The 54,787-nt window shown below is 71.0% G+C and carries 55 protein-coding genes and 1 pseudogene (2 of these 56 cut by a window edge); 29 read left to right on the top strand and 27 right to left on the bottom strand.

What is annotated here, in order from left to right; genetic code table 11:
• Positions 1–919, bottom strand: the 5' portion of a protein-coding gene (locus ACFVFQ_RS05220) for an alpha/beta fold hydrolase (RefSeq protein ID WP_383408908.1). Its footprint begins 20 nt before the window's first position; 919 of the gene's 939 nt are visible here — the first part of the coding sequence; it begins with the start codon at positions 917–919; its stop codon lies beyond the left edge, outside the window.
• Between the two features lie 213 nt (positions 920–1,132).
• On the opposite strand from ACFVFQ_RS05220, the gene ACFVFQ_RS05215 reads away from it, so the two are divergent.
• From ACFVFQ_RS05215 to ACFVFQ_RS05185, 7 genes and pseudogenes are all read left to right on the top strand, one after another.
• Positions 1,133–1,717, top strand: a complete 585-nt coding sequence (locus ACFVFQ_RS05215) for a TetR/AcrR family transcriptional regulator (protein ID WP_383408905.1) — start codon at positions 1,133–1,135, stop codon at positions 1,715–1,717.
• Positions 1,718–1,806: 89 nt separating this feature from the next.
• A complete protein-coding gene (locus ACFVFQ_RS05210) occupies positions 1,807–1,995 on the top strand; it encodes a cupin domain-containing protein (RefSeq protein ID WP_383408902.1) in 189 nt (62 codons plus the stop codon).
• A 51-nt stretch (positions 1,996–2,046) separates the two neighbouring features.
• A pseudogene (locus ACFVFQ_RS05205) lies at positions 2,047–2,283 on the top strand (YbaK/EbsC family protein); the annotation flags it as partial.
• A 64-nt stretch (positions 2,284–2,347) separates the two neighbouring features.
• A complete protein-coding gene (locus ACFVFQ_RS05200; protein ID WP_383408977.1) occupies positions 2,348–2,515 on the top strand; it encodes a hypothetical protein in 168 nt (55 codons plus the stop codon).
• A 393-nt stretch (positions 2,516–2,908) separates the two neighbouring features.
• Positions 2,909–5,833, top strand: coding sequence for a LuxR C-terminal-related transcriptional regulator (locus ACFVFQ_RS05195; protein ID WP_383408899.1), 2,925 nt, complete (start codon positions 2,909–2,911; stop codon positions 5,831–5,833).
• A gap of 334 nt (positions 5,834–6,167) precedes the next feature.
• Entirely contained in the window at positions 6,168–6,812 is a 645-nt protein-coding gene (locus ACFVFQ_RS05190; RefSeq protein WP_383408896.1) for a papain-like cysteine protease family protein, read from the top strand.
• Positions 6,813–6,817: 5 nt separating this feature from the next.
• Positions 6,818–7,702 (top strand): hypothetical protein, encoded by an 885-nt coding sequence (locus ACFVFQ_RS05185; RefSeq protein ID WP_383408893.1) that lies wholly within the window; start codon positions 6,818–6,820, stop codon positions 7,700–7,702.
• A 184-nt stretch (positions 7,703–7,886) separates the two neighbouring features.
• On the opposite strand, the gene ACFVFQ_RS05180 is transcribed toward ACFVFQ_RS05185, so the two are convergent.
• On the bottom strand, positions 7,887–8,516 hold the full coding sequence (locus tag ACFVFQ_RS05180; RefSeq protein WP_383408891.1) for a TetR/AcrR family transcriptional regulator: 630 nt from the start codon (positions 8,514–8,516) through the stop codon (positions 7,887–7,889).
• A 107-nt stretch (positions 8,517–8,623) separates the two neighbouring features.
• On the opposite strand from ACFVFQ_RS05180, the gene ACFVFQ_RS05175 reads away from it, so the two are divergent.
• Both ACFVFQ_RS05175 and ACFVFQ_RS05170 read left to right on the top strand, forming a co-directional pair.
• Positions 8,624–9,682, top strand: coding sequence for an aldo/keto reductase (locus ACFVFQ_RS05175; RefSeq protein WP_383408889.1), 1,059 nt, complete (start codon positions 8,624–8,626; stop codon positions 9,680–9,682).
• 480 nt (positions 9,683–10,162) lie between these two features.
• On the top strand, positions 10,163–10,432 hold the full coding sequence (locus ACFVFQ_RS05170; protein WP_383408886.1) for a hypothetical protein: 270 nt from the start codon (positions 10,163–10,165) through the stop codon (positions 10,430–10,432).
• An 82-nt stretch (positions 10,433–10,514) separates the two neighbouring features.
• On the opposite strand, the gene ACFVFQ_RS05165 is transcribed toward ACFVFQ_RS05170, so the two are convergent.
• The gene (locus ACFVFQ_RS05165; protein WP_383408883.1) at positions 10,515–10,925 is read right to left on the bottom strand and encodes a MerR family transcriptional regulator; all 411 of its coding nucleotides are present in this window, start codon (positions 10,923–10,925) and stop codon (positions 10,515–10,517) included.
• A gap of 63 nt (positions 10,926–10,988) precedes the next feature.
• Here ACFVFQ_RS05165 and ACFVFQ_RS05160 point away from each other — a divergent pair, with 63 nt between their 5' ends.
• Both ACFVFQ_RS05160 and ACFVFQ_RS05155 read left to right on the top strand, forming a co-directional pair.
• Positions 10,989–11,921 (top strand): alpha/beta fold hydrolase, encoded by a 933-nt coding sequence (locus tag ACFVFQ_RS05160; protein ID WP_383408880.1) that lies wholly within the window; start codon positions 10,989–10,991, stop codon positions 11,919–11,921.
• Positions 11,922–12,083: 162 nt separating this feature from the next.
• The gene (locus ACFVFQ_RS05155; protein WP_383408877.1) at positions 12,084–12,986 is read left to right on the top strand and encodes an NADP-dependent oxidoreductase; all 903 of its coding nucleotides are present in this window, start codon (positions 12,084–12,086) and stop codon (positions 12,984–12,986) included.
• Positions 12,987–13,034: 48 nt separating this feature from the next.
• Here ACFVFQ_RS05155 and ACFVFQ_RS05150 read toward each other — a convergent pair whose 3' ends face one another.
• Together ACFVFQ_RS05150 and ACFVFQ_RS05145 are read right to left on the bottom strand one after the other, a co-directional pair.
• Positions 13,035–13,844, bottom strand: coding sequence for an MgtC/SapB family protein (locus ACFVFQ_RS05150; RefSeq protein WP_383408874.1), 810 nt, complete (start codon positions 13,842–13,844; stop codon positions 13,035–13,037).
• Between the two features lie 155 nt (positions 13,845–13,999).
• Positions 14,000–14,734, bottom strand: a complete 735-nt coding sequence (locus tag ACFVFQ_RS05145) for a S1 family peptidase (protein ID WP_383408971.1) — start codon at positions 14,732–14,734, stop codon at positions 14,000–14,002.
• A gap of 235 nt (positions 14,735–14,969) precedes the next feature.
• Between ACFVFQ_RS05145 and ACFVFQ_RS05140 the strand changes: the two genes are divergently transcribed.
• Both ACFVFQ_RS05140 and ACFVFQ_RS05135 read left to right on the top strand, forming a co-directional pair.
• The gene (locus tag ACFVFQ_RS05140) at positions 14,970–15,851 is read left to right on the top strand and encodes a serine protease (protein ID WP_383408871.1); all 882 of its coding nucleotides are present in this window, start codon (positions 14,970–14,972) and stop codon (positions 15,849–15,851) included.
• A gap of 186 nt (positions 15,852–16,037) precedes the next feature.
• Positions 16,038–17,231 carry a glutamate--cysteine ligase gene (locus ACFVFQ_RS05135; RefSeq protein WP_383408868.1) on the top strand — a complete coding sequence of 398 codons (1,194 nt, stop codon included), beginning with the start codon at positions 16,038–16,040 and terminating at the stop codon, positions 17,229–17,231.
• Between the two features lie 38 nt (positions 17,232–17,269).
• Here the strand turns inward: ACFVFQ_RS05135 and ACFVFQ_RS05130 are convergent, their stop codons facing one another.
• Together ACFVFQ_RS05130 and ACFVFQ_RS05125 are read right to left on the bottom strand one after the other, a co-directional pair.
• Positions 17,270–17,974: an SDR family NAD(P)-dependent oxidoreductase gene (locus tag ACFVFQ_RS05130; RefSeq protein ID WP_383408865.1), complete on the bottom strand. Its 705-nt coding sequence runs from the start codon at positions 17,972–17,974 to the stop codon at positions 17,270–17,272.
• The gene (locus tag ACFVFQ_RS05125; protein WP_383408862.1) at positions 17,971–19,020 is read right to left on the bottom strand and encodes an amidohydrolase family protein; all 1,050 of its coding nucleotides are present in this window, start codon (positions 19,018–19,020) and stop codon (positions 17,971–17,973) included. The genes ACFVFQ_RS05130 and ACFVFQ_RS05125 overlap by 4 nt, the downstream gene beginning before the upstream one ends.
• A 207-nt stretch (positions 19,021–19,227) precedes the next feature.
• On the opposite strand from ACFVFQ_RS05125, the gene ACFVFQ_RS05120 reads away from it, so the two are divergent.
• Entirely contained in the window at positions 19,228–20,289 is a 1,062-nt protein-coding gene (locus ACFVFQ_RS05120; RefSeq protein WP_383408859.1) for an Lrp/AsnC family transcriptional regulator, read from the top strand.
• Between the two features lie 180 nt (positions 20,290–20,469).
• Here the strand turns inward: ACFVFQ_RS05120 and ACFVFQ_RS05115 are convergent, their stop codons facing one another.
• The 3 genes from ACFVFQ_RS05115 to ACFVFQ_RS05105 all read right to left on the bottom strand — a co-directional run bounded on the left by ACFVFQ_RS05115 (position 20,470) and on the right by ACFVFQ_RS05105 (position 22,966).
• On the bottom strand, positions 20,470–21,306 hold the full coding sequence (locus ACFVFQ_RS05115) for an alpha/beta fold hydrolase (RefSeq protein ID WP_383408856.1): 837 nt from the start codon (positions 21,304–21,306) through the stop codon (positions 20,470–20,472).
• On the bottom strand, positions 21,306–21,893 hold the full coding sequence (locus ACFVFQ_RS05110) for a TetR/AcrR family transcriptional regulator (protein ID WP_383408853.1): 588 nt from the start codon (positions 21,891–21,893) through the stop codon (positions 21,306–21,308). The genes ACFVFQ_RS05115 and ACFVFQ_RS05110 overlap by 1 nt, the downstream gene beginning before the upstream one ends.
• 182 nt (positions 21,894–22,075) lie before the next feature.
• Positions 22,076–22,966, bottom strand: coding sequence for a helix-turn-helix domain-containing protein (locus ACFVFQ_RS05105; RefSeq protein ID WP_383408850.1), 891 nt, complete (start codon positions 22,964–22,966; stop codon positions 22,076–22,078).
• 42 nt (positions 22,967–23,008) lie between these two features.
• Between ACFVFQ_RS05105 and ACFVFQ_RS05100 the strand changes: the two genes are divergently transcribed.
• On the top strand, positions 23,009–24,145 hold the full coding sequence (locus tag ACFVFQ_RS05100; RefSeq protein ID WP_383408847.1) for an NAD(P)H-binding protein: 1,137 nt from the start codon (positions 23,009–23,011) through the stop codon (positions 24,143–24,145).
• A 64-nt stretch (positions 24,146–24,209) separates the two neighbouring features.
• Here ACFVFQ_RS05100 and ACFVFQ_RS05095 read toward each other — a convergent pair whose 3' ends face one another.
• From ACFVFQ_RS05095 to ACFVFQ_RS05085, 3 genes are all read right to left on the bottom strand, one after another.
• Positions 24,210–25,217 (bottom strand): hypothetical protein, encoded by a 1,008-nt coding sequence (locus ACFVFQ_RS05095; protein ID WP_383408844.1) that lies wholly within the window; start codon positions 25,215–25,217, stop codon positions 24,210–24,212.
• 59 nt (positions 25,218–25,276) lie between these two features.
• Positions 25,277–26,386: a polyprenyl synthetase family protein gene (locus ACFVFQ_RS05090; protein WP_383408968.1), complete on the bottom strand. Its 1,110-nt coding sequence runs from the start codon at positions 26,384–26,386 to the stop codon at positions 25,277–25,279.
• A gap of 412 nt (positions 26,387–26,798) precedes the next feature.
• Complete coding sequence (locus ACFVFQ_RS05085; RefSeq protein WP_383408841.1) at positions 26,799–27,530, bottom strand: dienelactone hydrolase family protein; 732 nt, start codon at positions 27,528–27,530, stop codon at positions 26,799–26,801.
• Between the two features lie 123 nt (positions 27,531–27,653).
• Between ACFVFQ_RS05085 and ACFVFQ_RS05080 the strand changes: the two genes are divergently transcribed.
• On the top strand, positions 27,654–28,145 hold the full coding sequence (locus tag ACFVFQ_RS05080; protein WP_383408838.1) for a MarR family winged helix-turn-helix transcriptional regulator: 492 nt from the start codon (positions 27,654–27,656) through the stop codon (positions 28,143–28,145).
• Positions 28,146–28,303: 158 nt separating this feature from the next.
• The gene (locus ACFVFQ_RS05075) at positions 28,304–28,819 is read left to right on the top strand and encodes a DUF6879 family protein (RefSeq protein ID WP_383408835.1); all 516 of its coding nucleotides are present in this window, start codon (positions 28,304–28,306) and stop codon (positions 28,817–28,819) included.
• A gap of 91 nt (positions 28,820–28,910) precedes the next feature.
• Here ACFVFQ_RS05075 and ACFVFQ_RS05070 read toward each other — a convergent pair whose 3' ends face one another.
• The gene (locus ACFVFQ_RS05070; protein ID WP_383408832.1) at positions 28,911–29,804 is read right to left on the bottom strand and encodes an NADP-dependent oxidoreductase; all 894 of its coding nucleotides are present in this window, start codon (positions 29,802–29,804) and stop codon (positions 28,911–28,913) included.
• Positions 29,805–29,875: 71 nt separating this feature from the next.
• Here ACFVFQ_RS05070 and ACFVFQ_RS05065 point away from each other — a divergent pair, with 71 nt between their 5' ends.
• Positions 29,876–30,445 carry a TetR/AcrR family transcriptional regulator gene (locus ACFVFQ_RS05065; protein WP_383408829.1) on the top strand — a complete coding sequence of 190 codons (570 nt, stop codon included), beginning with the start codon at positions 29,876–29,878 and terminating at the stop codon, positions 30,443–30,445.
• A gap of 142 nt (positions 30,446–30,587) precedes the next feature.
• Positions 30,588–31,001, top strand: a complete 414-nt coding sequence (locus tag ACFVFQ_RS05060) for a VOC family protein (protein ID WP_383408826.1) — start codon at positions 30,588–30,590, stop codon at positions 30,999–31,001.
• Positions 31,002–31,058: 57 nt separating this feature from the next.
• Here the strand turns inward: ACFVFQ_RS05060 and ACFVFQ_RS05055 are convergent, their stop codons facing one another.
• The 5 genes from ACFVFQ_RS05055 to ACFVFQ_RS05035 form a co-directional block, all read right to left on the bottom strand.
• Positions 31,059–31,709 carry a hypothetical protein gene (locus ACFVFQ_RS05055; RefSeq protein WP_383408823.1) on the bottom strand — a complete coding sequence of 217 codons (651 nt, stop codon included), beginning with the start codon at positions 31,707–31,709 and terminating at the stop codon, positions 31,059–31,061.
• A 21-nt stretch (positions 31,710–31,730) separates the two neighbouring features.
• Positions 31,731–32,126 (bottom strand): hypothetical protein, encoded by a 396-nt coding sequence (locus tag ACFVFQ_RS05050; RefSeq protein ID WP_383408820.1) that lies wholly within the window; start codon positions 32,124–32,126, stop codon positions 31,731–31,733.
• Between the two features lie 270 nt (positions 32,127–32,396).
• Positions 32,397–33,155: a PE-PPE domain-containing protein gene (locus ACFVFQ_RS05045; RefSeq protein ID WP_383408817.1), complete on the bottom strand. Its 759-nt coding sequence runs from the start codon at positions 33,153–33,155 to the stop codon at positions 32,397–32,399.
• Positions 33,156–33,310: 155 nt separating this feature from the next.
• Positions 33,311–34,030, bottom strand: coding sequence for a DUF6585 family protein (locus tag ACFVFQ_RS05040; RefSeq protein ID WP_383408814.1), 720 nt, complete (start codon positions 34,028–34,030; stop codon positions 33,311–33,313).
• Positions 34,027–35,088 carry a BTAD domain-containing putative transcriptional regulator gene (locus tag ACFVFQ_RS05035; RefSeq protein WP_383408811.1) on the bottom strand — a complete coding sequence of 354 codons (1,062 nt, stop codon included), beginning with the start codon at positions 35,086–35,088 and terminating at the stop codon, positions 34,027–34,029. The genes ACFVFQ_RS05040 and ACFVFQ_RS05035 overlap by 4 nt, the downstream gene beginning before the upstream one ends.
• Positions 35,089–35,436: 348 nt before the next feature.
• Between ACFVFQ_RS05035 and ACFVFQ_RS05030 the strand changes: the two genes are divergently transcribed.
• Complete coding sequence (locus tag ACFVFQ_RS05030) at positions 35,437–37,818, top strand: helix-turn-helix domain-containing protein (RefSeq protein WP_383408808.1); 2,382 nt, start codon at positions 35,437–35,439, stop codon at positions 37,816–37,818.
• Between the two features lie 46 nt (positions 37,819–37,864).
• Here ACFVFQ_RS05030 and ACFVFQ_RS05025 read toward each other — a convergent pair whose 3' ends face one another.
• From ACFVFQ_RS05025 to ACFVFQ_RS05010, 4 genes are read right to left on the bottom strand one after another with little or no spacing between them, the layout of a single operon-like run.
• Positions 37,865–40,012, bottom strand: coding sequence for a hypothetical protein (locus tag ACFVFQ_RS05025; protein ID WP_383408806.1), 2,148 nt, complete (start codon positions 40,010–40,012; stop codon positions 37,865–37,867).
• 52 nt (positions 40,013–40,064) lie between these two features.
• On the bottom strand, positions 40,065–40,448 hold the full coding sequence (locus ACFVFQ_RS05020) for a hypothetical protein (RefSeq protein WP_383408803.1): 384 nt from the start codon (positions 40,446–40,448) through the stop codon (positions 40,065–40,067).
• Entirely contained in the window at positions 40,445–41,890 is a 1,446-nt protein-coding gene (locus ACFVFQ_RS05015) for a PrsW family glutamic-type intramembrane protease (RefSeq protein WP_383408800.1), read from the bottom strand. Before ACFVFQ_RS05015 ends, ACFVFQ_RS05020 begins: the two co-directional genes overlap by 4 nt.
• On the bottom strand, positions 41,887–42,273 hold the full coding sequence (locus ACFVFQ_RS05010; protein ID WP_383408797.1) for a hypothetical protein: 387 nt from the start codon (positions 42,271–42,273) through the stop codon (positions 41,887–41,889). Before ACFVFQ_RS05010 ends, ACFVFQ_RS05015 begins: the two co-directional genes overlap by 4 nt.
• Before the next feature lie 661 nt (positions 42,274–42,934).
• Between ACFVFQ_RS05010 and ACFVFQ_RS05005 the strand changes: the two genes are divergently transcribed.
• The 6 genes from ACFVFQ_RS05005 (at position 42,935) to ACFVFQ_RS04980 (ending at position 48,110) form a co-directional block, all read left to right on the top strand.
• Positions 42,935–43,330: a peptidase inhibitor family I36 protein gene (locus ACFVFQ_RS05005; RefSeq protein ID WP_383408794.1), complete on the top strand. Its 396-nt coding sequence runs from the start codon at positions 42,935–42,937 to the stop codon at positions 43,328–43,330.
• Between the two features lie 169 nt (positions 43,331–43,499).
• Positions 43,500–44,246 (top strand): Pr6Pr family membrane protein, encoded by a 747-nt coding sequence (locus ACFVFQ_RS05000; protein ID WP_383408791.1) that lies wholly within the window; start codon positions 43,500–43,502, stop codon positions 44,244–44,246.
• A gap of 162 nt (positions 44,247–44,408) precedes the next feature.
• The gene (locus ACFVFQ_RS04995; protein ID WP_383408788.1) at positions 44,409–45,134 is read left to right on the top strand and encodes a glycosyltransferase family 2 protein; all 726 of its coding nucleotides are present in this window, start codon (positions 44,409–44,411) and stop codon (positions 45,132–45,134) included.
• Positions 45,131–45,781, top strand: coding sequence for a DUF2064 domain-containing protein (locus ACFVFQ_RS04990; protein WP_383408785.1), 651 nt, complete (start codon positions 45,131–45,133; stop codon positions 45,779–45,781). The genes ACFVFQ_RS04995 and ACFVFQ_RS04990 overlap by 4 nt, the downstream gene beginning before the upstream one ends.
• On the top strand, positions 45,778–46,650 hold the full coding sequence (locus ACFVFQ_RS04985; RefSeq protein ID WP_383408782.1) for a class I SAM-dependent methyltransferase: 873 nt from the start codon (positions 45,778–45,780) through the stop codon (positions 46,648–46,650). The genes ACFVFQ_RS04990 and ACFVFQ_RS04985 overlap by 4 nt, the downstream gene beginning before the upstream one ends.
• Positions 46,647–48,110, top strand: a complete 1,464-nt coding sequence (locus ACFVFQ_RS04980) for a glycosyltransferase family 87 protein (protein ID WP_383408779.1) — start codon at positions 46,647–46,649, stop codon at positions 48,108–48,110. Before ACFVFQ_RS04985 ends, ACFVFQ_RS04980 begins: the two co-directional genes overlap by 4 nt.
• 142 nt (positions 48,111–48,252) lie before the next feature.
• Here ACFVFQ_RS04980 and ACFVFQ_RS04975 read toward each other — a convergent pair whose 3' ends face one another.
• Both ACFVFQ_RS04975 and ACFVFQ_RS04970 read right to left on the bottom strand, forming a co-directional pair.
• Positions 48,253–48,891, bottom strand: a complete 639-nt coding sequence (locus tag ACFVFQ_RS04975) for a cytochrome b/b6 domain-containing protein (protein ID WP_383408776.1) — start codon at positions 48,889–48,891, stop codon at positions 48,253–48,255.
• Complete coding sequence (locus ACFVFQ_RS04970; RefSeq protein WP_383408773.1) at positions 48,875–49,591, bottom strand: molybdopterin-dependent oxidoreductase; 717 nt, start codon at positions 49,589–49,591, stop codon at positions 48,875–48,877. The genes ACFVFQ_RS04975 and ACFVFQ_RS04970 overlap by 17 nt, the downstream gene beginning before the upstream one ends.
• Positions 49,592–49,901: 310 nt before the next feature.
• On the opposite strand from ACFVFQ_RS04970, the gene ACFVFQ_RS04965 reads away from it, so the two are divergent.
• The 3 genes from ACFVFQ_RS04965 (at position 49,902) to ACFVFQ_RS04955 (ending at position 53,187) form a co-directional block, all read left to right on the top strand.
• The gene (locus tag ACFVFQ_RS04965) at positions 49,902–51,338 is read left to right on the top strand and encodes a molybdopterin-dependent oxidoreductase (RefSeq protein WP_383408770.1); all 1,437 of its coding nucleotides are present in this window, start codon (positions 49,902–49,904) and stop codon (positions 51,336–51,338) included.
• Between the two features lie 2 nt (positions 51,339–51,340).
• Entirely contained in the window at positions 51,341–51,835 is a 495-nt protein-coding gene (locus ACFVFQ_RS04960) for a hypothetical protein (RefSeq protein ID WP_383408767.1), read from the top strand.
• A 116-nt stretch (positions 51,836–51,951) separates the two neighbouring features.
• The gene (locus ACFVFQ_RS04955) at positions 51,952–53,187 is read left to right on the top strand and encodes an acyl-CoA dehydrogenase family protein (RefSeq protein ID WP_383408765.1); all 1,236 of its coding nucleotides are present in this window, start codon (positions 51,952–51,954) and stop codon (positions 53,185–53,187) included.
• 72 nt (positions 53,188–53,259) lie between these two features.
• On the opposite strand, the gene ACFVFQ_RS04950 is transcribed toward ACFVFQ_RS04955, so the two are convergent.
• Together ACFVFQ_RS04950 and ACFVFQ_RS04945 are read right to left on the bottom strand one after the other, a co-directional pair.
• Entirely contained in the window at positions 53,260–54,465 is a 1,206-nt protein-coding gene (locus tag ACFVFQ_RS04950) for a sensor histidine kinase (RefSeq protein WP_383408762.1), read from the bottom strand.
• A 20-nt stretch (positions 54,466–54,485) separates the two neighbouring features.
• Positions 54,486–54,787, bottom strand: partial view of a response regulator transcription factor gene (locus ACFVFQ_RS04945; RefSeq protein WP_383408759.1) — the final stretch only. 364 nt of this gene lie beyond the right edge of the window; only the last 302 of its 666 coding nucleotides appear in the window; its start codon lies beyond the right edge, outside the window — the gene reads right to left on this strand; the stop codon is at positions 54,486–54,488.

The following is a 54,787-nucleotide window of genomic DNA, read 5'->3' as shown; positions in this document are numbered from 1 at the left end:
AGTCTGCCAGCGCGGTAGCGATCGCTTCGGGCTGCTCGTCGGGGATGAAGTGTCCGGCGTCGGGCACGACGATTCCGGTGGTGTTGTCGGCCCATGGGCTGAGGGAGGCGGCCATGTCCGGAACGGAGCCGTGGCTGCTGGAGATTCCGAGGACCGGCAGAGCCAGGTGTCGCCTCTTGAGCGCCTCGCGGTTCTTGCGTGCTGACTCCGCGGCGTCTCGGTAGTACGCCAGGGAAGCGCGCAGACCGCCGTCGACGGCGACGGCCGCCGCGTAGTGGTCGATCTCGGCGTCGTCGAACGTGTCGGGAGACAGGGCCTTCATCTTCAAAAACCAGCCGACGTACTCGCGTTCGCGGCCGGCAAGCAGCGTCTCGGGCAGGTCGGGCACGACATGGAACGCGAAATGCCAGGTTTTCCACGCGCGATCCGGGTCGGTGGGAATCGCCTCCGGGAGGGTGATGCCGGGGATCCCGGCGTCGAGCAGAGCGACCCCGCGCAGGTGGCTCTCGAAGGTGAGGGCGAGGGAGAAGGCGACCCAGGCGCCGACGTCGTGGGCGACCAGGGAGTAGGTCGACACTCCGAGAGCCTGCACGGCGGTGTGGACGTGCCCGGCGACCGCGTGCGTGTCGTAGCCGCGCTCCGGACGCTCGGAGTGGCCCTGTCCCGGCAGGTCGATCGCGATGACGCGGAACCGGTGGGTGAGGCTGGGCATCACCTTTCGCCAGGCCCACCAGGTTTGCGGGAATCCGGCGAGCAGGACGACGGTCGGGCCGCTCGGCCGTCCGCCTTCGACGGCATGAAGGCGGACGCCGTCCGCGTCGACCCAGCGGTGAGTGAATCCGGCCAGCTGCTGCAGCGGCAGGTCGCGGATGGGGTTGCTTTCGGAGCCATGCGGAGTGCTGGTTGCTGGGCTGGTCACGGGGACCCTCCATCGGTGCCGGGTATGCGGTTGGGACGGGTGGCTGACGGCGCTGGCTGGGGTCACGGGGGAGGTGTCTCGCGCGGTCGCGAAGTGCGCAACGTGCCTGGCCCGGCCACACTTGAAGGTTACACATCTTGAACTGATTGGTTCAAGATAAGATGGTGCGCAACACGGTCCGCACCCATCGACGCATCGGCAAGGAAGTGCCGCGTGGCAGGCAAGAAGCAGTTCGACATGGACGCGGCGCTCGACGCCGCGATGATCCAGTTCTGGCGCGACGGCTACGCCGACACCTCGTTGGACGACGTGTCGCGGGCAACCGGCCTGAACCGCAGTTCCCTCTGCTCCTCTTTCGGCGACAAGGAGACGCTCTTCCTGCGCTGCCTGGACCTCTACGCCACGCGCTACGGCGAGAAGTACGACGCCGCCCTCTCGCGTGCAGCCTCGGAACCCGTTGCCGCGATGCGTGCGTTCTTCGACGTGACCCTCCAGCGCATCGCCGATCCCGAACTACCCGACGGATGCCTGATGGCCCAGTCGGCCATGGCAATCCCCGTACTGAGCCCGCGCGTTGCGGCGCACGCCAAGCAGGCGCTCGGCCTTCAGCGCCTGCGCCTGCGCACCGCGCTGAAGGCCGGCCGGCTGACCGACCGAGACGCCGAAGCCTTCGCCGTACACGCGGCGGCCGTGAACCAGTCGCTCGCCGTCATGAGCAGGGCCGGGGCGAGCCCGGCGCAGCTCCTGGCTATCGTCGGCGTGACCGTGGACGCGCTGGCGCAGGCGTCGCGCGCGTAACGCATCTGATGCGGCCGTGGGTTCGTCGACGCTGGCCCAGTTGGAGCGCGGGCAGGGCAATCTACGCATCGGGCTCGCACGGCGAGGGGGTGCTGGAGTATCTCATCGTGCACGAGGGGGAAATGCTCGTCGGCCCCCACGACCGGCAAGTGCACCTGAACGCAGGCGACTTCGTCTCGTTCACCGCGGACGGTCCTCACTCCTACGAGAGCCTGCACGGCGACACCCGCGCGACCCTCGTCGTGATCTACCCGGCCCGAGTGCCCGACTGCCGCTGACCCGCACGTCCCGCAATCGAGAAGCGCACCCTCCGTACGACTGGAGTACCTGTGACGACAGCCCTGGACCGTGTCCGCGCGGCTCTGGCCCTGCACGGCCACCCCGGTGGCATTACCGAGCTGCCCAGCGCGGTCCCCACCGCGGCCGCCGCCGCCGAGCAACTGGCCTGCCCGGTCGGCGCCATCGCCAACAGCCTCGTCTTCGAGGCTGACGGGACGCCTCTGCTCATCGTGGCCAGCGGCGGCCACCGGGTGGACCCGAAGAAGGCCGCGAGCCACGTCGGGGTGCACAAAGTACGGCGCGCCACACCGGAGTTCGTCCTTGAGGCCACGGGAAAGGAGGTGGGGCGGAGTGGCTCCCATCGGCCATCCCGTGCCGCTGCGGACCCTGGTGGACACCACGCTGGCCGACTATCTGCAGGTGTGGGCCGGCGCCGGGCTGCCGCACACCATGTTCCGCACCACCTTCGAGGAACTGGTCACCCTGACGGGGGGTGAGGCCGTTGCCGTAGGCAGCTGACCGAGCCAGGTCGGCACTGCTCGCGCCCGGCGCCCGGTCGGTGGCAGCCGGGGCCGTCGTACGGGCCGCCTCACCGGCCGCGCGGGGGGAGCGCGATCTGCTCGGCGAACGTGCTGGGGGAGAGGGCGGGAAGCGCTGTGCGCGCCGCGCTGGTTGTCCGGGCGCCCGAGCGGCTTCGAGGCCGGCGGGAGCGTCCCGGGCTGGGGTGGCTGTGGGTCGTGTGTCGCTCCCGCGAACGTTGACTCCCGAGCGGCGTGGCATGAGCATGGTGCTTCGGTGGGCCAATCGGCCTGGTGAGTCGGTGAGTTGGATTCCGGAGGATTGGGTCGGATTCCGGGGGAGGGGCGGAGGGTGCCGCCTCCCCGGGCTCCTGGAACCCGGTGAGGATCGCCTGTGACGGGTCATGATCCCGGCAATCCTGGAGATCCCGGGGCGCGGCAGGACATGGCGCGCGCCGCCCGTCTGCACCTCGCGGACGGTGGCAGCGTCGTCCTGCACGGGCCCACCGGCATCGGCACCTCGCACATCCTGGGCGGCCTCGTCGACGCCGCCCGCGCCCGCGCCGAGACCGTGCTGTATGCCCAACCAGGCGCATCCGAGGGCGAGTTGACATACGCCACGCTCGCCGATCTGCTCGACCCGCTAGCCGACGACGAGTTGGCGCGGCTGTCCGCGCCGCAACGGTCCGCGCTGCGCGCCGTGTTGCGCCGTGAGTCCCCCGCGGCGGAGGTGCCGGATCCGCTCGCCCTCCGGCTGGGAACCCTCGCGTTGCTCCGCGGACTGGCCCGCGGCGGCCCGGTGCTCCTCGCCGTCGACGGCGCGCACTGGGTGGACCGCCCGAGCGCCGAAATTCTCCGGTACGTCGCGCGCCGCCTGCGTGCGTCCGGGGTGCGGGTCCTCACGGCGGAAACCTCCGCGCGCGGGCAGGGGGCGTTGGCGGGCGCGGCCTTCTGTCCCGACCCCGTACGGGAATTCGAGGTGCCGGCGGCGGGCCTGTCGGAACTGCGGGAGATGCTGGGAGACCGGGACGGCCCCGCGTTGCCCGGATGGTTGGTCCGCCGGGTGCACGAGGCGTGCTCGGGGAATCCCGGCGAAGCACTGGAGGTCGTGCGGGAGTTGGATCGCCAGGCCCAACTCCCCTCACGGGACCGGCCGTTGCCGGTTCCGGCCCGGATGCGCCGCGAGCTCGCCAAGAGACTGGCAGGCATCGGGGCCGACGGTCGAGAGGTGCTGTTGACGGCCGCCTGCACCCCGCGGTTCACCACCGGCCTGTTGCGTTGCGCCGCCAGCGCAGGCACCGCGCGGCCCGCGCCCGGCAGTGGGCCGGCCGGCGACACGACTCTCCCGTCGGGCGGCCGTCCCGCGGGGTGGCTCGACGGGGACCCGGTGGCCCGCACGGTCGAGCACGCCCTCGCCGCCGGTGTGCTCGTCGCGGACGAGGACGGCAGCGGCCTCAGGTTCGCCCACCCGTTGTTCGCCTGTGCCGTGTACGCCCGCGGCACGGCGGCCGAACGGCGGGCCGCACACGGACGGTTGGGGGCGGTGACCACCGACCGTGCCGAGCGCGCCCGCCACCTGGCACTGGCCGGTACGGAACCCGATGAGGAGGTGGCTGCCTTCGTGGCCGACGCCGCCGAAGAGGCCGCCAGGCACGGCGCACCCGAGACGGCCGCCGCCCTGGCCCGCCTCGCCGCAGCACGTACCCCGGCGCGGTTCGCCGGCCGTCGCTGCGCACGCCTGCTGGCCGGCGCCGGACACGCGTACGCGGCGGGTGACCACGAACTGTGCCGCGAACTGGCCCTGGGCGCTGCGGCGGACGCCGACACCCCGGGCCGTCACGTACGCGCCCGCATCCTCCTGATCACCGCGGCCGACCAGGCACTGTCGGGCCTGGACGAGGTCTTCGCGGAAGCCTTCGCACACGCCGGTGGCGCACCCCGGGACCGGGCCCGCTTGCACTATCTGCGCGCCTGCAAGGCCCATATCGCCGACGGGGACGCGGCCGTCACCTGGGCGGAGGCCGACCGGGCCGCGTCCTGGGCGCGGCGCGCCGGCGACCGCTGGACCGAGGTGTTGGCCCTGGCGCTCCAGGCGTTCGTCGGGACGCTATTGGGCCGCACCGACGCCCCCGAACCGCTGGCCCGCGCCCTGGCACTGCCGCAGGACATCAGTTGGTTCGGCAGCCACAACGGGCCCCGGGCGATCAAGGCCAGGCTGGACTTCTTCGCCGACCGGCTCGCCGAAGCGGGCGCCGAACTGGACGCGTTGCTGCTCCGGGCCAAGGCGTCGGGCGACGCCGAGGGCAGGATCTTCCTGCTGTGCGCGGCCGTCGACGTGGAGGTGCGGGCCGGTCGCTGCGGACGGGCGATGGCCCTCGCGCGCGAAGCGCTCGGCCGGGCCCGCGAGTTGGGCGCGCACCTCGGGCAGGCATGCTACTCGGCGGCCGTCGCCGAGGCCGCGGGCGGCGACCTGAACCGGGCCGCGGCATTGGCGCAGGAGAGCATCCGGGTGGCGGACGCCGAGCAGGACCTCATCTATCTCCCGCTCGCGCTCTGCCTGTTGGGGCAGGTCCGGATGCGGGCCGGGGATGCCTGGGCGGCCGTGGACTGCCTGGGCCGGGCGCGCTCCATCGCCCGTCGCCGCGGCATCGTCGATCCCGTCCCGGTGCCGTGGTCGTCGGACCTCGCCGAGGCGCTCATCGCGGTCGGCGAGCACGACCGGGCCGCCGCGGTCATTGACGAGGTACGCGACACCGCACTCCGACTGGGGCGGGCCGGCGCCGCCATGTCACTGCTGCGGGCCGAGGCGCTGCTGCGCGCCGGGTCCGGCGATCTGGCCGGGGCGGTGTCGGCGCTGGGGGAGGCGGCCGAGCGCCACCAGAGTCTGGGGCTGCCCCTGGAACACGGCCGCGATCTGCTGGCGTTGGGCTCCGTGGAGCGGCGCCGGCGGCACGTCACGGCGGCCCTGACCTGCTGGCAGGACGCGGCGGCCGGGTTCGAGCGGGCCGAGGCGCACCCCTGGCACGATGCGGCCCGTGCCGAGCTGCACCGGTTCACGGGCAGCGCGGAGGCGGCCGGCAGTGGCGCGGTTCCGACGGAGTGGTGGCGGGCGCTGACGCCGGCCGAGCGGCGGGTGGCGCAGCTGGCCGGCGACGGCGCCACCAACCGTGAGATCGCCGCCCAACTGTTCCTGTCGGCGAAGACGATCGAGTCCACGCTCACCCGCGTCTACCGCAAGCTGGGCATCCGCTCGCGCGCCGAGCTGATCGGACTGCGCCGGCACACCGCACGCGCACCGGAGATCGCCCCTATGCGGTGAACGCCCTACTGCGGAGCGGCCCCACCGCGGTGGGCGCTCCACCGCGGTGAAGTCGACGACGGCGCCCGCTCGGCTCCAGCCCTCCAACGAACCGCCCCATCACGCAAGTTGGCTTTTCCCCGGCGGCATAAGGGGGGTACCGGAGATCCCCTTGCTCTGAGGGCAAGGGGGTTCCCGGTCGGGTCCCGGCGACCCCACCGTGGCCTCGTTCGTCTCCAGTCGGCCGACGAGTTCCCGCCCACACCGAGGTGCGGTGCGGCCCCACGACACGACCTCGACGGCCTCTCCCCTCATCTTGACCCCGGCGTCATCAGCCGGGCGAGAAGGAGTCTTTATGATTCTGCGGAATCGCAGGACGCCGCTGAGAGCCACCCAAGCGCCCCCGACACCGCCGCGGCGGTGTCGACCCAAGGCGCTCGCCGGTCTCGCGGCCGCCGCCTGCCTGGCCTTCCCGCTGGCCGGCACGGCCGCGGCCGCGCCCGCCGAACAGGCGCGGAGCTACGGCTCCAAGCTCGACTTCACCGAGCTGACCCAGGAGCAGGACCAGTGGTGCTGGGTGGCGACGGGCCTGTCGGTGGCCCAACACCTGGGCTACGGAAAGGACACCGACCAGAACACGTTCTGCAACCTCGCCCACGGCCAGGACGGCGGCTCTGCCTGCCCCAACCAGCCCGGCGAACTCACCGACGTGCAGAACGCCTGGTCCGGCCTCGGCATGAGCCCCGGCAACGTCACGGGCGTCATCCCCTTCTCCACGGTCACCTCGTCCATCGACGCCAACTCCCCGGTGGAGGTCGGCATTTACTGGACCGCGGGCGGTGGCCACGCCAACGTCCTGTACGGCTACGACTCCGCCAGCAACACGATGCTGTACGCCGACCCCTGGCCCTCCAACCCCCGCTACGGCGAGATGGACTACTCGACCTACGTCAGCAACAACCAGTTCAACTGGGCCGAGTCCCTGTACGGAGAGAAGTGAGTGAGATGACCGACAACTCCCCCTCTCGCCTCCACCGCACCGGCGGCGCGGCGCTCGCCGCCGGCCTCTGCGCGCTCGCGCTGCTACCCCCCACCACCGCCTTCGCCGCCGGCAACGCCAACACCCCTACCTCGCTTGCCGGTTCGGTGCAGGCCGCCGACCGCGCCGCGGCCGAACGGACGCTCGACAGTCGGGCCACCACGAACAGACTGGCCTCCTTCTTCGTCCACCTGCGCGAGCACCAGGCATCGAAGCGCGGCACCATAGCCGACGCGAGGGTGACACCACAGGACGCCGCGGCGCAGGCGCCGGAGCGGGTCGGCTCCGCCGTGCCCGTCTACTCCCTGGACCCCGGCTTCGTCCGCGGCGACCAGGCATCGGCGCCGGTCGCCCGCTTCTCCTACCTGGCCGCCGAGGCCCGTTCGGCGACCGGCGCGGAGGCGACGGTGTGGACCGTGCGCGACGCCCGCACCCACAAGTGGGTCGTCGCCAACATCCTTTCCGGCGCCGACGAGTTGACGTACACGCACCGGGCCGGGGGCGCCGCGGTCTTCACCGAACCGCAGATCGCCGCCTGGTACAAGCTGTCGGGAAACCGGGTACTGCCGCTCAATGACAGCGCCCGACAGTCGGTAGGCGCCCACGGAGTGACGACGCAGGCGTACTGGAAGCTCGTCCACACCCGGTACGCGGACAAGTTGGCCGGTTCGGAGTACCAGCGCTCCGGGAAGCTCGGCGGCTTCTCCCCGCGCACGGGATCCGTCGCGGCCGCCGCGCCGAACTCAGCGCCCGACTCCTCGGTCGCGGCAACCGCCGCGGCGGGCGGCGCACTTCTCCTCGGCGGCGCCTACCTCCTCCACCGCCGCCGTCGCGGAGCAACTCCCGCGTAGCACCCGCTCCCAGCCGCCCCCTCCGACAGCCCGTGCCCGGCCCGCCGGCCCTTCCCCACCCGATGGCGGTCCGGGCACGGGTGTTGACCCCGGCTCGCCGCCGAGGCGAGCGGAAGCTGGCGCCGCTATGCCTCTGGGGGCCACGCACGGCGACCCGTACTCGGCAACGAAGGCGGGAAGCCGGTCATCTGAGCCCCCCTTGGTCCCGCAGATACGCTCCCGCACGCGCCGCGGCCGCGGTGGCCTTGGCGGCCCGGTCCGCGGCGGCCTCATCGAGCCGGTCGTCGCTGGTCAGCAGGCGGTAGTAGAGCGGGGCGGAGACGGCACGGATCACCTCGTGCGCGTCGGTGCCCTCGGGCACCTCGCCCCGGTCGATGGCCTGCCGGACACAGGGTGCCCACTCCTCGACCCGGATGTCGTAGAAGCGGTGCAGCGCTTCGGCCGCCTTCTCGTCGCAGGTGGCGGCCGCGATCATCGCCTTGAACAGCGCCCCCTGCCGCGGATCGGCCAAAGTCCGCTGCACGAGCCGGGCGTTGGCCTTGAGGTCGCCGAGCAGCGAGCCGGTCTCGGTGCGCGGCAGTGACTGCTCGGCCATGTCCAACAACAGGTCGGCCACGAGGCTGGTCACCGTTCCCCAGCGGCGGTAGACGGTCGTCTTGCCCACCTCGGCGCGGCGCGCGATGTCGGCGAGGTCCAGGTGCGCAAAACCCCGCTCCGCCAGGGCGTCCCCGGCCGCCTGGAGCACCGCCGCCCTCACCCGCGCCGTGCGTCCGCCGGGGCGCACGGTCCCCGGATCCGCGCCCTCAAATCCCATAACGGGTCTCCTGTTCCGTTAGTTGTGGACTCCTGCTACCTTAAGCCCCACGCTAACGGAACGGCAGACCCATTAGATAGGGGTCTGCGGACGAGGGAGGAACTGCCATGGAATACAGGCGGCTGGGCGCGTCCGGACTGAAGGTCCCCGCACTGAGCTTCGGCGCCGGCACCTTCGGCGGCCAGGGGCCGCTGTTCGGCGCCTGGGGGAACACCGACGGGCGCGAGGCGCGCCGCCTCGTGGACATCTGCCTCGACGCCGGGATCACGATGTTCGACACCGCCGACGTCTACTCCGGCGGCGCGTCCGAGGAGGTGCTGGGCGAGGCGATCAAGGGCCGCAGGGACCAGGTGATCGTTTCCACCAAGACCAGCCTGCCGATGGGCGACGGCCCAGGCGACGCGGGCTCCTCCCGCTCGCGGTTGATCAGGGCGTGCGAGGACGCCCTGCGCCGGCTCGGCACCGACTACATCGACCTGTTCCAACTGCACGCCTTCGACGCCGGCACGCCCGTCGAGGAAGTCCTGTCCACGCTCGACGATCTCGTCCGGGCGGGAAAGATCCGCTACCTCGGAGTCTCCAACTTCTCCGGCTGGCAGGCGATGAAGTCCCTCGCGGTCGCGGAGAAGCATGGCCATCCGCGCTACGTGGGGCACCAGGTCTACTACTCCCTCGTCGGCCGCGACTACGAATGGGAGTTGATGCCCCTCGGCCTCGACCAGGGGCTGGGGGCACTCGTCTGGAGCCCGCTCGGCTGGGGACGGCTCACCGGCAAGATCCGCCGCGGCCAGCCGCTACCAGCCACCAGTCGACTGCACGACACGGCCGACTACGGCCCGCCCGTCGAGGACGAACACCTCTACCGCGTGGTCGACGCCCTCAGCGAGATCGCCCAGGAGACCGGCAAAACCATCCCCCAAATCGCCATCAACTGGCTGCTGCAGCGGCCGACGGTTTCCTCCGTCATCATCGGCGCCCGCAACGAGGAGCAACTCCGTCAGAACCTCGGCGCCGTCGGCTGGACGCTCACGCCCGGCCAGATGGCGAAACTCGATGCGGCGAGCGCCAAGACGGCGCCCTACCCGTACTTCCCCTACCAGCGCCAGGAGGGCTTCGCCCGACTCAACCCACCCGTGGTGGGGATCGCGCCTCCGCCCGCTGCATGACACCGGCGGCACGTAGCTGGCACAGACAGGCAAACTGGCGGGCGCGGCGGACCCCAGGCTCCGCCGCGCCCCCTCCGATTGGCCATCAGGAGGGTGGCCAGCATGACTGCTTCGGGGCCGGTTACACAAACCGGATCCGGAGCCGTTCCGGGGTGCGGTGTGGGCGACCGTTCAACGGGTGAATTCCCTTTCGAGGAAGGGGTGTTGAGGTGGTGGTCGGTACCGTTCCTCGGCTCCCGCTCCAGACCGTTTCCCCACAACAGGCCGTAAAACGGAACCAGTTCGGACCACGGGCCAGTCCAGCACTGCGACAGGGCCGGCAAAAACATCGCTCGGTCAGGTGATGTTCCGACACTTTGATATGAGCGCAGTGGTTAGGGCTGTGGCAGTGCGCAGCGAGCGCCCGCGGACTGGGCGCTCCGGAGGTGCGAAGGGTCGCGCTTCCGCCGTTGGACGCATCTGCCGGAAGGGATAGGGATCATGAGGATCGCGAAGGTCGCCGCGGGTGTCGTCGGAGTCGCGCTGGCTCTGGGGGCAGTGTCCCCGGCAGTTGCCGCTCCGGTGCCGCACGGTGACGACAATCCACTGCTGGACAGCAACACGGTCAGCAAGTCCACCGTGACGAAGCCGGGGGACATCGTCGACATCAAGGCGATCGTCAACGGGGCGGACAAGGTCGCCAAGAGCCTGGCCACGAAGAACGACCTCGCGTCCAAGACCAACGCCCTCGGCGGGGCGGCCACCCGCTGATCGTCACTGGGTGAAAGCGTCGGCGCCCCCTGCCCGGGGCGCCGAACGCATGTCAGCGCCCGAAAGCCTCCCGCGCGACGGGTCAGGGAGTCGTTCGCGATGGCACGTGCTTCCCCTCCCGCAGGGGGATGCTCACGGCGTATCGCGTGCAGGCATCGCACCTGGTGAGGAGAGTGTGCTCGCAGTTGAGCACGTGCACGAGGAATCGCTCGGCATCCTCAAGTTGCGCTCGCTGCGCCCGAATTCGTCGGAGCTGCCGCTCGATGGCGCCGTCTCTCTCGGGTTCGGCTCGGTGCAGAACCTGTCGGATCTCCGGCAGGCTCATGCCGACGCTCTGGCACGCCCGCAGGACCCGCAAGCGGTGGAGATGCTCCTCGCTGTATTCGCGCTGGCCCGACGGAGTGCGGTCGGGCACAACGACACCCATGTCGTCCCAGTGTCTCAGCACGTGCACCGCCACCCCCAGACGGTGCGCTACCTCTCCGATCTTCATGAGGCCATTATCGTCGCCCTCCCTGCTTGACCTCAGGTCGACCTGAGGTTCTAGCTTCGCCGCATGAGCATGGAGACGAGCACGAGTCTGGGTACGAGCAGGAGCACGAGCGCGAGCGCGCACCAATCGCTACTGCCGGAACCCGTTCACCTCACCGTCGACGGTGCGAGCATCGCAACCTACCTGCTGGTTCCCGAGGGTGGGACTCCGGTGGGGGACGTGGTGTTCTGCCACGGCACGCCGTGGTCGTCAGAGGTATGGGCTCAGGCCGCACGGCACCTCGCCAGCAGTCATCGGGTGTTCTTGTGGGACATGCCTGGCTACGGCCGGTCGACGAAGGATCCGACGGTGCCGGTCGACCTGGCCTCCCAGATGTCGCGGTTCGCCCGGCTGCTTGCGCACTGGCGCGTGGACCGGCCACACGTCGTCGCACACGACATCGGAGGAGCCGTGGCCCTCGGGGCGCACCTGCTCCACGACGCTCCCTACGCGGGCCTGTTCCTGTGGGACGTGGTGACACTCGACCCGTGGGGATCGCCGTTCTTCCGGCTGGTCGCCGACCACGCCGAGGTGTTCACGGAGCTCCCGGCCGCGCTCCACGCGGCCCTGGTCAGGGAGTACATCGCCGGCGCGGCACGCCACCAGTTGACTCCCGGCTGGCTGGACGCCCTGAGCCGGCCGTGGTGGGGAGCGTCGGGCCAGTCGGCCTTCTACCGTCAGATCGCCGCCCTACGGCCTGCACACACCCGGCCGATCGTGGCGCGCCTGGGGGAGGTGAACTGCGCGGTGGCGATCGGCTGGGGCGAGCAGGACCCCTGGATCCCCGTCGACCAGGCAATCCGCCTGCAAGACCTGCTTCCAGGAAGCCCACCCGTGAGCACGCTGGGCGAGGTGGGGCACCTTGCCCCGGTCGAATCGCCGTCGCGGGTGTGCCGGGCTCTGCGTGACTGGCTCACCGGATCATCCTTCAACGAACCGAATTTTCAGGGGAGTTGATGAGTTTGGCGAGCCGTCTCCGTCGACGCGTTCGCGGGCCCGCCCAACAAACCGTTACGGAAAACGATCGTCCGGTACGTACGGTGTGGGGAACGGAAAGTCGCAGCGTTCACCGTGGGCGCGCAGCACGTGCGACACCCTGGGGCGAGAGCGGAGCGAACGATGAAGGCAGCGCGTTTCCACCAGTTCGGGGGCCCGGAGGTCCTTGAGATCGTGGAGCTCCCCGATCCGCATCCGGGCCCCGGTGAGGTCCGGATCGCGGTGCGCGCGGCCGGCGTCAACCCGAGTGACTGGAAGAAGCGCAGGGGCCTGATGGACGAGGGGCTCCCGCAGACACTGGGCTACGAGGCGGCGGGCGTCGTCGACGAACTCGGCGAGGGCGTCGCGGACGTGGCCGTCGGCGACCGGGTGTTCGGCTTCTCCGCCGAGGGGGCAGCCCAGGCCGAGTTGGCGGTGCTGTCCCACTACGCGACGATCCCGCCGCCGCTCGGCTTCCCCGACGCGGCCGCGCTGCCGGCCGCCATCGAGACGGCCACGCGCGCGCTTGACCAACTCGGCGTCGCCAGCGGCAGCACGCTGCTCGTCAACGGAGCCTCTGGCAGCGTGGGGAGTGCTGCCGTACAACTCGCCGTGGTGCGCGGCGCGCGCGTGATCGGCACCGCTAGTCCGGCACACCACGACTACCTCCGCTCCCTGGGGGCCGAGCCTGTCGCCTATGGGGAGGGCCTCGCCGAGCGGGTTCGCGCGCTCGCGCCGGGCGGCGTTGAGCTGGCGCTCGACGTCGCCGGGAGCGGGGTGCTGCCTGAACTCATCGGGCTCGCGGGCGGTCCGGAGCACGTCGTGACGCTCGCCGACTTCGCCGGCGCGCAGGAGCACGGGGTGCGGTTCAGTCGCGGGGACGCGGGCCGCGCGGTCCATGTGCTCGCCGAGATCGGCGAGTTGATCGAGGCCGGGCGCTTCACGCTCCCGGTCGCGCAGACCTTCCCGCTCGCCGAGATCGCCAAGGCGCATCGCGTCAGCGAGGGCGGCCAGGTGCGCGGGAAACTGGTGCTGGTGGTGGAATGAGGCAGTCGCGGTGAGTTGAAGGGACCGCGACCTTGCCTCGCCCGTCGACTACCGCTCCGTTCCCCCGCGTCCGCGCCCCGTGAACCAGTACCGGAAGCGGTGCCGGGACGCGTCGTTGGACGGGTAGGAGCGGTCGTCCTCGTCCGGCTGGCCCGCCACCGTCCAACTCACCGCGGAGACCGCCGGTTCCAACGACAGCCGGCTGACGGCCGCTTCGAGCAGCGAGTCGTCACGCCGCTCGGTGGTGAGCTCCGCGGCGACCGTGACCTTCCCTTCCTCCGCGTCGCGGCTGAACACCGAACGCAACAGGAAGCCGGGCCGCGCGACGGACTGGACGAGCAGGGCCCTGATGTGTGCCTCCTCCGGTTCGGCACACACCGCCTCGAAGTAGTAGTCGGTGGCGACCTCGGCACCGCCGCGTGGCTCCCTGTCCAAGTGCCGGCCCAGCGGCCGCAGTACCAGGTTGGCGCCCACCACCGCAGCCGTGCCGAGCCCCGCCACGACATACAGCCCCGAGCCGGCCAGCGCGCCGACCGCGGCCGAACACCACAACGTGGCCGCCGTGTTGAGCCCGCGTACGCTCAACCCGTCCCGGATGATCACACCGGCGCCGAGGAAGCCGATCCCCGAGACGATCTGGGCCGCGACCCGCGAACCGTCGTACCCCACCGCACTGGTGGCCTGCGCGAAGCCGTAGTTGGACAAAAGGACGAAGAGCGCGGACCCGGCTGCCACCAGTGCGTTCGTCCGCAGCCCCGCCATCCGGGCCCGCCACTGCCGCTCCAGCCCGATCGCGGCGCCGAAGCCCAGCCCGGAAGCGATGTTCTCCACCAACAGCCACTCGTTGATGACGGCCATGGCCCGTACTCCTCGTCCGTTGTCGCCCTTGCTCCCTTTCCCGTGCCGGCTCCTGTATCGGCAGTCCACAGGCAGGTGCTGAACCGCCGGACGTGTCTGAAGAGTCGCTCTCCGCACCGGCGGCGAACGTGCCTGTCGTGCTGTCCTGCTCCGGGCTAGTGGCGGGTGACCGAGCGGATCCAGGCGAGCTGCTGCGAGACCTCCCCGGCCTCGGCGATCTGCTCGCGGTCGGAGCCGTCAAAGACGCCGAGGAGGGTTTCGCTGCCGTTGGGGGCGATGCTCATCACCGGGCCTCCGGAGTCGCCGCCGGCGGGAATCCCGGACACCTTCTCCATGCAGAAGTCCGAGCCGCCGGGCGCCGTGTGGCCCTCGCACCGGGGGTCGTCCGGCCGTACGACCCGCAGGTCCGACTGCTTGAGCACGGGGGACTGACAGGCGTTCTCGTCGCCGGTGCAGGTGGCGCCCCACCCGTACTGGCGCACGACCTGGCCGGGGTGGACGCCGGCCGTCGCCAGGCGCGCCGTGCGGACCTTCATCGGCGGGACCTTGACGAGCATCATGTCGGCCTGCGCGCTTCCCGTGCGTTTGCCGGGAACCGGGCGGACCGTGGTGCCCTTGCGTATGTCGAGGTTGCCGACCCGGAACGAGATCCGCTTGTCCGCGATCGGCTGCGCCTGCTCGAAGAAGCAGTGCGAGGCGCTGATGATCCACTGGGGCGTCACCGCCGTCCCCGTGCACGCCGGCCTATCGTCGACGAGCATGCGCACCGCCCACGGTCCGTAGGTACTCTTCGCCCCGCCGATGACGGCGTTGGCCGGCGCGGACGACATCGCCGCGGCTGTCACCAGAAGTAGGGCGGCCAGCAGCGGTACACGTACGCGACGCATCATGTGCATCAACTCCTCCTGTTGGGGCGTGTATTGGTGGAGATGCCCCGTCGAGTCGAAAAGTTCCGAACGGGGAGGGCGCCTGCGCGAGGTCGGTGCGGAACCGCATCGATTTCTCATCGATTCACGAAGGTCATTGCCGTGGGGCGCACTTCGGCACACAATGCGCATGTCAAATCCGGAGTGACGGAGGACACTGCCGCCGTGTAACTCCGGACCAGAGTTGAGAGGACCCCACATGTCTCGACCTCTCGTCGGCGCCCTGGCCACCACCGTGTTGGGCGCCGCCGCCCTGGTCACCGCCGCCACCCCGGCGGGCGCCGCCCCGGCCGATGCCGTCGCGCACCACAAGCCGAAGCCCCCACACACCAAGGCGGTTGACTTCGCCGGCACGGTGGCGTTGGACGACTGCTCCGGCTCGATCGTCAAGATGCCCACCTCGCAGCCGAACGACCCGGCGTTGGTGATGACCAACGGCCACTGTCTGGAGAGCGGGATGCCGTCCGCGGGCCAGGTGATAGTCGACCAGCCCTCCAGCCGTGACTTCACCGTCCTGGACAAGTCGGCCGGCGAACTCGGCTCGTTGCAGGCGACCAAGGTCGTCTACTCCACGATGACCGACACCGACGTGACGCTGTATCAAACCAGTTCCACATACGCGCAGATCGAGCAGAAGTACGGCATCAAGCCGCTGGAGGTCTCCACCGACCATCCCGCCAAGGGCGCCGGGATAACGGTCGTCTCCGGGTACTGGAAGAAGACCTACACCTGTGGCATCGACGGCTTCGTGCCCACGCTCAAGGAGGGTGACTGGACCTGGAAGGACTCGGTCCGTTACACCTCGGAGTGCAAGGTGATCGGCGGGACCTCAGGGTCGCCGGTGGTCGACAACAGCACCGGCAAGATCACCGCCATCAACAACACCACCAACGAGAGCGGCGAGCGCTGCACCCTCAACAACCCGTGCGAGGTGGACGCGAACGGCAACGTCACGATCCACAAGGGCACCGGCTACGCCGAGGAGACCTACTTCATCCCCAAGTGCTTCGGCGCCGGCAACAAGTTGGACCTGAACGGCGCGGGCTGCACCCTGCCCAAGCCGTCGGGCGCCCGCCGCTGACGACGCCGACCGGCGGTCGGTGAGCGTTGGTCGCCGCTCGGCACGTGGTCAGGTCCCGTGCACCGCGTGCACGGGACCTGAGCTTGGGTGCGACGGCCGGTGGCGCGAGGCCGGCACCCGTCACGTACAGATCTGTGGCAAGTTGAATACTGTGTCTTCCAAGACTTTGATGGGACATTGAACCCTGTGTCTTCGGAGATGAAGCCAGTCATCGGTGAACTGACCACTCCTGACGTCGCCCCCGCGGCCGGGCGCCGCGCAGGGCCCATGACCGTCGGGGTCGAGGAGGAATTCCTCCTGATCGACCCCGAAACGCGGACTCTGGCACCCGTAGCGGAAGCCGTCATCGCCAAGGCTTCACCGCTCCTCGGTGACCACGTCACCCCCGAACTGACGCGCTATCAAGTCGAATCGCGCACCGAACCGCACACCAGCCTGACCGACCTCGCCGAGCAACTACACGCCATGCGGCTGCACTTGGCCCGGGCCGCCACCGCCAGCGGCGCGCGGCTGGTCTCCAGCGGCGCCCCCGTCCTCCTTCCCGCCGGCCCTCCGCCGTTGTCTTCCGGCGAACGGTACGTTCGCAGCGCCGCCCAGTTCGCCGCCCTCGACGACGAACAGGTCTCCTGCGCCTGCCACATCCACATCGGCTTCGACGACCGAGACCTTGCCCTGCAAGTCAGCAACCACCTGCGCCTCTGGCTGCCCGCACTGATCACACTGGCCGCGAACTCGCCGTTCTGGGGCGGCCGTGACACCGGATACGCGAGCTGGCGCACCATCGCCTGGAACCGATGGCCGGTCGCCGGCCCCCCGCCGTACTTCGACTCCACCGGCCACTACGACGACCTGGTCGCCACCTTGATCAGCACGGGCGCCGTCCTGGACCACAGCGGCGTCTACTGGGACATCCGCCCCTCCCACCACCTGCCCACCCTGGAAATCCGGGTCGCCGACGCCGCGCTGACCGTCAACCACACCATCCTGCTCGCCGCCCTCGTGCGGGCCGCGGCAGCGACGGCCCTGGAGGCCGTGCACCGTCGCGAGCCCGCGGTCCGGCCCGACCCACACCTCTTGCGGGCCGCCCACTGGCGAGCGGCCCGCGACGGCCTCGCCGGCGAAGCCGTCAGCCTCGGCCACCCGCACCACCGCCTCGAACCCGCCCAGCACCACCTGCGGGACTTCCTGACGTGGCTGCGCACCGCCCTCCACCGCCACAACGACCTACAACACCTCGAAGCGCTGGCGTCCCACCTGCAACACCACGGCACGGGCGCATCGCACCAACGCCGCGCATACCAAAGACGCCACCGCTTCACCGACGTTGTCGACAACCTGGTGACCCTTACCCTCGCCCCACCCATCTCCCGACAACTCTAGGAGCGCGGGCGGGTCAGGACGCCGGATGCCTGGGCACTTCACCAGGCGACTGTCTGGCCGCGGTAGTCGAGGTACTGCAGGCCGGCGCGGCCGCGTTGGGCGTCGATGACCGTGACGAGGCTGGGGACGCTCTCGCCGGGAGTGAGGCGGGCGTTGGGGCCGCCGAGTTCGGTCTTGACCCAACCAGGTGCCATCAGCAACAGCGTTCGGCGGTCGTCACGGTGCCGGGCGGCGTAGCTGCGCATGAGTTGGTTGAGGGCGGACTTGCTGGCTCGGTAGATCTCGAAGCCGCCGCGTTCGTTGTTGGCGATGCTGCCCTGGCCGGAGGACATGATGGCGACGGTGCCGTGGGGTTCGACCAGCCCGCCGAGCGTCTCGACGACCCGCATCGGGCTCAACGCGTTGGTGACCATCAGCCGGGTGAACTCCTCGGTCGTGACGTCGGCGCTGGTCTCCTCCGGACGGTTGGTGACGCCCGCGTTCACGAAGAGCAGATCGAAGCTGCGGGCAGCGAGCCGGTCGCGGAGCGCCTGGACCTGCTCGGGCGCGTTGATGTCCACCTGTTCGATCTCCAGCCGGCCACCGGCGGAGTCCTGCAACGCGTGCAGGGCGGTGCGGCCCGGGCCGCGGACGGTCGCCACGACCCGGGACCCTCGGTCGAGGTATTCCGCGGCGAGCGCATACCCCAGGCCGCGCGAGGCGCCGATGAGGAGAACGGTCGTGTGCGGTGAGGGCGTGCTCATGACTGCTCCTTGAGGTGGTCCGCAATCCCCGCAACTGACTGGGTGCCTGTCCCGGCGGGGAGTTGGCCGAGGCCGTAGAGGGACTCGGCGTTGGCATGGGCGATCTTGTGTCGATCGTCGGGGTTGGGAAGCGTGTGCAGGAAGTCGGTGAGGGTTGCGGCGTCGAGCCGGTGGAACGGGTAGTCCCCGGAGAGCAGGATGCGGTCGATGGTCGTGTAGTCCAGCGCGTGACGGAGCAGACGCGGAGTCAGCATGCCGCTGGTCGCGATGTGAATGTTGGTCGCGAAGTATGCGGAGACCCGCCGCTCCAGGTGGGTTGCGATGCGGGAGAGACTGTCGACCCGGTCGAGCGCGAACAGCAGCATCTCACCCCAGTGCCCCAGGACGATCTGGAGGTCCGGATGGCGGTCGAAGGTGCCACGCAGGATGAGACGCAGCGCCGCAAGTCCCGCCTCGATGTGCCATCCCCAACCGAACGTGGCCAACGCGAGATCGAGGGTCGGGCCGAACCCGCGGTAGGACGCCTCCCGGACCGCGTCCGGGGGAATCTGCGGATGGAGGAACATGGGACGCCCCAACTCGACGGCGAGCGCGAGCAGTTCGTCGTATGCGGGGTCGTCCAGCGGGCGCTCACCGCTCCTGCCGTAGGACATGATCCCTACGTGGCCGGGCGCCTTCGCGGTGCGCCGGAGCTCGGCCACCGCCGCGTCCGGGTCGGACATCGGCAACGTCGTCATGGCCCTCAGACGGGTCGGATGGCGACGAACCGCCTCGCTGGCGATGTCGTTCGCCTCACGGCTCAGCGTCACCGCCTCCCGGGCCACAAGCCCATGCGTCCCGGGCGGCGCGACCGACAGGATCTGGACATCGACGCCCGCGGCGTCCATCGCCTCAACTCGCCGCGCACCGATGTCGAGCAGACGCGCGGGAAGATCCCCGCGGTCGTTCAACGCCACGCTCTCGTCGCGCGCACCCACCGGCTGCGACCGCAGTGCCCGGTCGATGTTCGGAGTGGTCCAGTGCTCCTCGATGGCGACGACCCTCATCGCTGCACGCTCCTGCCCACTGCCCCCAGCGGCAACCGTGTTCGGCACACCGCGCGCTCCTTCTGTCATGCCTCTGCGCACCTTCCGTCGTGCGTCTTCCGTCGTGCGTGTCTTCCAACGTGCACGGCTTCCGTCGTGCACCTCCAAGCCTCGGCGACGCGCGGTGCACAGCGGGCCGGATGCGGCGCCAGCTGTAACATCACAACTATGACCCGCCCCTCGATCGCAGATTCCGTCATCCTCGATCCCGAAGACGTGCGAATCCTTCGCGCCCTGCAGATCGATCCGCGGGTTGGCTTCGCGGCCATGGCGACGGTCCTCGGGGTGTCCGAGCTGACCGTCGCCCGCCGCTACCGCCGCCTGCGGCGGGCCGGGCTGGTCCGGGTGATCGGGGTGGTGGACCCGGGGGCGCTCGGACAGAGCCGGTGGATGGTGCGCCTGCGTTGCCGGCCAGGCAGTGGTACCGCCATCGCCGAGGCGCTTGCGCAACGCGACGACATCAGTTGGGTCGCCCTGAGCGCGGCCGGATCCGAGGTCACCTGTGCCGTGCGCTCACGATCAGCGCAGCAGCGGGACGACCTGCTCGGCCGGCGACTTCCCCGCACCGCCGCCGTGCTCGACCTCCAGGCTTCCGTGATGCTCCGTCAATTCCTAGGCGGGCGTGGACATTACTGGGCCGCGCTCGCCGGAACTCTGACCCCCGAGCAGGAGTCCGCCCTCGGGCCCGGTTCCGGGGGCGGGACTGTCGATCGACCGTTCATCGAGCAGCCGGTGGTGCGCGCGCACCCGGCAGAGCTCGACGCCCATGACGAGAGACTGCTCGCGACCCTCGCCGCCGACGGACGGGCCAGTCTCGTCGACCTCGCAGCCGCGGCCGACCTCACCCCGGGCCGGGCGTCAAGACGCCTACAGGCACTGCTCGCCAACGGCGTGGTCCACATCGACGTCGAGATCGCACCGATCGCCCTCGGATACCGGGCCCGGGCGAACCTCTGGTTGCGGGTCCATCCGGCCGAGATCAAGGCCGTCGGGCGGGCGATGGCGCAGATGCCGGAGGTGGGCTTCGCCGCCGCGGTCTCCGGACCGCACAACCTCCACGCCGTCGTCCACTGCCACGACCTCGACAGGCTCTTCGAGTTCAGTACCGAACGCGTGGGAACCCTGCCCGGAGTCGAAGGCATGGAGATCAGCCCCGTCTCCCGTCAAGTCAAGCAGGCCGGAACCCGCGTGGACGGTGATCGCCTGAGCGAGCCGTCGGGCGGCGAATAGGGGCGCCCTTGAGGGCAGTCGCCTCGGCGGCCCTGATCCGCGCCTTCTTGTCGACCCGTCAGCAGCATGGGTTGAACGGCCGTCGACTGCTGACGTGGCTGCTGACTGCTGGTCAGTTTCCTGGGTGAACTGCTCGTGTGGGATGGGCAGTTGGAACGGTTAGTAGTGGAGTTCCGGGTGTCAGAGGGCCTTGCGCAGGAGTTCTCCGAATTCGGTGGGGTGAGTGGTCAGGCCCGTGTGCCCGCCGGGGAAGTGTTGGGCTTCGGTGCCGAGTTGCCGGGCCAGAGAGGTGACTGTCCGGTGGGGGAGTTCGCCGTATGAGTCCTGGCCGCAGGCGAGTACGAGCCTTTCCGAAGCCGCCTTGAGCTGCGGAACGTCGGGGACGTAGGTCATGAAGCTGGGGACGATGCGTTCGACGAAGTACGGGAGGTTGGCCATCGTGCGTTCGGCTCGCGCCGCTGCCTGGGGCGGCAGCTTCATCTCGGGTTGCGGCTCGGGGGCGTTGTCGTCGCCCTCCTTCCTCAACCCCGCGGCGAAGACCGCCATCGCCGGCATCAGCCCCTGGGTGCGGAACGTCTCCTTGACGCGCGAGGGGAGCGCGCGGTGCCTGGCGGCATCGGGCAGGACCTCGACGACGGGGGGTTCGTGGGCGACAAGGCGTTCGATGCGTTCGGGGTGGGTGGTGAGCAGGTGCAGCGCGGCGATGGCACCGGAGCTCATGGCGAAGATCCGGGCCGGTTGGTTGGGGGAGAGCAGGTCCAGCAACCGGCGGGCGTCGTCGGCGTGTTCGGCCACGTGCTGCTCGGCGTCCGGGTCGTTCAGGGTGCTGTGCGATATGCCGCGCGGGTCGTAAGTGGCCACGGTGTAGTGCGCGGCCAGGTCGTCGGCGACGGCGTCGAAGGAGGCCGTGCCGCCGCTCCCGCCGGGTATCAGCAGCAACAGGGGGCCCTGGCCACGTACTTCGTAGTAGAGGGTTGCGCCGTTGACGGGCAGGGTGCCGTTGGTGGGGTCGGTCATCACAGGTCTTCTTCCGGTGTGGGCCAGTTCTTGAGGAGGGTGTGGAGGGCGTCGAGGTTGCGCGCCCAGGAGCGCTGCGGTGGGCGGTCGTGTCCGAAGCCGCCGGTGGCCTCCAGGGCGACGAAGCCGTGGAAGGTGCTACGCAACAGCCGGACCGCGTCGGTGAGATCGGGCTCGGCCAGTCCGTAGCCGCGCAGCATGCCGTAGGTCAGCTCGATCGCGCGTCGCGGGCCGGGCGCCTGCCGCGCCAGTTCGGGGTCGATGTTGATCCGGGTCTGCGTTGCCATGTAGCGGCCCGGATGCTGGTGGGCGTACTCCCGCCAGGCGTTGGCGAACGCGACCAACGCGTCCCTGCCCGCCCGCCCGGCAGTCGCCTCCGCGATCCGCAACGTCTTCTCGTCCGCCGCCAACAGCGCGATCCGGCCGCGGAGATCCTCCAGGCTGCGGACGTGCGTGTAGAGGCTCGCGTCCTTCACGCCGAGCCGCCGTGCCACCCGCGACATGCTCACCTGGTCGAAGCCGACCTCGTCCGCCAACTCGGCACCCGCGCTCGTTACTCGCTCCGCCGTCAGCCCCGCCCGCGCCATGGTTTCTCCTCACTTCCTAGGGGCCCTAGTTATAAACTAGGGCCCCTAGGAAGTGCAAGCGAGAAGATCTTGACGGCTTTAGGTCACTCGGTGGGTAATTTGCTGCTGAGGGTGGGGTGTTGAGGGGGCCCGCACGGGGGGCCTCAGGCGTAGGTGCATCCCCCTGGAGTCCCCTTGGTGGCCTATGGCGTGAGCCCCTCGGGCCCGGGGCTCGGGCGGTCGGAGGATGGAGCGGGGAGATCCAGTCGAAGCAGGGCATTCGAGGTCACAGCGTCCGCCGGACGGTAGGCCCAGATGCTGTGGCCCTCGCTTCCGGGCAGCTCCAGGACATGGTGGTTGAGCGTGAGGGGCCCGACGCGCGGGTGCCGGAGGAGTTTGCGCTCCATCGCCTTCTCGTAGACGTGGTGCTCGTGCCAAGAAGCAGTGAACTCGCTGCTGTGGGCCGCCAGTTCGTCCACCAGTTCCGTCAAACGGGAAGCGCCCGGCTCGTAGCCGGCCTGGGCACGTAGGGTTGCCGCCATGCAGTGGGCGAGTTCGGGCCAGTCAACGAAGAACGACGGTGCCTGAGGGGCGAGGAAGACCATGCGGGCGTAGTTGTCCCGGGGCTCCAGCCCCTCGTGGAGGAGCGCGCCGGCTGCATTGCTGCCCACGATGTCGAGCCACCGGTTCATCAGGAGGGCGGGCACCGCCATGGAGTCGAGCAGTTGGCGCACGTCCGCCCAGCGCGTCCTGTTCATGCCGGCAGTCGATGGGTTGGCAACTGCCTCTCCGGTGGCGAGTACCCGCAGGTGACGCGCGGCCGCGGCGTCCAGCAGCAGCGCCTCGCTCAGCCCGTCCATCACCGCGCGGGACGGCCGTCGCTCCCTTCCCTGTTCGAGACGCACGTAGTAGTCGGTGCTGATGCCCGCCAGGAGTGCCACCTCGTCCCGCCGCAGGCCCGGCACGTGGCGCCTCGCCCCCGGGGCCAGCCGGTGCTGTTCGGGACGCACCTGCTCCCGCCTGGCGCGTAGGAAACCCGCCAGTGGCCCGCCGCCTCCGCTGTCTTTGCTCAACACCCTGCTCAAGACCTCCATGTCGGCAGCATAAGGAGGCGCAGTCCGCCGCAGCGCGGAGTCATGGCCGCGCACGTCGCGTGGGTGTGCCACTCCTACCCGGCCGGCCAGCCGGAATGGCTACCGTGCCGATGCATTCCAACGCGTGCCGGGGACGCGTGGCCCCAGGCAACCACGCCGCCTTGCCGCCAGACCCAGAAACAGGCACAGAAGCAGGCACGGAGCCAGGCACAGAACCGGCCACAGAACCGGTCACAGAGCCAAGCGCAGAACATGGAAGAAGGAGAGCAGTTGATGTTCGTCATCACCGGTGCCAGTGGGCGTACCGGGCGGGCCGCCGCCGTGCGCCTGCTGGCGCAGGGGCATCCCGTCCGAGCCGTCGGCCGTGCGGCCCGTCGGCTAGACGACCTCGCCGAGCGGGGCGCCGAGGTGTGGGAAGCCGATCAGGCCGATACCGCTGCGCTGACAGACGCGTTCCGCGGCGCGGCGGGCGTTTACGCAGTGATCCAGCCCAACTACATCCCCGATCACCCCGACTTCGGCGCCTTCCAGGACCGGGTGGCGACCTCCCTTGCCGAGGCGGTCGCCGCGTCCGGTGTGACCCGCGTCGTCGGGCTCAGTAGTTGGGGAGCTCAACACGCCGCGGGCACCGGCCCGGTAGCCGGGCTCCACAGGTTCGAGCAGCGCCTCTCGACCGTGCCTGGCGTGGACGCACTGTGGTTGCGGGCCGGCTACTTCATGGAGAACCTGCTGGAGCACGTCGATTCCGTCAGGGAACTCCACCGCATCAGTGCCCCGTTCGACCCCGACCTTCCGTTGCCCTTCGTCAGCACGCGTGACATCGGCGATCGAGCCGCGGACGAACTGGCCAACGGGAGGTGGCGCGGTAGGGAGATCCTGGAGCTTCAGGGCGAACGTGAGGTGAGCATGCGGGAGGCGACGGACCTGATCGCGAAGGCCGTCGGCGTCGACGACCTCGCCTACGAACAGGTCAGCATCGACCGCTTCCACGCGGAACTCCGGAGGATGGGCGTGTCCGCCAACGTCGCGGACATGATGGCCGAGGTCGGCACGTCACTCAACCTGCGGCACACGCGCATGCAGCAGCCCCGTTCCACCCGTACCTCCACCCCGACCTCCCTCGAACGGTTCGTGGCGGAGGAATTCGCTCCCCGGTACCGCGCGACCGGGACGAAGTGAACGTCCTGCCGGGGGCGTCGCTGCGCATCCGTACCTGACACGCGGGCGAGGACCTGATGGGAGCTCAACTACCCTCCCCTGGTGCGCTCCTGACGCGCAGGACGCTTGTGTAGGGCGTGTTGTCCGGGCGGGTGTAGCGGGCGCTCTTCTGTTGCCACGACACCATGGAGGAGACCGGATACCTGAGGTCGTGTGCGAACCGGAGGGCGCGGGCGCTCTCTTCGGGGGTGAGGCCGCTCCGGCGGCACGCCGTCCGCATCCGCGACTGTTGGAGGAGCATGTTGTCGCAGGCTTCGAGTACGGCGGCGATGGTGCGCTCGACGGCCTCCCGGCGCGTGCAGCCGAGCTCCCGCTCGAAGACGAAGACGAGGTTGTGGTGGTCCCCGGCCGCTTCCTCCTTGGTCTGCGAGTAGAGGTCGTTGATGTAGCAGATGGCGTCGTTCGTCGAGTCGAAGAGCGAGCGGAAGGCGGGGACGGCGCGCATTCTGGCGGTGGTGTGGTAGCCGTTGGCCACCTCGATGAGGTCGGTCATCAGGTGAACGGCACCGGTCCTTCTCCGGAAGTCACGGTACGCGCGGTGGCTCAGCGGTTTTCGGTTCGCCCTGTTGCCTGACTCCTCCATGGTCGAACTGAGGAAGATGGCCCAATCCCGGGTCAGGCGGGCGTGGTTCTCCGTCGGGCAGCGCTCCTTCTCCCTGGTGATTACGTCATGGAGCGCCAGGAGGAAGGGGGAGGCGTGGGCGGGCACTACGCCGGTTTCCAGGTAGGTGAGGAGCGGCTCGCCGACTGACTGGGCGTAGCGGAAGTCGGTGGATGTCTCGCCCACGTGGAGATCGTCGTAGATGGTGCACCAGTTGAAGGCGTTGACCGCGAGTTCCAGGCCGTCTGCCGGTGCGTCGGGCAGCCATCCCGCGACCAACAGGGCGATGTCCCACGAACGGTAGCGCCGCTCGTCGTTCGGGGTCGAGATGAGCCCGGTCCGCCTGGCCCAGGCAAGATCCCGTTGTCTGGCGGTGGCGAGGTGCGCGTTGAGGCGCAGGGGGAACGGAACGGTGATGCTCGGGCAGTTCATGTGCACCTCCCATGTGCTGACTTGCGCTCCGAGTCGTGGTCATCGGGTGTCCGTCGCGTTCACGAGGTCCTCCGGGTGACGGTGTCGACCAGGCGGCTCAGATGGGGGAGGGCAGCGGGCGTGATGACTGGACTGGTGTTGAGAGCGTCGAGGGCGGCCTGTCGGCGCTGGTCGATGAGGTCTTCGATGTGGGCGCGGGCACCGCAGGCGGTGAGGACGTCGCGGATCTGCGCGGCTTCGGCCTCGGTGAGGTGCGGGTTGGCGAGGAGGCGGTGCAACAGGTCCCGGTCGCCCGGTGCGGCGTCGTGCAGGGCGAGGGCGATGAGCAGGGTGTGTTTGCCCTCGCGGAGGTCGTCCAGGCGTGACTTGCCCGTCACTTGGGGATCGCCGAAGACGCCCAGAAGGTCGTCACGGAGTTGGAAGGCTTCCCCCAGTGGCAGGGCGTAGGCGGACAAGGCATCCAGTAACTGCGGGGACGCTCCGGCGAGGACCGCGCCGAAGTGCAGGGGGCGCTCACAGGTGTACTTGGCGGTCTTGTAGCGGATGATCGCCCGGGCCCGCTCGATGTCGCCGCTGGGGCGTCCGGTGGCGTCCACGTCGAGGTACTGGCCGTACAGCACCTCGGAGCGCATGGCGTCCAACAGAGGTAATACGCGCAGTAGTTGGGGAGGGGAGAGGCGGGCGGTGTGGAGGAGTTCGTCGCTGAAGGCCAGGGCGAAGTCCCCGACGAGAATCGCGGTGTTGGCGCCGAAGCGATCGGCTGCCCGCCCGGGGTGGTCCGCGGCGTGACGGTCGGCGAAGGCGCGGTGGACGGTGGGCTTGCCGCGACGGGTGGCGGAGTCGTCCATGACGTCGTCGTGGACCAGGCAGAAGGCGTGGAATACCTCCAACGCGGCGGCCACCTGGAGCACCGAACGGGGTGGGGGAGCGGCGCCGCCGGCGGCGTACCAGCCGAGGGCGCACAGCATCGGGCGCAGCCGCTTGCCGCCGGCGGCGAGGAAGTCCCTTAAGGCCGCAGGGACTTCACCGGGCAGGCTGCCTGCGCCGGCGTCGGCCTGCTTGCGGTCCAGGAACGCGGTCAGGAGCGCGTCGATGCGGCAGCGGACCGCGGGCAGGTCGAGTTCGCCGGTCGCGAGGACTGTCGGGATGGTTGGGGGCACGGGTGGCACCTGAGGAACGAACGTCATGTGTCATTGCCTTGCGTTGCGCTGGCCGAGGAGCCCAGCGCCCGGTCGTGGGTCGACCGGGCGCGGGACGGGCGGTCGCCCAGGCTCCCGACACCTCAGGCAACTCGCCCTGCCGCAGGGTGGCAACCCTTGACGGCGTTGCATGACGGCATGTCACAACATCTCCACACCCGACCAAGCGCATGGCGCGCGCCGTGCAAGGCAATCTGTTCCTCATCGATCACAGTCGTCCCGGCACGGCCCGGTGGTGTTCCATGGCGACTGTGGCAACCGGCTGAAGGCGCGAACCCGTGCGCGCAAGCGGCACGTTGGGTAGCGAGCGCCCCGAACGGAAGCCGGGGCAAGGCCGTCGCCGGCGTGCAGGAGGGCGCCAGGGCCGTTTCCGGTTGGCGCCTCAGCTGCGGGTCAGCGTGCGGCCGAGGAGGGGGAGCAGGCGGTCCCAATGCCGTTGCAGGGCAGCGGAGTTGAAGGCTTCCGTGTCGGACATGGTGAAGCCGTGGAGGGTGCCGGGGTAGACCTCGGAGGTGTAGTCGAGGCCCGCGGTGTCCAGGGCTCGGTTGAGCTCGGTGAGGGCCTCGGGCGTCAGGTCGGTTGCGGCGTGGCCGAGGTGGATCTGGGCGGTGAGCTTGGCGAGGAGACGCTCGTCGGTGTCCACGGGGCAGTGGAATCCGGCGAGGGCGGCCACCCGGTCGGGGTGGGCCGCGGCGGTGCGCATCGCCAGGAGACCGCCTATGCAGTAGCCGGTCACCGCGACCGGTCCGGTGCTGACCTCGGGCTGGGACGCGAGGAATTGGAGGTAGGCGTCGGCGTCGCGCAGGATGCGTTCGGCGGTGTGCGCCTGGATCAAGGGCATGAACTGCTCGACGAGCGCGGGTCGGAGGTCCTCTCCGATGTGCTCGGGGAGCTCGATTACCGGCGTCGGGCCGTGCCGGTAGAAGAAGTTGGGGACGAGCACGTAGTACCCGTGCCCGGCCAGTTCGCAGGCCAGGTCCCGCAGCACGGGCCGGATGCCGAAGGCGTCCGCGTAGAGCAGCACCCCCGGGTGCCGCCCGTCGCCGTCGGGGAAGGCGGCGAATCCGTCGGCCCGGCCGTCCGTGGTGGGAATCTGAACCGTCTTGAGGGGCAAGTCTTTCCTTTCCGTTGCTTCCGTGGGCTGCTGCCTTGGTGTCCACTCAACTAGCGTTAGTTGCACCAACGTTGTCGATCCGGGTGACCGTATATCGTTAGTCTCACTAACGCAATGGATAGGATGAGCGCCGTGAGCAGGGACGAAGCCGCGGACATGCCCGACGACGGCACACCCAGGACGCCCGACCGGCTGCGTCGACGGGCGAGCCGACTGTTGTCGCAGCTCACCGTGCGGTCGGACCGGCTGATCAACGACGGACTGGCCCGGATCGACGCCCGCAAGTGGCACTACGCCGTGCTCGCCTCGTTGCAGGACTTCGGGCCGGGCAGCCAGGCGACGCTGAGCGGGCGCACCGGCATCTACCGCAGCGACATGGTCGGCGTGCTCAACGAACTGGCCGAGCGTGAACTGGTCAAGCGCGCACCGGACCCCGACGACCGGCGGCGCAACGTCATCACCATCTCCGCCAAGGGTCGCCGGCAACTGCGCCGCCTCGACACGGTCCTGGACGGCCTCCACGACGAACTGCTCGCGCCGCTGGACCCGGCCGAACGCGAGCAACTCGTGCAGTTGCTCACCCGCTTGCTGGACCACCACACGCGAACCCCCTGACCCACGCAGTGTCACCAGGGCGCCCGCATGACCGAATTGGCACTCTTGACGATCGATTCTGGCCAGTTAATGGTCGCACTAGGGCGTAAGTCGATCGTTCATGGTTCGGCTGCCGAAGCCCATGCGTCAGAACATCCCGTGGTGGAAGGACAACGCCGGTGACCAACCTGGCTCTTGAGGGATTGGCGAGTGCGCGGCACTCCGCGATCCACCTGGAGATGCGCGACGCCTATCAGCCCAGCGATCCCGACTTCCTCGCGTGGCAGAACGGCAAGCGCCTCGACCCCGCCGCGGACCGGTCAACGTGGTGGCGACCGTTCCTGGACTCGGTGGCCGAGGCGACGGAACGCGGCGTCAGCATGCGGCGGGCGCGCATCGTGTCCGAGCCCGTGACGGACTACATCAAGTACGAGTACGACATCAGCTTCTCCAACGTGGCCGCCGGGGAGCTGATTCGCTGGCTCCCTCGACGCAAGGCGGTGGACATACCGCTGCCCGGCGCTGACCTGTGGATGTTCGACGGATCGTCGGTGCTGTTCACCCACTTCTCCGGAGTGGGTGAGGTGGTTGAGCGGGAGTGGCGCACCGAGCCGGCCGTAGTGGAACTGGCCAGCTCGGCGTTTGAGGCCGTGTGGGAACGAGCCATTCCGCACGAGGAGTACAGGCCGGGCTGAGGCGGGGCGGCCGCCCCGGGGGCGCCGTTGCCCCCGGCGGCGTACCGCTTCTTGCCTGCATGCCTGGTCGTGCAACTGCGGGGGAAGAGGCTCAGATCGTCAGGACCCGGCGCCCGCGCGTGTGGCCGGCTTGGCTGTCGGCGTGCGCCGCCGCGGCCTCGGCGAGCGGGTACGCCTTCTCGATCGGGATATGGAGCTTGCCCCGCGAGATGAGATCGACGGCCTCGGCGAGCGCGTCCGGCACGCTCCCGGCCACGCCGGAGAACCGGACTCCGAGCTCCGGCGCACTGAGGTCGGCGATGGAGACCACCCTCTGTGGATCTCCGGTCAGTTCGACGAGTTCGCGGATCACGCCCGAGCCCGCCAGGTCGAGGGCGGCGTCGACGCGGCCGAGTTGCCGCACCCGCTCGACCCAGCCCTCGCCGTACGTTGTGGCGAGGGCGCCCAGGCCGCGCAGATAGTCCTGGTTCGCGGCCCCGGCCGTGCCGATCGCCGTGATACCGCGGTCTCGGGCGATCTGCAGCACCGCCGAGCCAACGCCGCCGGACGCGCCGCTGACCAGCAGCGTCTGCCCGGACCGCACACCAACCTCGCGGAGGATGCGCAGCGCGGTCTCCACCACGGATGGATATCCGGCGGCCTCTTGGAACGTCAGCCCCCCGGGCATGCGGGCCCAGGCGGACAGCACGGCGAACTCGGCGTAGGCGTGGGTACCTTCGCCGAACACGCGGTCGCCGAGCTCGATCCCTTCGACGCCCTCGCCGATCTCGTCCACCACCCCCGAGGCGTCCAGCCCGACTCCGGCCGGCAGCTCGATCGGATGGACTTTCTGGAACTGACCTTCGCGGATCCTCCAGTCGACGGGATTCACGCCCGCCGCGCGCACGGCGATGCGTATCTGGCCGGGGCCCGCGTGGGGCTCCTCGGCGTCTACGAGTTGCAGAACATCCGGACCGCCGAACTCGGCGAAGCTCACTCTCTTCATGCGGTGGAACGTAACACTAACGGTTAGTGTTTTGAAACCGTTCGGGTTTCGTATCTGATAGTTTCAGGGTCATGACCGAGCCGTCCGGACGCCGCGAGCGCAAGAAGGCAGCGACCCGTCAGAAGATCGCCGACGCCGCCCTGCGGCTCTTCCTGGAGCGCGGGTACGACGCGGTGGGCATCCGCGACGTGGCCGCCGAGGCCGACGTGGCCGTCACCACGCTCTTCTCCCACTTCGCCTCGAAAGAGGCCCTGGTGTTCGAGCGGGACCAGGACTTCGAGCAACGCCTCACGCGGGCGGTCACGGACCGGGCGCCGCGCGAACCGCTGCTGCCCGCGCTGCGCCGCGAGATCCGGGCCATGGTGCGACACTGCACGGCGGACGGTGCCGCCCCGATCTGGCGCATGATCGACGCAACGCCCGCCCTGCGGGAGTACGAGGAGTTGATGAGGCTGCGTCATGCGCAGGCGCTGGCAACGGCCATCGCCGCCGAGCGCGACCTGCCGCAGACCGCCACGACCTGCCGGGCAATCGCGAGGTTCGTGCTCGACGCCTATTCACTGGCCCGCGAGGCGCCCGAACCGGAGGCCGCGGTGGACGAGATCTTCCAGATGATCGAGGCGGCCTGGGAAGTCGCCTGAGGCCAAGGGGCCTGGGGCTCTTGGGACTGATGGGGCGGAAGTGTGAGTGGGGCGGGCGTTGTCGGCAGACGTCCGGGGCGTTGTCAGTGGTCCCGCCTAGCCTTGGGACATCCGATGGTTCGTTCCGACCCTGGAGGTTTCCATGGCTTCGCGTCTCAACCCCTACCTCACCTTCGGCGGCGACGCCCGACAGGCGATGGAGTTCTACAAGGAGGTCTTCGGCGGCACGTTGGAGCTGAAGACCTTCGGCGAGTTCGGTCAGGCCGGTGCGCCGGGGGCCGACAAGGTCATGCACGGCATGTTGGAAACCCCGAGCGGCTTCACGCTGATGGCCAGCGACACCCCGCCGGGGATGACGTACACGTCGGGCGACAGCTTCGCGATGAGCCTCAGTGGCGACGACGACGCAGAGCTGCGCGGCTATTGGGAGAGACTGTCCGCCGGGGGCTCCGTTGCCGTGCCCCTGGAGAAGCAGATGTGGGGCGACACGTTCGGCATGTGCACGGACCGGTTCGGCGTCCGCTGGATGGTCAACATCGGCGCGGCGCAAGGCTGAACGGCGCCCTGCGAGGCGCCCACCCGACGGTGTGGCGCTCGTCCGGGAGCCCCGGTGCTACCCGAGGGTCGTTTCCACCCGGGCCGCGAAGTCCAGCACCGCGGCGGCGCAGAGGGACCAGGCGCGCGTGGTGGGGCGGTGCAGGGTCTGGACGAGCAGGACCGAACCCTCGGGGCTCTCGGGAAGCGGTTCGATCGCCAGCCGGCGGGCCACCTGCCAGGTGTGGTTGCGGTCGGGGCCGGCGGTGGTGGGCGTCAACGCGCGGGCCGCGTCGACGAGATGGGAGTTCCGGTTCAGCCGCTCCGCGGTCGAGGGATCGCCCTCGAAGCGGGCGGAGGTGGTACCGGCGGGCGTGCTCAGTTCGATGGGCGAGGGGACCGTCGGGGCCAGGGGCACGGCGTAGAGGAGGTGCCCCAGTCCCAGGCTTCGGCGGATGCCCGAGCGCCCGGTCAGGACCGAGGCACGGAGTTCGAAGCGCCGGGGGGACTGGGCGTCGACGTAGAGGAAGCAGTGCGTCGGCACGGGCATTCCGCTGAACCGTGCGCGCGGTGGGAGCAGGCTCCCGGCCGGCACGCCGGTGCTCTCGGCCGGCAGCGTCATGGCCAACGGCGGTGCGCTGAGGCCGAGTTCCTCTCCCAGCGCTGTGGTGAGGTCGACGGCGGTCTGCTCGGGAGTGGCGTTCCGGCCGGACCAGATCGCGGCGGGCATGGGCGTTTTCTCCTTGCTCGGTCAGGAAAGGCCGATGGCTTCCTGGCGGATCCGGGCCGCCTGCTGCTCCTGCCCCTCGGCATCCAGGAGTTCGCTCAGCCGGTGCAGCGCTGCCCGGTGTTCCGACTGGAACCGTCCCGGCCGGGCCTGGGTGAGCGCGCGCCAGGCGTCGGCGGCCTCCCCGGCCCGGGCCAGTGCGTCTGCCTGCCGGCCCTGGATGGCCAATTCGTCGCGACTGGCGTCCAGTTGCTGGGCCTGCCGCAGCATGGTCTGGGTGGGGTCCTCGACGGGGGCGGGCGCGGCGGCCTCCTCACGGGCGACCCGGCGCCTGCGCACGGTCATGCTGAGGTATCCCACCAGGGCGATCAGCCCGCCGGTGATGGCGCCGGAGACCAGTTTGTGCAGAAGGTCGTTCATGGGGAACCCGTTCACTCGCTGAGGGTGCGCACCCTACGGATCCGGGTGCGGACGCGGCAGGCGCACGACCGATGGTCCGGCGCCCTGTCCGCACCACTCTCGTGGGCGGCGCTGAAATGGCGATGAAACCTAGTGGGGGTGAGGAACCTGGTGGGGTGCGGGGCCGCGGGTGGTGCGGCCATGGAGCAAGCGCCGTTGGCTGCGGGGCGGTTGGCGAGGCAGGCCGGGCCTCGTGGCGGCTGCTGCCCCGCAGCGCTGGCGGTTGACGTCCTATTGGGCGTCGTACCAGGTGACGCCGTCGCCGCCGGTGTGGCCGATGGTCTGCGTTATGACGTTGCCGTCCTGCCAGTACTTGGGGTGTTGCTGGAGGAATCCGGGGACGGAGCGGATCGAGGTGGCGTCGCACGCCAGGTCGGTGCGGATGCAGAAGCGCCGCACCGGGACGCCGTCGTACTTCGCCGGAGCGGCCCCCGTGGAGGTGAATCCCAGCGCGCTCCAACCCTGGGGCACCCGCGCCCAGATGCCGGTGCCGGGCTGCATCGGGTCGGCGTAGAGCATGCCGTTCACCTGTGAGCGGGGTATGGCGGTGCGGCCGTCGGCGATCGTCCGGAGCGCCTGGTCCGCCACCTGGGCGCCCTGGGAGTAACCCACGATCGTGAAGCGGGCGTTGGGGTCGCGGTGGTAGGTCTTCTCGGCGGCGGCCAGCAGGTTGCGGTAGCCCTCGCGGACGCTGGCGTCGTAGCTGAGGGCGTGGGTGTCCGGGGCGTTGTGGCCGTTGAGCCAGGGGCCGGCGCTCGCCGGATAGCAGACCGGTACCGGAATACCGCCGTTGAGATGCTTGTTGGCGAATGCGTAGGTGGAGGTGCAGCCGGGCGCGGGCGCCGCCGAGCCCGTGCCGCCGACCTCCAGGTAGTAGTGGTGCACCGAAGCGGCCTGGGCGACGGTGGGCGTCGCGGCGGTGAGGGCCACCATGGCCGCCGCCGCTCCGGCCACGCCGATGGCCTTCTTCCCTCTGGTGCGCAGGGTCATCGCGCTGTTTCTCCTTGAGTCGGGTGAGACGTGTGGGATGTGTGGGGCAAGTGCTGTGTGGGGGCACGACGTTAGCCGTGGATGTTGGAACGGGGATGAAACGGGGATGCGCTGCCGGTTGGGCAAGTCCACGGGGCCCGCGTCCGGGGGGGCGGTCAGTGGGTGCCGTCGGTGCGACAGCGTTCCACGAGCGCCCAGAACACAAAGAGGTTCGGGATCCTGGGCAGGGGCGGCCCCCATCTGCGCCACTCGCCGTCGACCGTGAGCTGGAGGAAACCCTCAACCACGCCGATCCGTTGCACCCGTGCCCAGGGCGTGCACCGCTCTCCGATCCCGAGGTGTTCTCTGCTCAGCCAGACGTCCCCGAAGGAGACGCGCTCGCCCCGGTGGAGCGTGGCCAGGGCGCCGGGTAACTGGGCGCGGGTGACGGCCCGTTGGATCTCGTGCTCCCAGTCCCGCGCGTCGCCGCCGTCCGGACCGCCGCGCAGCACCAGACGCTTGTGCTCGATGTCGGTGAGCGTGTGCAGGAGGGTGGCACCGGCGGGGGAGGAGTCGCGCGGCCGGGTGCGGTGTCGGAAGACCGAGGTGGTGTCGTAGCGGACGACGTGAATCCGGCCCTTCACGGCGACGGTCAACCCGTGCTCGTACAGATCCAGTCGCGCGTTCGGGCTCGCCCGCGTCGCGGGGGACCGGCCGTATCGGGCGAGGGCCGGCAGCCAACGGGCCGGCCGGAACGGGCCGTTCCGGGTGCGGGCGCGGTACGCGGTTGTCGTGTGGGTGGCCAGCCGTCTGCCGAGGTGCGCGCGGCCGGCCGCCGCGGAGATCCGCGCCAGCAGCAGCTCTTCGCCGCGGGTGCGCGGCGTCGACCTGGTCACGGCGCCGTCGCGGCGGGGCCGGCATCGCACCCACGCATGATCGTCCGGTGCGTCCGCCGCAGCAGTTGGCTCGGCGGCACCCCCAAATCGTCGGCCAGCCGGCGGCGGGTGCGATCGAACACGGTCAACGCGTCGGCCTGCCGGCCGCTCAGACACAGCGCGCGCATCAGCATCGCGGCGACGGGCTCGTCCAGCGGCTGCGCCGCGGCCAGCGCCCACAGCTCGTCGACCGCCTCGGCGTGCCGGCCCAGCCGCAGTTGCAGGTCCAGCTTGCGCAGCGCGAGGCCGGTCCGGCGCTCGGCGAGCCGCAGCCGCTCCAACTCCGCGAACGGGCCCGGCAGTCCGGCCAGCGGCTCCCCGCAGAACAGTTCCAGCGCCCGGGTGAGGCAGCGCACCGCCTCGTCCAGTTCACCGCTCCGCTCGGCCGCACCGGCGGCGGTGACCCGTTCCTCCATGCGTGCCACGTCCACCTCGACCGCGCCCGGGACCAGCCGGTAGCCGCACCGGTCGTGCTCGATCACCGACTCCGTGCCGCTCTCCACCTGGAGGACCTTCCGAATCCGATAGATGTACACCGGCACGACCTTGGTGAGCGGTGGCTCCATCCCCCAGATCCCGTCGAGCAGTTCGTCCTTGCTGACCGCGCGGCCGCGGCACAGCGCCAGCGCCGCCAGCACGGCCTGCTGGCGCAGATGCCCCAGATCCACCGGCTGCCCGTCGCGCCAGGCCCGCAGCGGCCCGAGCACCGAGATCCGCACCCGTTGCTCGGGCGCGCGGCGGACGGCGGCCCGCTGCACGGGCGGAGCCGCCACGCGGGGGCCCCGGCCGGGGACGACCAGCCCGCAGTCGAAGGCGTGCACGATCGCGGCGGCCCGGTCCCGCAGTTTCAACTTGGCGAGGATCCGGTCGAGGTGGTCATCGACCGCGCCATCGGGGAGGGCGAGGGAGCGGGCGATCTCGCTGTCCGTCAGACCACAGCCGACCGCGCGGAGAACCGCACGTTCGTGATGCGTGAGTTTGGTGACGGTCGGACGGTCGAGGGCCGCGGTCGTCGGCATTGCGGGCTCTCCTGGGTTGAGGCGGTCGGCAGTTGCCCTAGGGCGTGTCCGATGGGTCATGGCCGGGGCCGCGGCGCCTGGCACGGCACCTCGCGGCGTTGCCGAAACGTCCCAATAGCTCCGCTATCAGGCCGCTCCGGCGCCTTGCGATGCGCCCCCAGCTACCGCTGGGAGGTGCCCCCTGCACCAGACGCCGCGGCCTACCCGACCCTGACCCATCGGACACGCCCTCGACGCTGGTCCCGGAGCGGTCAAACGGACAGGCCGGCAGACCGGCCGTATCCGGCCGGTGGCCGCGCTAGAGTCCTCACCTGGGGAAATCGACACGTTGGGGGAAGGCCGATACCCGTGACCAGTGAGTTCAGCGCGCTGTTGAAGAGGCTGCGACGTGCGGCGAACCTGACCCAGGAGGCGCTGGCGGAGCGCGCCGGAGTGGGCGTCCGCACCATCCGCGGGCTGGAGACCGGCGAGCGCGCCGACCCACGGGTGACCACCGTGCGGCTGCTGGCCGATGCGCTCGGGCTGAGCCCCGAGGACCGCGAACGGCTGCTGGCGAGCGCCGTCCGCCGGACCGCGGAAGGTGACCTTCCGGAAGAGCCGCCCGCCCCGCCCGCCACTCCCGAGCCGGCGGCCGGCGATCCGGCGGGCTCGCCGTTCCACCAGACCCTGGCCGACGTCTCCGACCAGATCGCGCAGGCGGTGGCCGCCCGCTGGCGGCGCGAGGAGGAACAGCGGCAGGTCCACGACCCCTACCCGCTGCCGGTGCGCTGGCGGACGGTCGCCGAGGAACTGACCGACCACTGGGCCAACATCCGCCGCCTGCCCCCGGGGAGCGCCCACGGCCCCCTGGACCTCGGTGGCCGACTCGACGCGATCGTGGACGTGTACCGGCGGATCCCGTCCGGGCGGCTGGTGGTGCTGGGCCGCTCGGGCTCGGGCAAGACGATCGTCGCCGTGCGGTTCGTCCTGGACCGGCTGGCGTCCCGGGGCCGCGCCGACGCCGTGCCGGTGATCTTCAGCATCGGCTCATGGGACCCCACCGCCATCACGCTCCGGGACTGGCTCGCCGCGCAACTGACCCGCGACCACCCCGGCCTCGCGGCCCCCGCCCCGGGGCCCGGCGGCGGTACCAACCTCGCCGACGCGCTCGTCGAGACCGGCCGCATCCTCCCCGTGCTGGACGGCTTCGACGAGATCGCCGACGGCCTGCGCCGCCCCGCGCTGGAAGCCCTCAACGCCACCACGCTGCCGCTGCTGCTGACGAGCCGTCCGTCCGAGTACGCCGCCGCAGTGGCCGAGACCGACGTCCTCACCTCCGCCGCCGCGGTCGAACTGACCGACCTCACCCTGGACGACCTCGCCGACTACCTGCCGCGCACCGCCCGCAAGGCCCGCGGCCGCTCGGCCACCGCCTGGGAACCCGTGCTCAGCGAACTGCGCGAGCGACCGCACGGCCGGGCCGGCACCAACCTCGCCGCGGTGCTGACCACTCCGCTGATGGTCACCCTCGCCCGCGCCGTCTACAGCGACGACCCCGACAGCGACCCGGCCGCTCTGCTGGACACCCGCCGCTTCGGCACCCCCGAGGAACTGGAGGACCACCTCCTCGACAAGTTCCTCACCACCGCCTACCAGCCCCGCCCCGAACACCGCCCCGGCAGCGCGTCGTTGCGCACCTGGGACCCGGCACGCGCCCGGCACTGGCTCGGCTACCTCGCCCACCACCTGAACCGGCTCGACACCCCCAACCTGGAATGGTGGCGCCTCGGCTACGGAATGCGCCGCACCACCCGCACCCTGGTGACCGCGCTGGTGGTCGGCCTGGCCGTCGCGCTCGTTGACGGCGTCGTCGGCATCCTCTTCGACTCCTTCGCCTACCAACTCATCGACGGGCTGGTGGCGGGGCTCCTCGCCGGGCTCCTGTTCGGGATCGCGTACTGGTTCCTGGTCGCGGCCAAGGACGCGGCCGTGGAGCCGTCCGTCGTCCGCATGAAGATCCGCAGCAGGGAGGGGAGATCGGGGCGGCACACCCTGCGCCGTCTGGCGCTCGGGGTGCTCTGCGGCCTGGTGTTCGGCGCCGGCTACGGCGTGGTACGCGGGGTGCTCAACGGAGTCGTCAAACACGCCAGCCTCCCGGTCATCCTGGCCAGCGGCCTCGGCGACGGCCTGATCTACGGCCTGATGCTCGCCCTGGCGGCCGGCCCCACCCTCGGCCTGCTCACCCTCTTCGAGACCCCGCTCGACATCCGTTCCGCCCTCAACCCGGTCAGCCTGCTCCGGACGAACGGCCGCACCGTCGTCACCCAACTCCTCATCTGGGCCCCGGTCTTCGGCGCCCTCGTCGACTTCGGGTCCCTGGCGGTGATCGGCCCCGCGTCGGCGGTCCTGGGACCGGTCGTCTGGAACCTCACGGCCGCGCTCAAGCTGGGCATCATCAGCGGGCTCGGCGGCGCCCTCGGCTATGCGTTCTGCCTGACCTCCTGGGGGCAGTGGACGGTCTTCTCCCGACTCTGGCTGCCGCTGACCGGCCGGCTTCCCTGGCCCGTCATCGCCTTCCTCGAAGACGCCTATCAGCGAGGCGTACTCCGCCAGGCGGGCGCGGTCTACCAGTTCCGCCACGCCCGCCTGCAACACCACCTCGCCCACGCCTACCGCTCCCCGCGCCCTGACACGGCGGAGCAAGTCCCCGGGAGTCCGGTACCCGCCGCCCCCGAAACCGGCACACCGTAACGGTGACGACGGCCGAGGCGTGGGCGAGGCAGCCCCTGTCGATGCGTCAACCGGCCTTCTTCCGCCGGAGGGCCGAGCCGTCGCGGAGCAGGAACACGACGATGCCCAACGCCGCCAGCAGGACCACGAGGAGGCCGGTGCGCCCGCCCACGTACGTGCTGATCGTGGACCAGACGCCGGCAGGCTGCGAGCCGGCCGCCTCGCCCAGCCAGAGCGTCCCGTCCGAGGTCGAGGCGGGATGGCCGGTCGAGTTGCGGGCGGATCGGGCGAGGCCGGGGTAGAGCTCGTCCATCCGCGCGGCGCTCAGCTTCTGGGTGCTCACCTTGCTGAAGTCGACGCCCCCGGTCCGCATCACGTAGGTGACGGTCGAGTTGCCGACCCGAGCGGTTTGCTTGTAGGTGAAGTCGCCGTTCCGGATCGAGCGGAGAAAGCTGTCGTACACCTTCCGCGGCCGCCATGGGCCCTGGAGCTTGGCGGGGCCCAGCTCGTGCGAGTCGATGAGGCGGTCGAACGACGTGGTGTGGCCGTCCTGATGACGATCGCGGATCCACTGCGCCACGACCCGGGCCAGGAACGCCTGCCGAATCGGGGCGTATTCGGGGGCCGAGTTGACCGCTTCGGTGATCTTGGGCGCCACCGTTTCCTGTTCGAGCCGCTCGTTGCGCGCCGTGGTCTTGGGGTCGGCGTTGCACGAGGCGTTGCCCATGGCGTTGAGCTTCATGGCCTGCGTCTTGACGTTGAGCTTCGCCTTGAGGACATAGAGGGAGGAACCGTCCTGGCGCACCTCCACGTCCCCCGGCACGATCCACAGCCGCGACGAATAACAGACGGGCCCCGAATCCGCGCCGAGCGCCTTCCAATACCGCGCGCCGAACGGCGTCTTCGGGTCCACGAGACGGCCCGCGTCCCGCTTCATCCGCAGATCCGCTTCGAGCAGCGCACGCCCGGCGTTCGTCTGACCCAGATCGGGGTCGACGATGCGGTCCGGCTCGTCCGGATTCAGGTTGACCCAGAACTTGTTGGGGTTGAGGGTGAGCCATGTGCGTAGGTCCGCCGTGCTGTTCTTCAGGGCGGCCAGGCTGGCGTTCATGTCCCGCGTCAGCCCCGACGAGGCGGCTTTCCCGGAAAAGGCGTACTTCACTCCGGAGCCAGGATCGTCCGACATGTAGCGCAGCCGGAGGGTGGAGAAGTCCACGCCGCCGTAGGCGTCCGAGGAGAGCGCCTGGGCCAGGCCGCTCCCACTGGCCTTATCGCCCTCACCGCACGGCGACGCCAACGACATCGCGGACTTCCCCACGTCGCAGGGGCCGGACAGCCCGACATTGCCGTCCGCCTCCTCGGCCGCGCGAGCCAGCCGCTTGTGCGACTCCTTGCGCAGCGCGGTGAAGAGGCCGCCGCCGTTGAGGACTCTGCCTGCGCGCCTGGCGAGGTCCGAACCTGACTCACCGAACCGGATGACGGAGAACGAACGCGGAAAAGGAGCGCGGCTCTTCAGGAGAGTCTCGCATCCCTTCTCGTCTTCGCAAGGCGTGCGCAGACCGGCGAGACCGGCTGCCGAGCGCACGATGATTTTCTTGGCCAGGTCCGGCACTTCGGCCTTCTGACCCGAGGTGCGGGCCACACCGCGGAGGGCTGCCGGAACGGCGTGGTCGAGCCAGTCGAGCATGTTCACTTCCGAGTGGCCCGAATGGGCATTGGCGGTCGCGATCCGCAACACCGGTGACGCTTGCCAGCCATCGAAGTCCCAATCGGAATCCGAGTAGGGCACGCCGAGTTCGTTGTAGAGGGCGGTGTGGGCATCGTCGGAGATCATGCTGACCCACAGCGGATAGCGAGGTCTCTCCTGCGGAGGGAGGCCCTTCGTGGCCCACGGTGGTGGCGTGTCCTCGGCCTCCTGCCGCAAGTTGTGCAGAAACGACTCAGATCCGTCGCGGACCCACGATTCCAATGTGCTGTCGTGCGTCATCCAGTCGAAGGTGAAGAAGCCCACGCCGACGTTTGTCACGGGGAAGGGGTGGTGCCTGATGGTGTCCCAGGCATGAAAGAGCTCCGCTCCCAGCGGATTGTCCAGGATCTGTTGGGAGTATTTCTGGAGCTGCTGTTCGTTTGGGTCAGGGCCCGGCGGTATGAGGACGATGTGGGCGTTGGCCTTGCCGGAATCCGAAGCCGTCGCCGCGGGCGCGCCGTTGAACACCGGAAAGACGGCGAGGACCAGCGCGGCGAGCAGCGCGCCGAGGCGCCCGCTCCTACGACTCATGGCTCACCTCCGGCGGTTCGGGGATGGCGCCCGCGGCGTGGAGGTAGGCGGTCAGCGCGGGGCTGGGTTCCGTCTGGCCTTTGGAAGACGAGCCGGAGTCCCGTTCTCCGAGTCGGTAGGCGCCCCAGCCCGCGCCGACGATGCCGGTCAGTGCCAGGGCGTCGACGAGCGCGGCGCCGGCGAGCGAGGTGCCCGTGGAGCAAGTCCTGCGGTGGAGCATGTCGTTGATGTTCACCGACGGCCGGTAGCCGTAGCCGACATCGCAGGCCGATGCCTCCTGCGCGGTCAGCAGCGGCACGATCCCGGCGAACAGGGCCGCTACGGCAGCCAGGCGCAAGGTGGTCCGGCCGGAGCTGCTGCGGGGGGCGCTCATCGGGTCACCGCCGGGAGGTCGCCCTTCAACCGCACTATGCGAGTACGCAATTCGTCCCCCTGCGAGGTGTCGGTCGGATCGTTGTGCACATGTCGGCCCGCGAGTTCCAACTGGGCCGTCTGCAGGCGGTGCAGCGCGCGTGCCGAACCCCGGCCGTACCAGCGCCAGGTGCCCACCACCGCCCAGAACCGCCGTGCCGCAGAGGCCAGGACCGGCAGTTCCGCCTGTGTGATGGCTGCGCCCGCCGTCGCCTCCTGCTGCACCGCGGCCCGCATCACCCGCCCGCGTTCCCGCAACCCGTGCACCAGGAGCGCGATGGCCAGGGCCGCGAACGGCAGTTGCGGGAGGAGCCACAGCAGCGGCGAGACCACCAACGTGTCGAACGCGCTGCCCAGTTCGACATGGCCCTGGACCTGGCGCGACAGCCACCCGGACACCGTCTCGGCGCCCGACGTGCCGCCGATCGCCGCCACCAGCGAGGCCGTGGCGACGAGCCCGCGCCGCCGCGCCCTGGCGGCCAGACCGAGCCCGGCCCCCAGCAGCGCACCGAACGTCACCTGCCCGCCGAGCAGGCCGACCGACTGCCGGATCCAGTATTCGAAGCCGCCGGACACACCGAGGAACGAGCCCAACGAACCATAGATCTTGATGAGGAGGGCGCTCTCCACGAAGTTGTACCCGAGCCCGACGGCCGCGCCGAGGCTCAGACCGGTCACGACATCGGTGACGCGGTGCCGGAACATCAACAGGAGCAGCACCACCCCCGCGGCGACGGCGAGTTCGTTGACGGCGTCGAGGTGCAGGATCGTCAGGCCCATGAGGTGGTAGAGGCTCTTGAGCATCCGGCCGGGATCGGTCGCCGAGGGGGTGCCGCCCAGGTAGCCGTTGAGGGCCCCGAAGACCAGCCCGCTACAGGCGCGGCCGAACCCGAAGACGATCAACGCGCCCCAGGCGAACGCGGCCAGCAGCGCCCTCAACGGGACCCGGGCGAACCGCACTCCGCCGTGCAGCAGCAACAGCACGGCGGCCGTACTGGGTAGACAGGCGAGCGCGGCCGGGAAGTACTCCACCATGACGCTCAGCGGGATCAGCCCGAACGGCAGCAGCAGGCACCCCAGCGTCAACCACGTCAGCAGCACCGAACGCCGGTCGGACGGACGGGTGATGACCGCGTAGACCTGGATGAGCACGCCGGCCGCGATCCCCGCCAGTACGGTCCAGAACACGGCGCGCGGCATGGCCAGTAGCTGGGAGAACGAGCCCAAGTTGCCCGGCAGTTTGTAGAAGATGGACAGGGCCGGCTCGTCCGGCGTCAGCCGCGGGCGGGTGAGGTCGAGGACCAATTCGAGCAGGTACAGCGCGATGGCGATGCGGCCGATGAGCAGCGCTCTGGCACGGACCATCGGGTCGTCCCGGACGGGCAGGCCGGCGGGAAGCCTCATGAGTCACCTCCCGGCTTGCCGTGCAGACCGGGCAGGTCCGTGGGCAGGTTGGTCGGCAGGTTGGTGGGAAAACCGGTTGGCAGGTTGGTCGGCAGGTCGGTCGGCATGTTGGTCGGTAGGCCGGTGGGCAATGAGCCCGGGGGGATCGACGGCAGGGAAGTGGGCGGTGTGGGGAAGGAGGTCGGAAGGGACGTGGGGAGGGATGTCGGCATCGAGGGGGGCTTCGGCATCTTCGGAACGCTGACGTCCATGGAGCCGCCGAGGTTGATGGCCAGCGAGGCGACCAGCAGCACCGCGCCGGCGAGTCCACCGATCATGACGAGCCGCGTCTGGACGCCCGGTGGCCCGTCGTCCGTGTGTTCCGCGTCGATTGCCCGTTTCACTCTTCCCACCATTCTTCGTGTTGGACGGTGACCAGGGGCCGGTGACCAGGGGCCGGTGGCCGGTGACGTGTGGCCGGTCGTTCCTGGCCGCGGCGGCGCAGTCGCCGGGGTGGTGCCGAGGTCCGGGCCGGTGACGAGGGGGCTGGGCGGCCATCGGACAGCTTGTGCGGCACGTTAGGGGCGGCCGCTGAAATCGCCGTGAAATGACAACGGGCCTGCTGGTGGGGCGGGTTGCCGGTGGACTCTCGCGACTCCTGGTGGTCCCCGGTCATCCCCGGCAGGCTCCGCGCTCCGGGTGGCGCCACCGCAACCGGTTCGGGCGGCGCGATATGAAAGTGCGCTTTGCTGTTTCCCCTTCCGGGTGATTCTCCGGCTGCGGGTACCCGGCGATCGCGCCCCCGAGCGGCGCGGCCACCTCTACCCCGCCACCGGACCGACGAAGCCGCCCAACGCCTCCGACTGACCTGCGTGAACGCCCTCGCGCAGGGGCCTTTCCCAGCCACTGCGGAGAGGGAGTTGACGGATCGGAGAATCGATTCGTCGAGCGTGCCGGAGCCACTGCTTGTGCAGATGGGCGGGGCTCACGAGCCCTGGGGGTGTGCCAGCTTTCCTCTGCCACCAAGGCATCAGAACAAGACACTTACCAGGAGGTATCACCGCCATGACTACGCGTACGGCCTTCGGGCTGCTGGCCGGTGCCGCGGTCCTCGCGCTCGCCGCCCCCGCCACCGCCCAGGCGGCCCCCTTCCACGAGGGTCACGAGGGCCACAAGGCCCCTCGGAACTGCGCGTCCGGTGCGCTGTGCGCCTACTCCGGCGCCCACTACACCGGCCGGGTCACCGTGATCCGCGGCGACAACCGGAACCTGCTGCACAAGCGGGCCCTGCGCCACATCGAGTCGGTCTACAACAACGGCCGTCACGACGCCGTGATCTGGGACCACAAGGACTTCAAGGGTCACCGCATCGAGGTCGGCCGCAACCGGGGCGAGGTGCGGCTGCCGCACCGTTTCGGCCACGACGTGGCGTCCAACAAGTGGGAGACGCACCGCCGCTGACCCGGCGCGCGGGCTGAGTCGAAGCGGCTCGCGTCCGCGCCTTCCGGAGCATCCCGCAGCAATACGAAGGGCACCCAGGGGAGTCGTTGTCCCTGGGTGCCCCACGGTGCCGGCGGTGGAACGGGCAGCCGGAGGAAGCCGTTCCGGAGCCTGACCGTAGGGTGGGTCGATGCTCGATCCGACATCCCCCACAACCTCGACGGTCGCTGCGGCCTCCGGCGAGTCCACGGCCCGGACCGGCCGCCCCGTCGCGGCTGCCTTCCGGGTGCTCGCGGCCCTGATCGGCGTCACCGGCATTGCACTGGACGTGATCGCCTCGCACGATCTCGGCCGGCTCTTCAGCTACTTCACGATCCAGTCCAACATCCTGCTGGTCGTCGTCTTCGTATGGTCCGCCCACCGTGCCTGGACCGGGCGGCCGGCCCTCTCGCCACGCATCACCGGCGCCGCACTGCTGTACATCTGCATCACCGGGCTCGTGTTCCATTTCGTGCTGTCCAACGACGCCAGCGGCTTCGCCATGACCAGCCAGCGCACGTCCCTCGAAACGGCCGCCAGTCAACTCCTCCACACCGCCACCCCACTCGCCGCCTTCCTCGATTGGCTCGCCTTCACGGCCCCCGGCGCCTTCCTGTTCCGCTCTGCCTGGCAGTGGTTGATCTACCCCCTCCTCTATCTCCCCTTCGCCCTCATCCGCGGTGCCTTCCTCGCCCCCGGAACCGAGGGCCGCTACCCCTACCCCTTCCTCGATGTCGACCTCCACGGCTACGCGGGCGTCCTCACCGACTCCGTGGTCTTCGCCCTGGCCTTCTACGTCCTGGCCCTGGCCCTCGTCGTCCTCGACCGGATCCGCCCTGCCCTGCGCGGCCGCCGGAACCGAATACCGTCCGCGGGCCTTGACCGGCTGGATGGTTGACGCCGGGGAGCGTGCGCCCCGCCGCCCATCGGACCGCTCCGCCGAGCCCCGGCGGAGCGGTCCGCGGCGAGGGGCAACAGGCGTGTTCGCGACGCGGGACGTCAGCGATCCGTAAGGACGTCAAATCCCTTATGCCCCTTTTGTTCTCGTAAGGTGAGGGGGGTGAGTGAGACAACACCCTCCCCGACCCGGGTCGACGTCGTGCTGCCCTGCCTCGATGAGGCCCAGGCACTCCCGTGGGTGCTGGACCGGATTCCGCCGGGCTGGCGCGCGATCGTCGTCGACAACGGCTCCACCGACGGTTCCCCCGACATCGCCCGCAGCCTCGGCGCACACGTCGTCCAAGAGCCCCGCCGTGGCTTCGGTGCCGCCTGCCACGCCGGTCTGACCGCCGCCACCGCGGACGTCGTCTGCTTCTGCGACTGCGACGCCTCCCTCGACCCGGGGCGGCTCCCCGACGTCGCCGGTCCCGTCCTCGACGGCACCGCCGACCTGGTCCTCGGGCGCCGCCGACCCACGACTCCCCGCGCCTGGCCCCCGCACGCCCGCCTGGCCAACCTCGAACTGGCCCGACTGATCCGCCGGCGCACCGGATTGCGCCTGCACGACCTCGGGCCGATGCGCGCCGCCCGCCGCGTTCCGCTGACCGACCTCGCCCTGACCGACCGGCGCTCGGGCTACCCGCTCCAGATGCTGGTCCGCGCCGCGGACGCCGGCTGGCGGGTGCGGGAGACCGACGTGCCCTACCACCCGCGCACCGGGCGCTCCAAGGTCACCGGCACCTGGCGCGGCACCTGGCACGCGGTCCGCGACATGCGCGCCGTGCTCGCCGAGCGGCCGGCCGTCGCCCCGGTACGGGCGACGAGCCTTCCGGGAGCCGGGCGTTGAGCGCCCCGGCCCAAGGGTCGGCCACGCTGCTGGTCATCGCCAAGGAACCCGTCCCCGGGCGGGCCAAGACCCGGCTCACCCCGCCCTACGCACCGCACGAGGCGGCCGCCCTGGCCGCGGCCGCCCTCGCCGACACGCTGCACACGGTGCGCCAAACCCCCGCCCGGCGCCGCATCCTCGTCCTCGACGGCGCCCCCGGCCCGTGGCTGCCGCCCGGCTTCGACGTCGTGCCCCAGGCACCCGGCGGCCTGGACGAGCGCATCGCGGCCGCCTTCGCCCACTGCGACGCCGGGCCGGCCCTCCTGGTCGGCATGGACACCCCCCAACTGACCACGGCTCACCTGGTGGACATCGGCCGGGACGCGCCCGACGCCTGGTTCGGGCCGGCCGCCGACGGCGGGTTCTGGGCGTTGGGTTTCGCCGACCCGAGGCACGCCGCGACCCTCGTGCCCGGCGTGCCGATGTCCACCGACCGCACCGGAGCGACCCAGCGCCGTCGACTCGTCGACGCCGGGCTGACCGTCGCCGACCTGCCGGAGCTGCGGGACGTCGACACCGCCGCGGACATCGCCCCGGTCGCCGACCGCTGCCCGGCCCACTCGCGTTTCGCCGCCACCGCCAACGCCCTGGCGGGAGTGGCCCGGTGAGCGGCCGGCCCAGCGGCGCGGAGGGCCTCGCCGCCGCGGCGACGCAACGGACCGCGCTCGGCCGGTACCCGCCGATCGAGCGCGCGAACCCGACCCAGCCGCCCACCGCAACACCCCTCACCGACCACCCCGCGCCCGCGCACGGGGGTGAGCCGTGGGCGAACCATCCCTACGCCCGCGCCCTGCGCACCGGCCGCGGCCCGCTCTTCCTGCGCCGTCTGCCGCCCTCGGACCCTCCGCAGGGCCCTGGTTGGTGGGGCGACCTGCTGCCCCTGGACGTCGAGCGCTGGTGCGCGGCACCCGACGCCGCCGACACCAGCGTGCTGCACCGTTGCCTCGGCCCCGTCCTCGACGCCGGGTGCGGCCCCGGGCGCATGGCGGTCGCGCTGTCCGCCCGGGGCACGCCCGCGCTGGGCGTGGACGTCAGCCCCGCCGCCGTGGCCCACACCCGCCGCCTCGGGGGCCGGGCCGTGCAACGGTCCGTCTTCGACCGCCTACCTGCGGAAGGCCGTTGGAGCACCGCACTGCTCATGGACGGCAACATCGGCATGGGCGGCGATCCCATCGCCCTGCTCGCCCGCCTTAGCGCCCTGGTCACCCCGGGCGGCCGCCTGCTGGCCGAGGCCGCCGCGCACGACGTCGACGAGCGCCTCACCGTCCGCGTCGAGGACGCCGGGGGCCGCCACGGCCGTCCCTTCCGCTGGGCCCGGCTGGGCACCACCGCCCTGCTACGCGCCGCCGACGCGGCCAACTGGCACCCGACCGACGCATGGACGGTCGGCGGGCGCCCGTTCGTGGCACTGCACCGCCCGAACCCCGGGTGGCACGAACCGCCCCCCACCCTCACCACAAGGCCCGACCACCGATGACCCACAGCGCCGCCCCCCACCACCTGTCCCCGCCGCCGTCCCGCCGCCCCACCGCACCCGCGAAGCCCACAACCACCCGCATCCGCACCGCAGTTACCGTCGCCCTCCTCGCCGCGCTCACCGCCGTGCTTGTCACCACGCTCCGCGCCGGAGACAGTCACCGCGCCCCCGGCCGCCTCCTCGCCGGCCAAGTCGCCGCCTGGGCGCTGTTCGCCACCGCTGCGTGGGCCGTGCGCAAGATCCCGGCGCGCACGGCCACCGGACTCGTCCTGGCCGGCGCCGCCGCCGTCGCGTTGGCCGGCCTGGCCGCCCCACCACGCACCAGTACCGACATGTACCGCTACGCCTGGGACGGCCGCGTCCAGGCCGCCGGCATCTCGCCCTACGCCCACCCGCCCGCCGCGCCCCAACTCGCCGAGCTCCGCGACGACTGGCTCTTTCCCACCGAGCGCCCCTGCGCGGGCCCGCCCCTGGCGCGCACCAACAGCGGGCTGTGCACCCGCATCAACCGCCCCACCGTCCCCACCATCTACCCACCGCTCGCCGAGGGCTGGTTCCTCGCCGTGCACGCCCTCTCGCCACCGGACAGCCGCCACAAGCCCTTCCAAGTCGGCGGCGCCACCCTCGCGTTCGGCACCACCCTCGCCCTGCTCGCCGTGGCACGCCGGCGCGGCGATCCCTCCCGGGCCCCCGCCCGCGTGGCCCTGTGGGCATGGTGCCCGCTCGTCCCCTTCGAAGCGGTCAACAACGCCCACATCGACACCCTCGGCGTCCTGCTCACCGTGCTCGCCCTCAGTACCGCCACTGCCGGGAGCCGCCGCGGCGCCCTCCTCGGCGCCGCGGTCGCCGTCAAACTGCTGCCCGCCCTGGCCCTGCCCGGCGCCCTCTCCGGCCGCCGGGGCCCCACCCAGGTGGTGCGCCTGGCCGCACCCCTGCTCGCCACCGTCGCGCTCCTCTACCTGCCGTACCTCCTCGCGTCCGGCGCCCAAGTCCTGGGCTATCTGCCCGGATACCTTCAGGAGGAGGGCTACGCGTCCGGGCATGTGCAGCGCTTCGCCCTGCTGCGACTGCTCCTACCGGACGCCGCCGCGGGCGCGGCCGCCGTCGTGCTGCTCGCACTGCTCGCCGGCTACGTCTGGCTTCGCGGTGACCCCGAACGCCCCTGGCACGGCGCCCTGTTGACGACCGGCGCCACCTTGCTGCTGGTCTCGCCCAACTACCCCTGGTACGCCCTGCCCGTCGTCGCCCTCGTGGCCCTGGACGGCCGCGGGGAATGGCTGGCCGTCCCCCTCGCCGCCGCGGTCCTGTACCTCGCCGGCCCCCTGCTGATCGGCTTCCCCCTCCAGGCGGTCACCTACGGCGCCGCCGCCGCGGCCGTCGCGACCGGTGCCTTCCTCCGCGCCAACGAGGGGCGGTGGCCGCGGGGGCGACGGCGCGGGGGAGTGCGCACGGCCGCCTGAGGGGGAGGCAGGGATGGATGGTGGCGGCGCGGAGGCCGCTGTTGTGGGCACTGTCCCGACGCCCCGACGCCCCTCAACGCTCAAGAGCCAGTAACCGCACGCCCGTTACTGCACCGCCGGCCCCGCCCTCCCGCTTCCCCCGTCAGGACTCCTCCTCCCACAACGGATGTTCCCGCCTGGCCCAGGCGCGCGCGACGTAGCCGGTGCGCAGCCCGCGGCGGGCCTCCGGAGCTCGGGCGGCCAGCCAGATGTGGCCGAGGACGAGGACGCCGACGAGCAGGGCGGTGACGTCGTGGACCAGCGTCGCCCCGGTGCGCCACAGCAACGGCACCAGGCCCGGGAACCACAGCAGCAGACCGGTGCCGATCAGGACGAGCGCCGCGCCGGCCACCGACGCCGCATACAGCTTCTGTCCGGCGTTGAACTTTCCCGCCGGGCGTCGGCGCCGCCCGCGCAGGGTCGCCCGCAACCAGCCGCGGTCCTGCGGGCCGAACCGGTTCAGCCGACCCAGGTCCGTCCGGAAGGCCCGCGAGGCGAGCCCCAGCAACAGCGGCACCGGCAACGCGATTCCCGCCCACTCGTGCACGGTGACCACCAGCCGGCGGCGACCCACGAGCTCGGCCAGCCAAGGGACGTACAGACAGGCCGCGGTGACCAGCGCGAGGCCCATCAACACCGCCGTGCCCCGGTGAATCCACCGTTCCGCGGCGGTGAAGCGCCGCAGCCGCTCCGCGTCGAGCGCCACGGCCGCCCGCCCGGTCAACTCATTCAACGGTGGCATCGTCCCGCCCGTTCGACGTGCCGACCCAGGCATCCACGTCGTACCCGTACCGTTCCCAATAGCCGGGCTCCACGCGGTCGGTGACGGTGATGCCAGACAGCCATTTCGCGGACTTGTAGAAGTACATCGGCGCGGCGTACAGCCGGGCCGGCCCGCCGTGCGCATGCGTCAGCGGCCGGTCGTCCATCGCGTAGGCGACCAGCATGTCCGGACGCCGGGCCTGTTCCAGGGTGAGGCTCTCGCTGTAGACGCCGTCGAAGCAGGTGAAGCGCACGGCCCCGGCCCCGGGCCGGACCCCCGCCGCGTCGAGCAGGTGGGACAGCCGCACGCCGGTGAACGGAGTCCTGGGTACCCGCCAACCGGTCACGCACTGCACGTCCTTCACCAGTCGGGTGCGCGGCAGGCGTTGGAGGTCCGCCAGGGAGTACGTCGTCGGGCGCTCGACGAGCCCGCCCACGGCGAGCCGGTAGTCGGTGGCGGTCCGGTGCGGAACCGAGGGCGCCACCGAGTAGAGACGGAAGCCGCCGGAGCCGGGCAGCAGGCCCGTGATGCCGTTGGGGTCCCGCTCGCGCACGCCGGAGAGCGCCGCGTTGAGACCATCTTGCAGCGGCGCCCCGAACGCCACGCCCGCGGCGCCGAGCCCGAGCATCCCCAGGACCAATCGCCGCCCGACGGGCCTGCCTTGTCGTTCGCTGACCATGTGACCAGCAGAGCAGCGGGCCGGGGCGCTGACCACCCCGTGCGCCCCGGCGTCAGGGTTTCGTAAGCCCCGCTTCGGTGCCGCGGCGGGTACCCGGCAGCACGATGAGGTCGGCACGGGGGAACCCGTCGGGCCTGCCGGGGGTACGTCGTCCGTTCGGCTAGTGCCAGGCACGCGTCCGCACGTCGGGCGGGACCGGCGGGCGGACCTGCGCCACCTTGAAGTTGACCGTGCGCCAGGCATGCGCGCGCACCGGAAGCCGCCCCGGACAAACGGAGGGCGGCCGACCCCATGGAGAGGGAGAGTGCCGATGGACGATGACAGACGACCGCCAGGGTCGGGCGGCCCCGGCAAACCCGCCCGCCTGACGCCCCGCGCGCGGCGCGGCCGGCAGCGGCTGCGGCGGATCCGCACCGCCACGGCGGCGCGGGCCACCCGTGTCGTCGCCGCTGGGGCGGCACTGGCCCGGCGGATCGGCGAGCTGCCGCCGCCACCAGGCCCGTTCCGCACCGGGTTCTGGCGCAGCCCGCTCCGCGGACCGTGGCTGACCTCGGTGTTCGGCCTGGTGCTGCTGTTCGGCATCCCACTGATGTTCCTCACCGGCGCGCTCTCCTACGCCGCCTACAACCCGGGGCTGGACCCGCTGAACGACCAGACCCCCGACAAGGGCCTGTTGGGCTTCTACCTCTTCGACTGGCCCACCCACCCCGCCTGGTTGTACCGGCTCACCCAGGGCGTGCATGTGACGCTGGGAGTCGTCCTGCTGCCGGTGCTGCTGGCCAAGTTGTGGTCGGTGATCCCGAAACTGTTCACCTGGGTGCCCGTCCGCAACCTCGCCCACGGACTGGAACGGCTCTCACTGCTGTTCCTGGTCGGCGGGGCCATCTTCGAATTCGCCACCGGCCTCCTCAACATCCAGCTCTTCTACGTCTTCCCGGGCTCCTTCTACACCCTGCACTTCTACGGTGCCTGGATCCTCGTCGCCGCCTTCGCCGTCCACGTCAGCATCCGACTGGGACGGATGACCCGCGCCCTGCGCTCCCGCAGCCTCGCCGCCGAACTGCGCACCGACCTCGCGCACACCCGGCCCGAATCCCCCGACCCCGACGGCCTGGTCCCGACCGACCCCGCCGCGCCGACGATGACCCGCCGCGGCGCGCTGGCCATGGTGGGCGGCGGCTCGCTGCTGCTCCTCCTGGTCACCGCCGGCCAGAGCATCGGCGGCCGGCTGCGGAGCACCGCCCTGCTCGCCCCGCACAACCGCGAGCCGGGCACCGGCCCGAACGGCTTCCAGATCAACAAGACGGCCGCGGCCCTCGGCGTCACGCCGGCGCACGTCGGCCCCGACTGGCGGCTGGAGATCCACGGATACGGCCCGCCGCTGCGCTTCCCCCGCGACCGACTCCTCGCCATGGACCGGCACAGCGCCGCCCTGCCGATCGCCTGCGTCGAGGGCTGGTCCACCCCCGACCAGCTCTGGAACGGCCTGCGGCTGACCGACCTCGCCGCCCTGGCCGGCCTGCCGCACGCCCGGAGCCTCCTGGTGGAATCCGTCCAACCCCGCGGCCCCTACAGCTCGGTGGTGCTGCGCGGCAACCAGATCCACGACCCCCGCTCGCTGCTCGCCCTGCGCGTCAACGGCGCGGACCTCTCCCTCGACCACGGCTACCCGGCCCGCATCATCGTCCCGGCCAACCCCGGCGTGAACAACACCAAGTGGGTCCGCCGCCTCACCTTCAGGACCTGACCATGGCCCGCTTCGTGCGCTGGTACGGTGCCCACCCCCTGCATCTCCTCGTCCTGCTCTGCTCCTTCGCCCTCACCGGCTACGCCGTGGTCCGACTGTTCGCCGTCCGACCACTGACCGTGGCCGTCTGGTTCGTCGGCGCGGCGATCCTCCACGACCTGATCCTGCTGCCGCTGTACTCGCTGGCCGACGCCTCCGCGCACACCGTGCTGCGGCACCGCGCCCCCGCCCCGCTGCCCGCCTCGCCCTGGATCAACTACCTCCGGGTCCCCGCCTTCCTCTCTGGCCTCCTGCTGCTTGTCTGGTTCCCCCTCGTCCTCGGCCTCTCCACCCCCTACACCGGTGCCACCCATCTGTCCGAAGACGTCTTCCTCGGCCGCTGGTTGGCGTTGACCGGTGTCTTCTTCGGCGTCTCCGCACTGGCCTTCGCCCGCACACTGCGCCGCCAGCGGCGCACCCGCCCACGCCCTCCGCGCGAGGCCGCCGCCAAGGACTGACAGCGACCGTTGAGTCTGGTAGTGGCCGGTACATCCGTTACGGCTGGGTAAGTTGAGGAACTGGCAGGGCGCTTCCCGTCTGCGGCGGGGCACCCGGACATTGAGGAGGGCACCCCATGACGCAGAGCGCGATGAACGGAACGACCCGGGCGACGACCGCCGCGGGACCGGCAACGGGTGAGGCGCGGAGCGCCTTAACCCAACGGGCCGCCGGACTCGTCGACTTGCTCCGGCGCAACGCCGCCCGCACCGAGCAGGACCGACGGGTCGCCGAGGAGAACATCGTGGCCCTCGACGAGGCCGGCCTGCTCGGCATCACCAGGCCCGAGCGGTTCGGCGGTCACCAGGCAAGCCTCCGCACCCTCCTTGAGGTGACGTCGGAACTCGGCCGCGGCTGCGGCTCCACCGCCTGGACCGCCAGCCTGACCAACATCTCCGGCTGGGTCATCGGCCTCTACCCCGAACGCGCCCAGCGCGAGGTCTACGAGCCGAACCCCCGCGCCCGCGCCTGTTCCGTCCTCCCTCCCCAGGGCACGAGCCGGGCCGCCGACGGGGGACAGGTCATCTCCGGGCGGTGGGGCTTCGCGTCTGGCTGCCGGCACGCCCAGTGGGCGCTGCTCGGCATGCCGGTCACCGCCGCGTCCGGCGAACAGCTCGACCAGGGGCTGGCGTTGGTCCCGATGGACCGGCTGACGATCGAGGACACCTGGCACGTGGCCGGGATGCGCGGCACCGGAAGCAACACCCTCGTCGCCGACGAGGTCTTCGTCCCCGCGCACCGCATCCTGTCGGTGACCGGGGCGAAACGGGGCGAGTACCCGACCGAGTTCCGGGACGAAGCCCTGTACCGCGCGGCGTTCGTCCCCACGCTCGCCCTCTCCCTCGCTGGCCCGCTGCTGGGCCTGGCCCGGGGCGGACTGGAACTGGTACTGGCCTCGCTCGCCCAGGGACACGGCATCTCGCACACCTACTACCAGGACGCCCGCGAGGCCCCCGCCACCCAGACCCAGATCGCCGAGGCCGCCCAACTCGTCGATACCGCAACCCTCCACCTGATGCGCGCGGCCGACGACGTCGACGGCTGGGCGGCGAGCGGCCGCCGCATGCCCCTGCCCGACCGGGCCCGGGTCCGGATGGACATCGCCACCGTCGCCCGCCGCTCGCGCGAGGCGCTGGACATCCTGCTGACCGTGCAGGGCGCCAGGAGCTTCGCCGACGACCACCCGCTGCAACGCATCTGGCGGGACCTGGAGACCGGCAGCCGCCACGCGATGATCAACCCCGCCATCGCCCACGAGAGCTACGGCCGCGCCCTGCTCGGCATCGAGGACCAGATCAGCCCGCTGATCTGAGCGGCCCGCCGAGTCGGCCCGAGGCTCCCCGGCCCGCCTGCTCGACCGGGCCCCCTTCACCGCGGGGAGCGCTCAGGAGGGTTGTTCGGGACGGGGGAAGGCGACCTCGATGGTGAGGCCGCCGCGCGGGTTGGCCTCGGCACGGATGCGGGCCCGGTGGGCCCGGGCGATCGAGGCGACGATGGAGAGCCCCAGGCCGGCGCCCTCGCCGGTACCGTGCCGGCGCTCGTTCAGGCGGCGGAACGGCTCGAAGAGGTACGGGACCGTCTCCGGCGGCACCCGAGGGCCGCTGTTGGCCACGCGCAGCGTGCCGTTGTGCACGGCGACCGCGACCTGGCCGCCGTCGTGGTTGTACCGCAGCGCGTTGCCGACGAGGTTGTGCACGAGGTGCGTCAGCAGGACCCGGTCGCCCTGCACCGTCACGGGTGAGACATCGGCCCGGACGCTGACGCCGTTGTCACCGGCCCGCTCCGATGCGGCGTGTTCGGCGGTCACGGTGCGGGCCAACTCGTCGAGTGCGACGGGCGCGCGATGGTCCAGTCCCTGCTCGGAGACGGACAGCAACAGCAGCCCCTCGATGAGCCGCTCGTTGTTGTCGGCGACCGCGATCAGCTTGCGACGGATGTGCCGGACGGCCTCCGGATCGGAGGTGTCGAGGCCGATCTCGGCCGCGGCCCGCTGCACTGCCAGCGAGGTCCGGAGCTCGTGCGCCGCGTTGGCGGCGAAGCGCCTCTGGGCCCCCACGAGATGCTCCATGCGGTCGAGCATCCCGTCGAAGGTGTCGGCGAGCTGCTTGAGTTCGCCGGCGGGGGCGTCGAGGGCGATGCGCTCGTGGAGGTTCTCTCCCGACAGCCGTCGCGCGGTGCGGGTGATCACTCCGACCGGGCGCAGTACCCGTCCGGCCATCCACCAGGCCAGAACGACGGAGAGGACGGCGAAGGCACCCAGGGCGACCAGGGAAACGGTCAACAACTCCTGCTGCGCGGCCTGTTCGGCGGCCGAGGTGATCTCCTTCGCCGCTTTCGCGGCCGCTTCCTGGTCGGCCGGGGAGGGGACACCGGTGCCGGGAGTCGCCCGGGCGAAGCCGTGCATGGCCGGAGCTTCGACATCGGACTCCAGCGGGCTCCGGGCGACGGCCATGCTGATCGTGGTGTTCAGCCCCCGCCCCACGAGGAAGTTGACCAGGCCGATGAGCATCGCTCCGGCGACGACGAGCAGCCCGCCGTACAGCATCGTCAGACGGGTCCGTTCCCCGCCGGGAAGGTGGAGGCGGGGCATGCTGCGCAGCGCGGGTCCCTTCACGCGTCGCCGCCGATGCGATAGCCGTGGCCGGGCACGGTGTCGATCACCGAAGGCTCACCCAGCTTGGTGCGCAGCTTGCTCAGGGTGACCCGGACGGCGTTGGTGCGATAGCTGGTGTTCTCCTCCCACACCCGCTCGATCAGGTCGTCGCCGCTGACGACGGCGCCCTCGGCGCGCATCAGCACCTCCAACACCCCGAACTCCTTGCGCGACAGCGCGAGGTAGCGACCGTCGCGGAAGGACTGTCGACGGGCCGTGTCCAGGGTGATGCCCGCCCGCTCGATCACGGGCGGGAGGG

Origin of the sequence: Streptomyces sp. NPDC057743 (assembly GCF_042798755.1) — a bacterium.
GTDB lineage: Bacteria > Actinomycetota > Actinomycetes > Streptomycetales > Streptomycetaceae > Streptomyces.
Note: the sequence above shows the minus strand (reverse complement) of the source record. Positions and strands in the feature narration are given on the sequence as shown.

Coding starts and splice junctions, on each gene's coding strand:
- ACFVFQ_RS05055 (WP_383408823.1), bottom strand. CDS start 31,709: ATGCCCGCCGCGATCTGGTCCGGCCGGAACGCCACTCCCGAGCAGACC.
- ACFVFQ_RS04975 (WP_383408776.1), bottom strand. CDS start 48,891: ATGCCACCGTTGAATGAGTTGACCGGGCGGGCGGCCGTGGCGCTCGAC.
- ACFVFQ_RS05070 (WP_383408832.1), bottom strand. CDS start 29,804: ATGAAGAGAGTGAGCTTCGCCGAGTTCGGCGGTCCGGATGTTCTGCAA.
- ACFVFQ_RS05080 (WP_383408838.1), top strand. CDS start 27,654: ATGAGCGCCGTGAGCAGGGACGAAGCCGCGGACATGCCCGACGACGGC.
- ACFVFQ_RS04960 (WP_383408767.1), top strand. CDS start 51,341: ATGGCCCGCTTCGTGCGCTGGTACGGTGCCCACCCCCTGCATCTCCTC.
- ACFVFQ_RS05180 (WP_383408891.1), bottom strand. CDS start 8,516: ATGGGATTTGAGGGCGCGGATCCGGGGACCGTGCGCCCCGGCGGACGC.
- ACFVFQ_RS05130 (WP_383408865.1), bottom strand. CDS start 17,974: ATGAGCACGCCCTCACCGCACACGACCGTTCTCCTCATCGGCGCCTCG.
- ACFVFQ_RS05020 (WP_383408803.1), bottom strand. CDS start 40,448: ATGAGCGCCCCCCGCAGCAGCTCCGGCCGGACCACCTTGCGCCTGGCT.
- ACFVFQ_RS05105 (WP_383408850.1), bottom strand. CDS start 22,966: ATGGAGGTCTTGAGCAGGGTGTTGAGCAAAGACAGCGGAGGCGGCGGG.
- ACFVFQ_RS05155 (WP_383408877.1), top strand. CDS start 12,084: ATGAAGGCAGCGCGTTTCCACCAGTTCGGGGGCCCGGAGGTCCTTGAG.
- ACFVFQ_RS05150 (WP_383408874.1), bottom strand. CDS start 13,844: ATGGCCGTCATCAACGAGTGGCTGTTGGTGGAGAACATCGCTTCCGGG.
- ACFVFQ_RS05115 (WP_383408856.1), bottom strand. CDS start 21,306: ATGACCGACCCCACCAACGGCACCCTGCCCGTCAACGGCGCAACCCTC.
- ACFVFQ_RS04965 (WP_383408770.1), top strand. CDS start 49,902: ATGGACGATGACAGACGACCGCCAGGGTCGGGCGGCCCCGGCAAACCC.
- ACFVFQ_RS05170 (WP_383408886.1), top strand. CDS start 10,163: ATGAGGATCGCGAAGGTCGCCGCGGGTGTCGTCGGAGTCGCGCTGGCT.
- ACFVFQ_RS05000 (WP_383408791.1), top strand. CDS start 43,500: ATGCTCGATCCGACATCCCCCACAACCTCGACGGTCGCTGCGGCCTCC.
- ACFVFQ_RS05160 (WP_383408880.1), top strand. CDS start 10,989: ATGAGCATGGAGACGAGCACGAGTCTGGGTACGAGCAGGAGCACGAGC.
- ACFVFQ_RS05095 (WP_383408844.1), bottom strand. CDS start 25,217: ATGAACTGCCCGAGCATCACCGTTCCGTTCCCCCTGCGCCTCAACGCG.
- ACFVFQ_RS05015 (WP_383408800.1), bottom strand. CDS start 41,890: ATGAGGCTTCCCGCCGGCCTGCCCGTCCGGGACGACCCGATGGTCCGT.
- ACFVFQ_RS05185 (WP_383408893.1), top strand. CDS start 6,818: ATGACCGACAACTCCCCCTCTCGCCTCCACCGCACCGGCGGCGCGGCG.
- ACFVFQ_RS04980 (WP_383408779.1), top strand. CDS start 46,647: ATGACCCACAGCGCCGCCCCCCACCACCTGTCCCCGCCGCCGTCCCGC.
- ACFVFQ_RS05165 (WP_383408883.1), bottom strand. CDS start 10,925: ATGAAGATCGGAGAGGTAGCGCACCGTCTGGGGGTGGCGGTGCACGTG.
- ACFVFQ_RS05100 (WP_383408847.1), top strand. CDS start 23,009: ATGGCCGCGCACGTCGCGTGGGTGTGCCACTCCTACCCGGCCGGCCAG.
- ACFVFQ_RS04955 (WP_383408765.1), top strand. CDS start 51,952: ATGACGCAGAGCGCGATGAACGGAACGACCCGGGCGACGACCGCCGCG.
- ACFVFQ_RS05140 (WP_383408871.1), top strand. CDS start 14,970: ATGTCTCGACCTCTCGTCGGCGCCCTGGCCACCACCGTGTTGGGCGCC.
- ACFVFQ_RS05065 (WP_383408829.1), top strand. CDS start 29,876: ATGACCGAGCCGTCCGGACGCCGCGAGCGCAAGAAGGCAGCGACCCGT.
- ACFVFQ_RS04970 (WP_383408773.1), bottom strand. CDS start 49,591: ATGGTCAGCGAACGACAAGGCAGGCCCGTCGGGCGGCGATTGGTCCTG.
- ACFVFQ_RS05050 (WP_383408820.1), bottom strand. CDS start 32,126: ATGAACGACCTTCTGCACAAACTGGTCTCCGGCGCCATCACCGGCGGG.
- ACFVFQ_RS05120 (WP_383408859.1), top strand. CDS start 19,228: ATGACCCGCCCCTCGATCGCAGATTCCGTCATCCTCGATCCCGAAGAC.
- ACFVFQ_RS05190 (WP_383408896.1), top strand. CDS start 6,168: ATGATTCTGCGGAATCGCAGGACGCCGCTGAGAGCCACCCAAGCGCCC.
- ACFVFQ_RS05125 (WP_383408862.1), bottom strand. CDS start 19,020: ATGAGGGTCGTCGCCATCGAGGAGCACTGGACCACTCCGAACATCGAC.
- ACFVFQ_RS05145 (WP_383408971.1), bottom strand. CDS start 14,734: ATGATGCGTCGCGTACGTGTACCGCTGCTGGCCGCCCTACTTCTGGTG.
- ACFVFQ_RS05045 (WP_383408817.1), bottom strand. CDS start 33,155: ATGACCCTGCGCACCAGAGGGAAGAAGGCCATCGGCGTGGCCGGAGCG.
- ACFVFQ_RS05060 (WP_383408826.1), top strand. CDS start 30,588: ATGGCTTCGCGTCTCAACCCCTACCTCACCTTCGGCGGCGACGCCCGA.
- ACFVFQ_RS05175 (WP_383408889.1), top strand. CDS start 8,624: ATGGAATACAGGCGGCTGGGCGCGTCCGGACTGAAGGTCCCCGCACTG.
- ACFVFQ_RS05005 (WP_383408794.1), top strand. CDS start 42,935: ATGACTACGCGTACGGCCTTCGGGCTGCTGGCCGGTGCCGCGGTCCTC.
- ACFVFQ_RS04950 (WP_383408762.1), bottom strand. CDS start 54,465: ATGCCCCGCCTCCACCTTCCCGGCGGGGAACGGACCCGTCTGACGATG.
- ACFVFQ_RS05110 (WP_383408853.1), bottom strand. CDS start 21,893: ATGGCGCGGGCGGGGCTGACGGCGGAGCGAGTAACGAGCGCGGGTGCC.
- ACFVFQ_RS05035 (WP_383408811.1), bottom strand. CDS start 35,088: ATGCCGACGACCGCGGCCCTCGACCGTCCGACCGTCACCAAACTCACG.